General features: G+C 31.3%; 71 protein-coding genes, 3 tRNA genes, 2 rRNA genes and 2 other annotated features. Of the genes, 6 read left to right on the top strand and 70 right to left on the bottom strand.

All coding sequences use genetic code 11. From position 1 onward, the window contains the following. Positions 1-230: 230 nt before the first annotated feature. The 50 genes from rpmJ to J2Z53_RS07515 form a co-directional block, all read right to left on the bottom strand. Positions 231-344: a 50S ribosomal protein L36 gene (gene rpmJ / locus J2Z53_RS07760; protein WP_003373491.1), complete on the bottom strand. Its 114-nt coding sequence runs from the start codon at positions 342-344 to the stop codon at positions 231-233. Between the two features lie 39 nt (positions 345-383). Next, entirely contained in the window at positions 384-602 is a 219-nt protein-coding gene (gene infA, locus J2Z53_RS07755; protein ID WP_209797062.1) for a translation initiation factor IF-1, read from the bottom strand. Between the two features lie 7 nt (positions 603-609). Then, positions 610-891 (bottom strand): KOW domain-containing RNA-binding protein, encoded by a 282-nt coding sequence (locus tag J2Z53_RS07750; protein ID WP_209796896.1) that lies wholly within the window; start codon positions 889-891, stop codon positions 610-612. 78 nt (positions 892-969) lie between these two features. Beyond that, positions 970-1719 (bottom strand): type I methionyl aminopeptidase, encoded by a 750-nt coding sequence (gene map / locus J2Z53_RS07745; protein ID WP_209796894.1) that lies wholly within the window; start codon positions 1717-1719, stop codon positions 970-972. Beyond that, positions 1719-2369, bottom strand: a complete 651-nt coding sequence (locus tag J2Z53_RS07740) for an adenylate kinase (protein WP_209796892.1) — start codon at positions 2367-2369, stop codon at positions 1719-1721. The genes map and J2Z53_RS07740 overlap by 1 nt, the downstream gene beginning before the upstream one ends. 24 nt (positions 2370-2393) lie before the next feature. After that, positions 2394-3671: a preprotein translocase subunit SecY gene (gene secY, locus J2Z53_RS07735; RefSeq protein ID WP_209796890.1), complete on the bottom strand. Its 1278-nt coding sequence runs from the start codon at positions 3669-3671 to the stop codon at positions 2394-2396. 2 nt (positions 3672-3673) lie between these two features. Then, on the bottom strand, positions 3674-4114 hold the full coding sequence (gene rplO / locus J2Z53_RS07730) for a 50S ribosomal protein L15 (RefSeq protein WP_209796888.1): 441 nt from the start codon (positions 4112-4114) through the stop codon (positions 3674-3676). Positions 4115-4136: 22 nt separating this feature from the next. Continuing rightward, entirely contained in the window at positions 4137-4316 is a 180-nt protein-coding gene (rpmD, locus tag J2Z53_RS07725; RefSeq protein WP_209796887.1) for a 50S ribosomal protein L30, read from the bottom strand. Between the two features lie 13 nt (positions 4317-4329). Continuing rightward, positions 4330-4827 carry a 30S ribosomal protein S5 gene (gene rpsE, locus J2Z53_RS07720; RefSeq protein WP_209796885.1) on the bottom strand — a complete coding sequence of 166 codons (498 nt, stop codon included), beginning with the start codon at positions 4825-4827 and terminating at the stop codon, positions 4330-4332. A 19-nt stretch (positions 4828-4846) separates the two neighbouring features. Further along, positions 4847-5206: a 50S ribosomal protein L18 gene (gene rplR, locus J2Z53_RS07715; protein ID WP_209796883.1), complete on the bottom strand. Its 360-nt coding sequence runs from the start codon at positions 5204-5206 to the stop codon at positions 4847-4849. Between the two features lie 23 nt (positions 5207-5229). Next, the gene (gene rplF / locus J2Z53_RS07710; protein ID WP_209796882.1) at positions 5230-5769 is read right to left on the bottom strand and encodes a 50S ribosomal protein L6; all 540 of its coding nucleotides are present in this window, start codon (positions 5767-5769) and stop codon (positions 5230-5232) included. Between the two features lie 64 nt (positions 5770-5833). Then, complete coding sequence (gene rpsH, locus J2Z53_RS07705) at positions 5834-6232, bottom strand: 30S ribosomal protein S8 (protein ID WP_209796880.1); 399 nt, start codon at positions 6230-6232, stop codon at positions 5834-5836. A 32-nt stretch (positions 6233-6264) separates the two neighbouring features. Next, positions 6265-6450 carry a type Z 30S ribosomal protein S14 gene (locus J2Z53_RS07700; protein WP_209796879.1) on the bottom strand — a complete coding sequence of 62 codons (186 nt, stop codon included), beginning with the start codon at positions 6448-6450 and terminating at the stop codon, positions 6265-6267. A 15-nt stretch (positions 6451-6465) separates the two neighbouring features. After that, positions 6466-7005 (bottom strand): 50S ribosomal protein L5, encoded by a 540-nt coding sequence (rplE, locus tag J2Z53_RS07695; protein WP_209796877.1) that lies wholly within the window; start codon positions 7003-7005, stop codon positions 6466-6468. Positions 7006-7027: 22 nt separating this feature from the next. Further along, entirely contained in the window at positions 7028-7342 is a 315-nt protein-coding gene (gene rplX / locus J2Z53_RS07690; RefSeq protein WP_209796876.1) for a 50S ribosomal protein L24, read from the bottom strand. A 16-nt stretch (positions 7343-7358) separates the two neighbouring features. Next, the gene (gene rplN, locus J2Z53_RS07685; protein WP_204596712.1) at positions 7359-7727 is read right to left on the bottom strand and encodes a 50S ribosomal protein L14; all 369 of its coding nucleotides are present in this window, start codon (positions 7725-7727) and stop codon (positions 7359-7361) included. Between the two features lie 32 nt (positions 7728-7759). Further along, positions 7760-8014, bottom strand: a complete 255-nt coding sequence (rpsQ, locus tag J2Z53_RS07680) for a 30S ribosomal protein S17 (protein WP_209796874.1) — start codon at positions 8012-8014, stop codon at positions 7760-7762. 22 nt (positions 8015-8036) lie between these two features. Next, on the bottom strand, positions 8037-8249 hold the full coding sequence (rpmC, locus tag J2Z53_RS07675; protein ID WP_209796871.1) for a 50S ribosomal protein L29: 213 nt from the start codon (positions 8247-8249) through the stop codon (positions 8037-8039). Continuing rightward, a complete protein-coding gene (rplP, locus tag J2Z53_RS07670) occupies positions 8249-8683 on the bottom strand; it encodes a 50S ribosomal protein L16 (RefSeq protein ID WP_209796869.1) in 435 nt (144 codons plus the stop codon). Before rplP ends, rpmC begins: the two co-directional genes overlap by 1 nt. A gap of 23 nt (positions 8684-8706) precedes the next feature. Beyond that, positions 8707-9372 carry a 30S ribosomal protein S3 gene (rpsC, locus tag J2Z53_RS07665; protein ID WP_209796867.1) on the bottom strand — a complete coding sequence of 222 codons (666 nt, stop codon included), beginning with the start codon at positions 9370-9372 and terminating at the stop codon, positions 8707-8709. A 19-nt stretch (positions 9373-9391) separates the two neighbouring features. Further along, complete coding sequence (gene rplV / locus J2Z53_RS07660; protein ID WP_209796866.1) at positions 9392-9724, bottom strand: 50S ribosomal protein L22; 333 nt, start codon at positions 9722-9724, stop codon at positions 9392-9394. A gap of 27 nt (positions 9725-9751) precedes the next feature. Beyond that, complete coding sequence (rpsS, locus tag J2Z53_RS07655) at positions 9752-10027, bottom strand: 30S ribosomal protein S19 (protein ID WP_209796864.1); 276 nt, start codon at positions 10025-10027, stop codon at positions 9752-9754. A 62-nt stretch (positions 10028-10089) separates the two neighbouring features. Next, a complete protein-coding gene (gene rplB, locus J2Z53_RS07650; RefSeq protein WP_209796862.1) occupies positions 10090-10923 on the bottom strand; it encodes a 50S ribosomal protein L2 in 834 nt (277 codons plus the stop codon). A 64-nt stretch (positions 10924-10987) separates the two neighbouring features. Further along, positions 10988-11281: a 50S ribosomal protein L23 gene (gene rplW, locus J2Z53_RS07645; RefSeq protein WP_209796861.1), complete on the bottom strand. Its 294-nt coding sequence runs from the start codon at positions 11279-11281 to the stop codon at positions 10988-10990. Then, positions 11281-11901, bottom strand: a complete 621-nt coding sequence (gene rplD / locus J2Z53_RS07640) for a 50S ribosomal protein L4 (RefSeq protein WP_209796859.1) — start codon at positions 11899-11901, stop codon at positions 11281-11283. The genes rplW and rplD overlap by 1 nt, the downstream gene beginning before the upstream one ends. Before the next feature lie 25 nt (positions 11902-11926). Continuing rightward, positions 11927-12556 (bottom strand): 50S ribosomal protein L3, encoded by a 630-nt coding sequence (gene rplC / locus J2Z53_RS07635; protein WP_209796858.1) that lies wholly within the window; start codon positions 12554-12556, stop codon positions 11927-11929. A gap of 77 nt (positions 12557-12633) precedes the next feature. Further along, the gene (gene rpsJ / locus J2Z53_RS07630; protein ID WP_021876938.1) at positions 12634-12942 is read right to left on the bottom strand and encodes a 30S ribosomal protein S10; all 309 of its coding nucleotides are present in this window, start codon (positions 12940-12942) and stop codon (positions 12634-12636) included. A gap of 443 nt (positions 12943-13385) precedes the next feature. Next, positions 13386-14579: an elongation factor Tu gene (tuf, locus tag J2Z53_RS07625; RefSeq protein ID WP_209796846.1), complete on the bottom strand. Its 1194-nt coding sequence runs from the start codon at positions 14577-14579 to the stop codon at positions 13386-13388. A gap of 193 nt (positions 14580-14772) precedes the next feature. After that, positions 14773-16845: an elongation factor G gene (gene fusA, locus J2Z53_RS07620; protein ID WP_209796857.1), complete on the bottom strand. Its 2073-nt coding sequence runs from the start codon at positions 16843-16845 to the stop codon at positions 14773-14775. Positions 16846-16919: 74 nt separating this feature from the next. After that, positions 16920-17390 carry a 30S ribosomal protein S7 gene (rpsG, locus tag J2Z53_RS07615; RefSeq protein ID WP_209796856.1) on the bottom strand — a complete coding sequence of 157 codons (471 nt, stop codon included), beginning with the start codon at positions 17388-17390 and terminating at the stop codon, positions 16920-16922. Between the two features lie 147 nt (positions 17391-17537). Next, entirely contained in the window at positions 17538-17912 is a 375-nt protein-coding gene (gene rpsL / locus J2Z53_RS07610; RefSeq protein ID WP_209796855.1) for a 30S ribosomal protein S12, read from the bottom strand. Positions 17913-18121: 209 nt separating this feature from the next. Further along, a complete protein-coding gene (rpoC, locus tag J2Z53_RS07605; protein ID WP_209796854.1) occupies positions 18122-21658 on the bottom strand; it encodes a DNA-directed RNA polymerase subunit beta' in 3537 nt (1178 codons plus the stop codon). Positions 21659-21678: 20 nt separating this feature from the next. Then, the gene (rpoB, locus tag J2Z53_RS07600) at positions 21679-25389 is read right to left on the bottom strand and encodes a DNA-directed RNA polymerase subunit beta (protein WP_209796853.1); all 3711 of its coding nucleotides are present in this window, start codon (positions 25387-25389) and stop codon (positions 21679-21681) included. Positions 25390-25755: 366 nt separating this feature from the next. Further along, positions 25756-26118, bottom strand: coding sequence for a 50S ribosomal protein L7/L12 (gene rplL / locus J2Z53_RS07595; protein ID WP_209796852.1), 363 nt, complete (start codon positions 26116-26118; stop codon positions 25756-25758). A 60-nt stretch (positions 26119-26178) separates the two neighbouring features. Further along, positions 26179-26682: a 50S ribosomal protein L10 gene (gene rplJ / locus J2Z53_RS07590; RefSeq protein WP_209796851.1), complete on the bottom strand. Its 504-nt coding sequence runs from the start codon at positions 26680-26682 to the stop codon at positions 26179-26181. Positions 26683-26714: 32 nt separating this feature from the next. Next, positions 26715-26848 (bottom strand) — a sequence feature (ribosomal protein L10 leader region). 43 nt (positions 26849-26891) lie between these two features. Then, a complete protein-coding gene (gene rplA / locus J2Z53_RS07585; RefSeq protein ID WP_209796850.1) occupies positions 26892-27581 on the bottom strand; it encodes a 50S ribosomal protein L1 in 690 nt (229 codons plus the stop codon). A gap of 54 nt (positions 27582-27635) precedes the next feature. Further along, complete coding sequence (rplK, locus tag J2Z53_RS07580) at positions 27636-28061, bottom strand: 50S ribosomal protein L11 (protein WP_209796849.1); 426 nt, start codon at positions 28059-28061, stop codon at positions 27636-27638. An 86-nt stretch (positions 28062-28147) separates the two neighbouring features. Beyond that, positions 28148-28669 (bottom strand): transcription termination/antitermination protein NusG, encoded by a 522-nt coding sequence (nusG, locus tag J2Z53_RS07575; RefSeq protein WP_209796848.1) that lies wholly within the window; start codon positions 28667-28669, stop codon positions 28148-28150. Positions 28670-28700: 31 nt separating this feature from the next. Then, positions 28701-28928 carry a preprotein translocase subunit SecE gene (gene secE / locus J2Z53_RS07570; RefSeq protein ID WP_209796847.1) on the bottom strand — a complete coding sequence of 76 codons (228 nt, stop codon included), beginning with the start codon at positions 28926-28928 and terminating at the stop codon, positions 28701-28703. 51 nt (positions 28929-28979) lie between these two features. Continuing rightward, positions 28980-29129 (bottom strand): 50S ribosomal protein L33, encoded by a 150-nt coding sequence (gene rpmG / locus J2Z53_RS07565; protein ID WP_027099171.1) that lies wholly within the window; start codon positions 29127-29129, stop codon positions 28980-28982. A 188-nt stretch (positions 29130-29317) separates the two neighbouring features. Then, positions 29318-30511 (bottom strand): elongation factor Tu, encoded by a 1194-nt coding sequence (tuf, locus tag J2Z53_RS07560; RefSeq protein ID WP_209796846.1) that lies wholly within the window; start codon positions 30509-30511, stop codon positions 29318-29320. A gap of 62 nt (positions 30512-30573) precedes the next feature. Next, a tRNA-Thr gene (locus tag J2Z53_RS07555) sits at positions 30574-30649 on the bottom strand. Positions 30650-30726: 77 nt separating this feature from the next. After that, positions 30727-31347 carry an RNA polymerase sporulation sigma factor SigH gene (gene sigH, locus J2Z53_RS07550; protein WP_209796845.1) on the bottom strand — a complete coding sequence of 207 codons (621 nt, stop codon included), beginning with the start codon at positions 31345-31347 and terminating at the stop codon, positions 30727-30729. A 90-nt stretch (positions 31348-31437) separates the two neighbouring features. Continuing rightward, positions 31438-31950, bottom strand: a complete 513-nt coding sequence (locus J2Z53_RS07545; RefSeq protein WP_209796844.1) for an NYN domain-containing protein — start codon at positions 31948-31950, stop codon at positions 31438-31440. 15 nt (positions 31951-31965) lie between these two features. Then, positions 31966-32889, bottom strand: coding sequence for a 23S rRNA (guanosine(2251)-2'-O)-methyltransferase RlmB (gene rlmB, locus J2Z53_RS07540; RefSeq protein WP_209796843.1), 924 nt, complete (start codon positions 32887-32889; stop codon positions 31966-31968). A gap of 30 nt (positions 32890-32919) precedes the next feature. Next, complete coding sequence (locus tag J2Z53_RS07535; protein WP_209796842.1) at positions 32920-33336, bottom strand: Mini-ribonuclease 3; 417 nt, start codon at positions 33334-33336, stop codon at positions 32920-32922. Between the two features lie 51 nt (positions 33337-33387). Continuing rightward, entirely contained in the window at positions 33388-34797 is a 1410-nt protein-coding gene (cysS, locus tag J2Z53_RS07530) for a cysteine--tRNA ligase (RefSeq protein ID WP_209796841.1), read from the bottom strand. A 15-nt stretch (positions 34798-34812) separates the two neighbouring features. Continuing rightward, positions 34813-36528 carry a proline--tRNA ligase gene (locus tag J2Z53_RS07525; RefSeq protein ID WP_209796840.1) on the bottom strand — a complete coding sequence of 572 codons (1716 nt, stop codon included), beginning with the start codon at positions 36526-36528 and terminating at the stop codon, positions 34813-34815. A gap of 56 nt (positions 36529-36584) precedes the next feature. Next, positions 36585-36767 (bottom strand) — a binding site (T-box leader). A gap of 64 nt (positions 36768-36831) precedes the next feature. Then, positions 36832-37506: a 2-C-methyl-D-erythritol 4-phosphate cytidylyltransferase gene (gene ispD, locus J2Z53_RS07520; RefSeq protein ID WP_209796839.1), complete on the bottom strand. Its 675-nt coding sequence runs from the start codon at positions 37504-37506 to the stop codon at positions 36832-36834. Positions 37507-37520: 14 nt separating this feature from the next. After that, positions 37521-38639, bottom strand: coding sequence for a PIN/TRAM domain-containing protein (locus tag J2Z53_RS07515; protein WP_209796838.1), 1119 nt, complete (start codon positions 38637-38639; stop codon positions 37521-37523). 309 nt (positions 38640-38948) lie between these two features. Between J2Z53_RS07515 and J2Z53_RS07510 the strand changes: the two genes are divergently transcribed. Continuing rightward, positions 38949-39347 carry a nucleoside triphosphate pyrophosphohydrolase family protein gene (locus J2Z53_RS07510; RefSeq protein ID WP_209796837.1) on the top strand — a complete coding sequence of 133 codons (399 nt, stop codon included), beginning with the start codon at positions 38949-38951 and terminating at the stop codon, positions 39345-39347. A 57-nt stretch (positions 39348-39404) separates the two neighbouring features. On the opposite strand, the gene disA is transcribed toward J2Z53_RS07510, so the two are convergent. The 4 genes from disA to J2Z53_RS07490 form a co-directional block, all read right to left on the bottom strand. Continuing rightward, a complete protein-coding gene (disA, locus tag J2Z53_RS07505; RefSeq protein ID WP_209796836.1) occupies positions 39405-40469 on the bottom strand; it encodes a DNA integrity scanning diadenylate cyclase DisA in 1065 nt (354 codons plus the stop codon). Between the two features lie 16 nt (positions 40470-40485). After that, on the bottom strand, positions 40486-41853 hold the full coding sequence (gene radA / locus J2Z53_RS07500; protein WP_209796835.1) for a DNA repair protein RadA: 1368 nt from the start codon (positions 41851-41853) through the stop codon (positions 40486-40488). Between the two features lie 189 nt (positions 41854-42042). Beyond that, entirely contained in the window at positions 42043-42771 is a 729-nt protein-coding gene (nagB, locus tag J2Z53_RS07495; RefSeq protein ID WP_209796834.1) for a glucosamine-6-phosphate deaminase, read from the bottom strand. Continuing rightward, positions 42768-43490, bottom strand: a complete 723-nt coding sequence (locus J2Z53_RS07490; RefSeq protein ID WP_209796833.1) for a GntR family transcriptional regulator — start codon at positions 43488-43490, stop codon at positions 42768-42770. The genes nagB and J2Z53_RS07490 overlap by 4 nt, the downstream gene beginning before the upstream one ends. 138 nt (positions 43491-43628) lie before the next feature. Here J2Z53_RS07490 and J2Z53_RS07485 point away from each other — a divergent pair, with 138 nt between their 5' ends. Together J2Z53_RS07485 and J2Z53_RS07480 are read left to right on the top strand one after the other, a co-directional pair. Next, the gene (locus J2Z53_RS07485) at positions 43629-43796 is read left to right on the top strand and encodes a hypothetical protein (protein ID WP_209796832.1); all 168 of its coding nucleotides are present in this window, start codon (positions 43629-43631) and stop codon (positions 43794-43796) included. A 137-nt stretch (positions 43797-43933) separates the two neighbouring features. Beyond that, a complete protein-coding gene (locus J2Z53_RS07480) occupies positions 43934-44164 on the top strand; it encodes a glutaredoxin family protein (protein ID WP_209796831.1) in 231 nt (76 codons plus the stop codon). Positions 44165-44215: 51 nt separating this feature from the next. Here J2Z53_RS07480 and J2Z53_RS07475 read toward each other — a convergent pair whose 3' ends face one another. The 4 genes from J2Z53_RS07475 to J2Z53_RS07460 form a co-directional block, all read right to left on the bottom strand. Beyond that, a complete protein-coding gene (locus J2Z53_RS07475; RefSeq protein ID WP_209796830.1) occupies positions 44216-44440 on the bottom strand; it encodes a glutaredoxin family protein in 225 nt (74 codons plus the stop codon). Positions 44441-44453: 13 nt separating this feature from the next. After that, a complete protein-coding gene (gene trxB / locus J2Z53_RS07470; RefSeq protein ID WP_209796829.1) occupies positions 44454-45389 on the bottom strand; it encodes a thioredoxin-disulfide reductase in 936 nt (311 codons plus the stop codon). A 150-nt stretch (positions 45390-45539) separates the two neighbouring features. After that, a complete protein-coding gene (locus tag J2Z53_RS07465) occupies positions 45540-47975 on the bottom strand; it encodes an ATP-dependent Clp protease ATP-binding subunit (RefSeq protein ID WP_209796828.1) in 2436 nt (811 codons plus the stop codon). A 155-nt stretch (positions 47976-48130) separates the two neighbouring features. Beyond that, a complete protein-coding gene (locus J2Z53_RS07460; RefSeq protein WP_209796827.1) occupies positions 48131-48586 on the bottom strand; it encodes a CtsR family transcriptional regulator in 456 nt (151 codons plus the stop codon). 144 nt (positions 48587-48730) lie between these two features. Between J2Z53_RS07460 and J2Z53_RS07455 the strand changes: the two genes are divergently transcribed. Next, complete coding sequence (locus tag J2Z53_RS07455; protein WP_209796826.1) at positions 48731-49381, top strand: MBL fold metallo-hydrolase; 651 nt, start codon at positions 48731-48733, stop codon at positions 49379-49381. A gap of 36 nt (positions 49382-49417) precedes the next feature. On the opposite strand, the gene J2Z53_RS07450 is transcribed toward J2Z53_RS07455, so the two are convergent. The 8 genes from J2Z53_RS07450 to J2Z53_RS07415 all read right to left on the bottom strand — a co-directional run bounded on the left by J2Z53_RS07450 (position 49418) and on the right by J2Z53_RS07415 (position 53671). Next, positions 49418-49588: a DUF362 domain-containing protein gene (locus J2Z53_RS07450; RefSeq protein ID WP_209796825.1), complete on the bottom strand. Its 171-nt coding sequence runs from the start codon at positions 49586-49588 to the stop codon at positions 49418-49420. A gap of 99 nt (positions 49589-49687) precedes the next feature. Beyond that, positions 49688-49891 carry a heavy-metal-associated domain-containing protein gene (locus J2Z53_RS07445; protein ID WP_209796824.1) on the bottom strand — a complete coding sequence of 68 codons (204 nt, stop codon included), beginning with the start codon at positions 49889-49891 and terminating at the stop codon, positions 49688-49690. An 11-nt stretch (positions 49892-49902) separates the two neighbouring features. Beyond that, complete coding sequence (locus J2Z53_RS07440) at positions 49903-50808, bottom strand: PSP1 domain-containing protein (RefSeq protein ID WP_209796823.1); 906 nt, start codon at positions 50806-50808, stop codon at positions 49903-49905. A 4-nt stretch (positions 50809-50812) separates the two neighbouring features. Next, positions 50813-51742, bottom strand: coding sequence for a DNA polymerase III subunit delta' (locus J2Z53_RS07435; protein WP_209796822.1), 930 nt, complete (start codon positions 51740-51742; stop codon positions 50813-50815). A gap of 18 nt (positions 51743-51760) precedes the next feature. Then, complete coding sequence (locus J2Z53_RS07430) at positions 51761-52090, bottom strand: cyclic-di-AMP receptor (RefSeq protein ID WP_209796821.1); 330 nt, start codon at positions 52088-52090, stop codon at positions 51761-51763. A 71-nt stretch (positions 52091-52161) separates the two neighbouring features. Continuing rightward, positions 52162-52803, bottom strand: a complete 642-nt coding sequence (gene tmk, locus J2Z53_RS07425; protein ID WP_209796820.1) for a dTMP kinase — start codon at positions 52801-52803, stop codon at positions 52162-52164. A gap of 18 nt (positions 52804-52821) precedes the next feature. After that, positions 52822-53010, bottom strand: coding sequence for a sigma factor G inhibitor Gin (locus J2Z53_RS07420; protein ID WP_209796819.1), 189 nt, complete (start codon positions 53008-53010; stop codon positions 52822-52824). 127 nt (positions 53011-53137) lie between these two features. Continuing rightward, entirely contained in the window at positions 53138-53671 is a 534-nt protein-coding gene (locus tag J2Z53_RS07415; protein WP_209796818.1) for a hypothetical protein, read from the bottom strand. Positions 53672-53952: 281 nt separating this feature from the next. Here J2Z53_RS07415 and J2Z53_RS07410 point away from each other — a divergent pair, with 281 nt between their 5' ends. Next, the gene (locus J2Z53_RS07410; RefSeq protein ID WP_209796817.1) at positions 53953-54897 is read left to right on the top strand and encodes a magnesium transporter CorA family protein; all 945 of its coding nucleotides are present in this window, start codon (positions 53953-53955) and stop codon (positions 54895-54897) included. A 77-nt stretch (positions 54898-54974) separates the two neighbouring features. Further along, complete coding sequence (locus tag J2Z53_RS07405; RefSeq protein ID WP_209796816.1) at positions 54975-55886, top strand: S66 peptidase family protein; 912 nt, start codon at positions 54975-54977, stop codon at positions 55884-55886. Between the two features lie 153 nt (positions 55887-56039). On the opposite strand, the gene J2Z53_RS07400 is transcribed toward J2Z53_RS07405, so the two are convergent. The 4 genes from J2Z53_RS07400 to J2Z53_RS07385 all read right to left on the bottom strand — a co-directional run. Further along, positions 56040-56114 (bottom strand) — tRNA-Cys (locus tag J2Z53_RS07400). A gap of 5 nt (positions 56115-56119) precedes the next feature. After that, positions 56120-56195, bottom strand: a tRNA-Phe gene (locus tag J2Z53_RS07395). A gap of 6 nt (positions 56196-56201) precedes the next feature. Next, a 5S ribosomal RNA gene (gene rrf / locus J2Z53_RS07390) occupies positions 56202-56318 on the bottom strand. A gap of 76 nt (positions 56319-56394) precedes the next feature. After that, positions 56395-56539 (bottom strand): 23S ribosomal RNA (locus J2Z53_RS07385); the annotation flags it as partial.

Below are 56539 nucleotides of genomic sequence, written 5' to 3'. Positions count from 1 at the left end.
TTACACCTCCTGGTAATTGAAATGCCTAAAAGTTTATTATTTTTGAATATCAAAAATATAATATATATATAATAAAATTTTAGGTTAATAGAGAATTTGTTCTCTATTATCAGCCGCTCCTAAAATCTAATTATTTAATTAAATGCCTATATAATGATATGTGACTTTGACAAAAAAGTCAATAAATTTTAAATACCTAATTTGTATTTTTTGTCTAATATTTATTTATATTAGCCTTGTTTTTGCTTGTGCTTTGGATTTTCACAGATTACCATTACTCTTCCTTTTCTTTTAATTACTTTGCACTTTTCGCAAATAGGCTTAACTGATGGTCTTACTTTCATCGCTAACCCTCCTTGTAATATTTGATAGATTTTTCTATCTTATTTTGCTCTCCAAGTAATTCTACCCTTTGTTAAGTCATATGGAGAAAGTTCCACTGTAACTTTATCTCCAGGTAAAATTCTTATGAAGTTCATTCTTAATTTTCCTGATATATGTGCTAGAATTACGTGCCCACTTTCAAGTTCAACTTGGAAGTTAGCGTTTGGTAAGGATTCTAAAACGACTCCTTGCATTTCTATAACATCATCTTTTGACATAAGGTAATCAACCCTCCTTAACAATGCCTCTTAATTTTAAAAATCTCTTAATTTTTAAGTCAGTATCTTTTCTCTCACTGATTATGGCTGATCTTATTTCTTCATCTATATTTTCTAAGAAATCTAAATGCTTAACCTTCTTTTTCTTAGGTTTATTGATCCTTTTAGTATCACCATTTGCAAGCAATACATATTGATCATCAAATACATTTATTACTACATATAAATGATCTTTATCTCTACCAGCTAGAGAAAGTACCACTTTCCCAATCAAGTCATTGTTTTGCAAATTTTTCACCTCGATGATTACCTTAGTAATAAATAAGCATGTAATAATACTTTGCAAATTTATAACTAAGCAACACTTTTATTTAACTAGTGTTAGTATTTCGGGACCATCTGGTAAAATTGCAACTGTATTTTCGTAATGTGCTGATAGGCTTCCATCACTTGTTACAACCGTCCAATTATCTTTTAAAGTTCTTACTCTAAAGGATCCTTCATTAACCATTGGCTCTATAGCTAAAGCCATGCCCTTTGTAAGCATTGGACCTTTACCTGGTCTTCCGAAGTTTGGTACTTCAGGATCTTCATGTAGATCTCTGCCTATCCCGTGTCCTACAAAAGTCTTAACAATTGAAAATCCATTTGCTTCAACATATTTTTGTATGGCATGTGATATATCTGTTAATCTATTACCAATTTGAGCGAATTTAATTCCCTCAAAGAAACAATCTCTTGTTACTTGTATAAGTCTTTCTGCATTTTCAGAAACTTTACCTACTGGAAAAGTTCTAGCCGCATCTCCATGGAAACCATCTACGAAAGCTCCACAGTCTATACTAACTATGTCTCCTTCTTTTAATATATAGTCTCCTGGTATACCATGAACTACTTGGTTGTTTACAGAAATACATAATGTTTTAGGAAATCCATACAACCCTTTAAAGGATGGTTTAGCTCCCTTACCAATTATGAACTCTTCTGCTATTCTGTCCAATTCCCCAGTGCTTATACCTGGCTTAATCTTATTTTCTAATAGTAGTAATGTTTCTCCTACTATTTTTCCTGCTTTTCTCATTGCAGCAAGTGCTAAATCGTCTTTTGTAAAAATCATTATTTAGCGCTTCCTAAAATTTCACAAATACTTTCAAATACTTCATTGATTGCTTTAGTTCCGTCAACTGTTGAAAGTAAATTTTTATCTCTATAAAAATCAATTAGTGGTTGTGTTTGTTTTTCATATACATCAAGTCTTTCCTTTACAGTTTCTTCTGTATCGTCTTTTCTTTGTATTAAATCACTTCCACAAAGATCACATTTTCCTTCAACCGCTGGTGGGTTAAATTTAACATGATAACTTGCTCCACATGATGGACAAACTCTTCTTCCAGTCATTCTTTCAAGTATAAACTCATTTTGAACTTCTATACATAATGCTGTATCTAAGCTTTCGTTTCTACTATCTAAAAATTCTTGTAGTGCTTCAGCTTGAGCAACTGTTCTTGGAAATCCATCAAGTAAATATCCATTTTTACAATCTTCTTCTTGAAGTCTATCATTAACCATGTTTATAGTAACTGTATCAGGTACTAACTGTCCGTTATCCATGTACTTCTTTGCCTCTATTCCTAATGGAGTATTTCCAGAAATGTTCTTTCTAAAAATATCTCCTGTTGAAATATGAGGTATTGAATATCTATTACTAATTGATTTTGCCTGTGTTCCTTTTCCTGCTCCAGGAGGACCTAATAAAATAATCTTCACGGGCATCATCTCCATTATTTAATCTTATTTAAGAAATCCTTTATAGTGTCTCATTATCATTTGTGATTCTAGCTTTCTTGTGAAATCTAGAGCAACACTAACTATAATAAGAAGTGCTGTTCCCCCAAATTGTATTCCTTTGAATGAAGTATAGTTATCTATGATTATTGGTGTAACAGCTAATAATGCTGCAAATATTCCTCCAATGAAAGATATTCTATTAAGAATACTTTCGAAATATGCTGTTGTAGGCTCACCTGGTCTTATACCTGGAATAAATCCAGCAGATTTATTTAAGTTTTCTGACATTTCATCAGGCTTAAATGTAACCTGTGTATAGAACCAATTAAAGAATATAGTTAATAGTGAGTATACTACTGGATACATCCAAGTCTTACTATTAAATACACTCGTTGGGCTACTTGTAACCCATTTTGCCCATTCATGTTGTGGAAAGAATCCAGCAATTGTTGGTAAAAATTGCATTACTGACATAGAGAATATAATCGCTATAACAGCAGATCCAACTATACTTAAAGGAATGTGAGTTGATTCACCCTTCATCATCTTATTACCAACTGCTTTTCCTGCATATTGAACAGGAATTCTTCTTTCTGCAAGTGAAAAATATACTACTCCAGCAAGTGCTGCTATAGCAAATACTAAGAATAGTGCTATTTCAACAACACTAATTTCTCCTGAGTTTTCTAATATCAACATAGACTTAACTGTGATTGGCAACCTTGAAACTATATTTACAAAGATTAGAATTGATACACCATTTCCAAATCCTTTAACAGTAATCTGATCTCCTAACCACATACAGAAGGTTGATCCAACAACTAAGGCTAGTATGACTACTATCATTTGTACAGTTTTCATACCTATTGTTGCTCCCATTTGAGAAATTGTAGCATACATTCCAAATGCAAGAATTACAGATATAACAATTGATACATACCTAGTGGCATTTTGTATCTTTTTTCTACCTTCTTCGCCTTCTTTTTGAAGTTGTTCTAATGAAGGTATTGCTATAGTTAATAACTGCATTATAATTGATGCATTAATGTATGGCATTACACCAAGAGCAAAAATACTAAATCTACTAAAGGCTCCTCCTGATATTAAATCATAGAAACCCATTAAGTTCCCTGATTGAGTCATTCCCTTTAAATAGTCAGCGCTAATCCCAGGAACAGGAATATGACTTCCCATCCTAAAGATTGCCACTAAAAATATTGTCCAGTAAAATTTCTTTCTCAGTTCAGGTACCTTCCAGGCATTACGTAGGGTTGATAGCATTCTTATTTCACCTCAACTTTTCCTCCAGCTGCTTCGATTTTTTCGATAGCAGATTTTGAGAACTTGCATCCTTTAACAGTTAAGTTCTTTTCTAAGTTTCCGTTTCCAAGAATCTTAACTCCATCCATTACTTTAGAAATAACTCTTCTTTCTAATAATACTTCTGGAGTAACTTCTGTTCCATTTTCAAAAATATTTAATCTATCTACATTTATGCTAACGATCTTTTTAGCGAAGATGTTATTAAATCCTCTCTTAGGAAGTCTTCTATATAATGGCATTTGACCCCCTTCGAATCCTGGTCTAACTCCACCGCCTGATCTAGCGTTTTGTCCTTTTTCACCTTTACCAGCGTTTCTTCCTAAACCTGAACCAGTTCCTCTTCCAACTCTCTTAGGAGCCTTTCTGCTTCCAGCTGCTGGCTTTAATTCATGAAGTTTCATAACTCAGTACACCTCCTCTTTTTTATACTTCTTCTACTTTTAACATGTAGCTTATCTTATTAATCATACCGTTTATTTGAGGAGTTCCCTCATGCTCTACTGTTTTACCTATTTTTTTAAGTCCAAGGGCATTTGCTGTAGCGATATGGTCTTTCTTTCTACCGATTAAGCTCTTTACTAATGTAATTCTTAACTTAGCCATGCAATTTCCCCTCCTAACCTAATATTTCCTCAACAGATTTTCCTCTTAATTTAGCTATTTCTTCAGCTGTTCTTAAGTTTGCTAATCCATTGATTGTTGCTTTAACCATATTATTAGGATTGTTTGAACCTAATGATTTAGCTCTAACATCCTTAATTCCTGCTAATTCTAATACAATTCTAGCTGGACCTCCAGCAATAACTCCTGTACCTTCTTTAGCTGGCATTATAAGAACATCTCCTGTTCCAAATTTACCGTGTATTTCATGAGGAATAGTAGTTTCAACCATTGAAACTTTTACTAGATTTTTCTTAGCATCTTCTATTCCCTTTTTGATTGCTTCTGGTATTTCGATAGATTTTCCCATTCCAACTCCAACGTGTCCGTTCTCGTCTCCAACAACAACTAGCGCTGCGAATCTGAAGTTTCTACCACCTTTAACAACCTTAGTAACTCTGTTTATGTTAACAACCTTTTCCTTAAGGTCTAGTGTACTAGGATCGATTCTCATTTATTTCCCTCCTCGTTTCTTAGAATTTTAAGCCTGCTTCTCTAGCACCTTCAGCTAATGATTTAACTCTTCCGTGGTATACGAATCCACCTCTATCGAAAACAACTTCTGTTATTCCTTTATCAGCGGCTTTCTTAGCAACTAATTCGCCTACTACTTTAGCGCCTTCTTTGTTTCCACCTTTAGCTTCGAATTCTTTATCTAAGCTTGAAGCAGCAACTAATGTTACAGCGTTTATATCATCAATTATTTGTGCATATATATTCTTTTCACTTCTGTATACTGAAAGTCTTGGTCTTTCAGGAGTACCGAAAACTTTCTTACGCACTCTTAGGTGACGTCTCTTTCTGCTAGCTTTTCTGTCTGCTTTCTTGAACATATAAAGCTCACTCCTTTCTTTTATTACTTACCAGTCTTACCTTCTTTACGTCTGATCACTTCATCTTCATATCTTATACCTTTACCCTTATATGGTTCTGGTTTTCTCCATGATCTGATCTTAGCAGCTGCTTCTCCAACTTTTTGCTTGTTGATTCCTTTAACAACTACCTTTGTAGCTTCAGGTGTTTCAAATTCAACACCTTCCATTGCTTCTATTTCAACTGGATGTGAATATCCAAGGTTCATTACAAGTTTATTTCCTTGCTTTTGAGCTCTATAACCAACACCGTTTAGGATTAGAGTCTTTTGGAATCCTTTTTCAACTCCTTCAACCATGTTGTTTATAAGTGCTCTTGTTAATCCATGAAGAGCTCTATGCTCTTTATTATCACTAGGTCTAGTTACAACTATTTCGTTGTTTTCAACTGCGATGTTAATGTCTTTGTGCATAGCTTCTACTAGCTCACCCTTAGGTCCTTTTACAGTAACAACGTTATCTGGTGTTACTGTAACAGTTACGCCAGCAGGTATAGCTATTGGTAATCTACCTACTCTTGACATAATTGCACCTCCTGTATTTCTTTAAAATGCATATATTTAACTTATTGCTTAATTTATTTAAATACTACCAAACGTAGCAAAGAACTTCTCCACCTACGCCATTCTTTCTAGCTTCTCTATCTACCATTATTCCTTTTGAAGTTGAAATAACAGCGATTCCTAAACCATTAAGAACCTTTGGAGTTTCATCCTTTTTGCAATATACTCTTAATCCTGGTTTTGATATTCTCTTTAATCCAGTTATTACTCTTTCATTGTTAGCTCCATATTTAAGAGTTATTCTTAACATTGGAACTACTCCATCATTGTATTCATCAATTTCTTTGATGTATCCTTCTTGTAATAATATATTTGAAACGGCCTTCTTTACGGTTGAAGAAGGTACCTCTACTACTTCATGTTTAACAGCATTTGCGTTTCTTATACGAGTTAGCAAATCTGCTATAGGATCTGTCATAACCATTTAATGTGCCTCCTTTCACTATATCTTCAGTATTACCAACTTGCTTTTTTGCAACCAGGGATTTGGCCTTTATATGCAAGTTCTCTGAAACAGATACGGCATATACCGAATTTCTTTAATACAGAATGTGGTCTTCCACATATTCTACATCTAGTATAAGCTCTTGTCTTGTATTTAGGAGCTTTACTCCACTTTTCTATTATCGCTTTACGTGCCATAGATACCCCTCCTTATTATTGAGCAAATGGCATTCCAAGGAATCTTAATAATTCTCTTGCTTCTTCGTCAGTATTTGCAGTTGTAACGAAGATTATATCCATTCCTCTTACTTTGTCGATCTTATCGTACTCTATTTCTGGGAATATTAATTGTTCTTTAATTCCTAATGAGTAATTTCCTCTACCATCAAATGATTTTGCTGAAATTCCTCTGAAATCTCTAACTCTTGGTAAAGCAATTGACATTAACTTATCAGCAAATTCATACATATTTGCTTTTCTTAATGTAACTTTACATCCTAATGCCATGTTTTCTCTAATCTTGAAGTTAGCAACTGATTTTTTAGCTCTTGTTAATATTGGCTTTTGACCTGATATTAATGTTAAATCACTAACAGCTGATTCTAAAACTTTTTGGTTATCTTTAGCTTCACCAACACCCATGTTGATTACTATCTTTTCAAGTCTTGGAACTTGCATTATATTTTTATATCCGAACTTTTCCATCATAGCCGGAATTATTTCTTTTTCATACTTTTCTTGAAGTCTTGTCATATTGTTAACCTCCTTTCACTTTCTAGAATGTTTCTCCGCACTTCTTGCATACTCTAACCTTAGCACCATCTTCTAATATTCTGTTGCTAATTCTAGTAGCTTTTTTGCACTTTGTACAATATAACATTACCTTTGAGCTGTTTATTGCAGCTTCTTTTTCAATTATAGCACTTTCAGCTTGAGTTCTACTTGCCTTTTGGTGCTTCTTTACTATATTAACTCCTTGAACTAGTACTTTACCAGTTTTTGGGTATACTTTTAAAACTTCACCTGTTTTGCCTTTATCTTTTCCTGATATAACTACAACTGTGTCGTTCTTTCTTACATGTATTTTCAAGTCAGCCACCTCCTTATTATAGAACTTCTGGTGCTAATGATAATATTTTATTAAATTCTTTATCTCTTAGCTCCCTAGCAACAGGTCCAAAGATACGTGTTCCTCTTGGTTGCTTATCATCTTTTATTATAACAGCAGCATTTTCATCAAATCTTACATATGAACCGTCTGCTCTTCTTATTCCTTTTACTGATCTAACAATAACCGCTTTAACAACGTCACCTTTTTTAACAACTCCGCCTGGTGTTGCACTTTTAACGCTGGCAACTATTATATCTCCAATGTTACCGTACTTTCTCTTAGATCCGCCTAACACTCTGATGCACATTATCTCTTTTGCTCCTGAGTTGTCAGCAACTTTTAATCTAGTTTGTTGTTGTATCATTAGATTACCCTCCTTTCAGTCTTTAAGCCATATTATTTAGCTTTTTCAACTATTTCAACAAGTCTCCATCTCTTATCTTTTGATAAAGGTCTTGTTTCCATTATTAATACTCTATCATTAACTTTTGCTTCATTATTTTCATCATGAGCTTTGAACTTAGTAGTTCTGTTAACAGTTTTTCCGTATAGTGGATGTCTTACTTTAGTTTCAATAGCAACTACGATAGTTTTATCCATTTTATCAGAAACAACTCTACCGATTTTCTTTTTTCTTAGTCCTCTTTCCATTAAGGCTTACCTCCTTCCAGATTTACTGTTCAACAACCCTTAACTCTTCTTGTCTTAAGATGGTTTTTATTTGGGCTATAGATTTCTTTACTTCTCTTATTCTCATAGGATTTTCTAATTGTCCTGTAGCTAATTGGAATCTTAAGTTGAATAATTCAGCCTTAAGTTCTCCTAATTTATTTTTTAAATCTTGAGGATTACTTGCTCTTAATTCTTTTAATTCTCTAGCCTTCATTATTCTTCACCACCCATTTCCTCAAAATCTCTTCTTGTAACGAACTTAGTTCTTACAGGAAGCTTGTGTGATGCAAGTCTCATAGCTTCTCTTGCAACTTCTTCATTAACTCCAGATAATTCAAATAATACTCTACCTGGTTTAACTACTGCTACCCAGTATTCTACTGCTCCTTTACCTTTACCCATTCTAGTTTCAGCAGGTGTTGCAGTAACTGGCTTATCTGGGAAAATCTTTATCCAAAGTTTTCCTCCTCTTTTTATATATCTATTTATAGCAATTCTGGCAGCTTCTATTTGGTTACTTGTGATCCATGCACAAGTAGTAGCTTGAATACCGAAATCTCCATAAGCAAGGAAATTTCCTCTTGTTGCTTTACCTTTCATTCTACCACGTTGTACCTTACGATGCTTTACTCTTTTAGGCATTAACATGATTTATTCCTCCTTTCTTACTCTTATGCGTTAGCTTCTTCCTTTTCAACTTTCTTAGTTGGAAGAACTTCTCCATTATAAACCCAAACTTTAACTCCGATTTTTCCGTAAGTTGTATCTGCTTCTGCAAATCCATAGTCTATATCTGCTCTTAAAGTTTGTAGTGGAATTGTACCTTCATGATATTGCTCAGTTCTAGCTATTTCAGCTCCACCAAGTCTTCCTGAACAAGCAGTCTTAACTCCCTTAACTCCTTGCTTCATTCCTCTTTGAATAACTTGCTTCATAGCTCTTCTGAATGAAATTCTCTTTTCTAGTTGTGCTGCAATGTTTTCAGCCATTAATTGAGCATCTGCTTCAACATTTTTAACTTCAACTATATTTATTAAAATATTTTTTCCTGGTACGAAACTTGTTAATTTCTTCTTTAAAGTTTCTATACCTGCACCGCCTTTTCCGATTACAACACCTGGTTTAGCAGTATATATATTTAACTTAACTCTCTTAGCAGCTCTTTCAATTTCAATCTTTGAAATTCCAGCTGAAAAAAGATCTTTTTTTACAAATTCTCTAATCTTGTTATCTTCTATTAGATTGTCAGCAAAATCTTTCTTATTTGCATACCATTTTGCATCCCATCCTTTGATAACACCTACTCTAAGTCCGTGAGGATGTACTTTTTGACCCACTTCGATTTCCCTCCTTCTTCTATCTTTCTTTAACAACTAGTGTTATGTTACTTGTTCTCTTGTTTATTCTAAATGCTTTACCATGATCCATTGGTCTAAATCTCTTTAGTATAGGACCTTGACCTACATATGCTTCTGCTACAAATAATCTATCAGCATCTAATCCATGATTATTTTCAGCATTTGCAACAGCTGATTTTAACACCTTGTTGATTGCCACTGCAGCTTCTCTTGGAGTGTATTGTAAAATAGCACTTGCTTCTTTTACGTCTTTTCCTCTTATTAAATCAAGAACAGCTCCTACCTTTATTGGAGACATTCTTACATATTTAGCTATAGCTCTAGCTTCCATTTATGATCCTCCTTTCCAGGCTCTCTACTACTTTCTTTTTGATGATTTATCATCATGTCCTCTGTATGTTCTAGTTAGTGAAAACTCACCTAGTTTGTGTCCTACCATATCCTCTGAAATATAAACTGGGATATGCTTTCTTCCATCATGAACAGCTATTGTGTGTCCTATCATTTGAGGAAAAATTGTTGAACTTCTTGACCAAGTCTTAACAACTTTGTGCTCACCATTAGCATTCATTTCTTCTATTTTCTTTAAAAGTCCAGCATGGACGAAAGGTCCTTTTTTGATTGATCTACTCACTATATTTGCCTCCCTTCATTTCTTAGGCTTTAGCCTTGAAGAGAATTAATATTCTCTTCAAACTACTTCTTATTTCTACCCTTGATAATTAGTTTATCTGAGTATTTCTTATTCTTTCTAGTCTTGTATCCAAGAGCTGGTTTACCCCATGGAGTCATTGGACTTGGTCTACCTACTGGAGACTTACCTTCTCCACCACCGTGAGGGTGATCATTAGGGTTCATTACAGAACCTCTAACTGTAGGTCTAATTCCCATGTGTCTCTTTCTTCCAGCTTTACCTAGTTTAACAATTTCATTAGTTGAATTTGATACAGTACCAACTGTAGCTCTACATTCTATTCTAACGTATCTCATTTCTCCTGAAGGTAGTCTTAATGTAGCATACTTACCTTCTTTAGCCATTAATTGTGCTGATCCACCAGCAGCTCTTACTAATTGAGCTCCTTTTCCAACTTGTAACTCTATATTGTGTACAAATGTACCAACTGGCATGTTTAATAATGGTAATGTATTACCTGGTTTTATATCAGCATCTGGTCCTGATACAATTTTATCACCAACTTTTAATCCTGCTGGAGCAATTATGTATCTCTTCTCTCCATCTGCGTATACAACTAATGCAATATATGCTGATCTATTTGGATCGTATTCTATTGTAGCAACTTTTGCTTCAATACCATCCTTATTTCTCTTGAAATCAATTATTCTGTACTTTCTCTTAGCACCACCACCATGGTGTCTTACAGTTATTTTACCTTGTGCATTTCTACCACCAGTTTTCTTTAAAGAAACTAATAATGACTTTTCTGGAGCATCTGTAGTTATTTCTTCAAATGTTGGCATAGTCATATTTCTTCTTGATGGTGTCATAGGTCTAAATTTTTTAACTGCCATTTAATTTCCCTCCTTCTTTCAGCTTATCTGGTGCATAAGCACCAATAAATCACCTTATTGACGTCTATTGCATTCCTTCAAAGAACTCAATAGTGCTACCTTCAGCTAATGTAACGATAGCTTTCTTGTAGTCAGATCTCTTTCCTACATGTACGCCCATTCTCTTAGTTTTTCCCATAGTTCTGCTAGTTGTTACATTTTCAACTTTAACATTGAAAACTTCTTCAACAGCTCTCTTTATTTGAGATTTATTAGCACTAATGTGAACTATGAAAGTGTACTTATTTTCTGCCATTGCTGCCATACTCTTTTCAGTGATAACAGGCTTTCTTATGATATCATGGCTTGTTAAATTCATTATGCGTACACCTCCTCAATCTTTGATACAGCATCTTTAGTCATAACTACTTTTTCAAACTTAAGTAAATCATAAACGTTGATGTTGTTTGCAGGGATAACTGCTACTCCTTCAATGTTTCTAGCTGACTTATAAACAACTTCATTTGATTCAGCTGTTATTATTAAAGTCTTCTTTGCTTCCATTGCTTTTAGCATGTTAACTACATTTTTAGTCTTAATTGAATCGAATGCTAAATCTTCAACAACAACCATTTGTCCGTCTTGAACTTTAGTTGATAAAGCTGATCTCATAGCAACTCTCTTCATACTCTTTGGTATAGCCATTCTATAGTCTCTTGGCTTTGGTGCGAATACAATACCACCTTTGATCCATTGTGGAGCTCTGATTGAACCTTGTCTTGCTCTACCAGTTCCTTTTTGTCTCCAAGGCTTGATTCCGCCTCCTCTAACTTCAGCTCTTGTTTTAGCTGATTGAGTTCCTTGTCTCTTGTTTGCTAATAATGCAACAACAACTTGGTGCATAGCATTTTCATTTATTTCAACTGCGAATATATTTTCGTTTAATTGGAAATCTCCAACTTGTTTACCTTCTTTATTAAATAATCCTACTGTAGGCATCCTGCTTCCTCCTTTCCTTAAGAAATTAAGCCTTTACTGTATTTCTTATTACTACTTTGCTCTTATTTGGACCTGGTATTCCACCCTTAATTAATATTAGGTTCTTATCAGCTATTACTTTAACTACTTCTAAGTTTAATACTGTAGTGTTAACAGCTCCCATATGTCCTGGCATCTTCTTGTTTTTGAATGTTCTTGATGGGTCTGAAGCAGCTCCCATTGAACCTGGTGCTCTCTTGAATTTTGAACCGTGAGTCATTGGTCCTCTTTGTTGGTTCCATCTCTTAATAACACCTTGGAATCCCTTACCTTTAGAAACTCCTGATACATCTACTTTATCTCCTACTGCAAATATGTCAGCCTTTATTTCTTGACCTACTTCATATGCACTAGTATCTTCTAATCTGAATTCTTTAAGAGTTCTTCTTAATGAAACTCCTGCTTTTGCGAAGTGTCCCTTTGCTGGCTTATTAAGTAACTTTTCTCTTACTTCTCCAAAGCCAACTTGTATTGCATCATAACCGTCTTTTTCAACAGTTTTCTTTTGAGTTACAACACATGGACCTGCTTCTACAACTGTTACTGGAATTACCTTTCCATTTTCATCAAAAATTTGAGTCATTCCTATTTTCTTACCAATTATAGCTTTTTTCATGTATTTACACCTCCCAAACTTATCAGCGGATTGCTAAGCAATCTTAATAGTTCAATGTCTTTATTATAATTTTGCTATTATAGCTTTATTTCGATATCTACTCCTGCTGGTAGATTTAATCTCATTAATGCATCAACAGTTTTTGGTGATGGATTAACGATATCTATAAGTCTCTTGTGAGTTCTTATTTCGAATTGTTCTCTAGAGTCCTTATATTTGTGAACTGCTCTTAATATAGTAACAACATCTTTTTCAGTAGGTAGTGGTACTGGACCTGCAACCTTAGCTCCTGTTGACTTTGCAGTTTCAACAATTTTTTCTGCTGATTGATCTAATATAGTGTGATCAAAAGCTTTTAATCTGATTCTTATTTTTTGTTTTGACATCTTGGTTTCCCTCCTTTTCATGTACGCTTTACTTCTAACGCACAACAGCGGTTCTTCTATAAACTGTTCCTGGTGTTTCATAACTTTTAGAAAAACTTATAGAATCCCTGTCGTCGGATTCTAGATCCTGACATACTCATCAAGAATTACCCGGAAGTCCGGCAACCTCTTGATTCATCGCCGCATGCTATACAACTTCTATATTATACTATGATTTTTTTTCTTTTTCAAGTAAATTTTATATATAATTAAACAATTATTTTTTTAATTTTTTTCGTTAGAATTAATTCGCTTTTTTTATTTTAATAGTAAATTAATTAAATATCAAGTATTTTTTTAAAGTAATTTCCTTAATATTATTGTAAACTTTTTCTATTGCTATAAACAAAAAGTAGTAAAGGACGTCTCCCTTACTACTTTAATTAATTTATATAAAATTATTACTATTCAACTATCTTAGTAACAACTCCTGAACCTACTGTTCTTCCACCTTCTCTGATTGCGAATCTTAATCCTTCATCCATTGCTACTGGTGTGATTAATTCAACGTTCATGTCGATGTGGTCTCCTGGCATTACCATTTCCATTCCATCTGGTAATTTTATTGATCCTGTTACGTCAGTTGTTCTGAAGTAGAATTGTGGTCTGTATCCATCAAAGAATGGAGTATGTCTTCCACCTTCTTCTTTTTTAAGTACGTATACTTGACCTACGAACTTCTTGTGTGGTGTTACTGTTCCAGGTTTTGCCAATACTTGACCTCTTTCAATTTCTGTTCTTTGAATTCCTCTTAATAATGCTCCTATGTTATCTCCTGCTTGCGCTTCGTCTAATAACTTTCTGAACATTTCTATTCCTGTTACAACTGTTTTCTTTGTTTCGTCTTTGATTCCTACTATTTCTACTTCGTCTCCGATGTGTAGTACTCCTCTTTCAACTCTTCCTGTTGCAACTGTTCCTCTACCAGTGATTGTGAATACATCTTCGATTGGCATTAAGAATGGCTTATCTGTTGCTCTTTCTGGTGTTGGAATGTAGCTATCTACTGCATCCATTAATTCCATTATGCATTTTGTTGCTTCTTCATCTGTTGGGTTTTCTAATGCTTTTAATGCTGATCCTGTTATTACTGGAATATCATCTCCTGGGAAGTTGTATTCGCTTAATAACTCTCTTACTTCCATTTCTACTAATTCAAGTAATTCTTCATCATCAACCATATCTGCTTTATTTAAGAATACTACGATATAGTCAACTCCAACTCTTGATGCTAGTAGAATATGTTCTCTTGTTTGTGGCATTGGACCATCTGCTGCTGATACAACTAAGATTGCTCCATCCATTTGTGCTGCTCCTGTGATCATGTTCTTTACGTAGTCAGCATGTCCTGGGCAGTCTACGTGAGCATAGTGTCTATTATCTGTTTCATACTCAACGTGTGCTGTGTTGATTGTGATTCCTCTTTCTTTTTCTTCTGGTGCCTTATCAATTTCGTCATACTTGAATGATTCAGCGAATCCCTTGTTTGCTAATACTGTTGTAATAGCTGCTGTTAATGTTGTCTTACCATGGTCTACGTGACCTATTGTTCCAATGTTAACGTGTGGTTTACTTCTTTCGAATTTTGCTTTTGACATTGTTTTATTCCTCCTTCATTACAATGACATTTTGTCATTATTATACCGATATATATCTATCTAAAACTTGGTATGAAATATTTTAAACAATATAATATTTAAAATATTTTCAATCTATTTAATTGAGAGAAGAACTACAATTAATAAATATATCAATTGTAACTCTCTCTAATTTACTATTTTAATTAAGAAACTATTTAGCTTTCTTACCAGCTATTTCTTCTTGAATGCTCTTTGGTACTTCTTCATAATGGTCAAATGACATTACATAAGTTCCTCTACCTTGTGTTCTTGATCTTAATGTAGTTGCATATCCGAACATTTCTGATAGTGGTACAAATGCTCTAATAACTTGACGACCATTTCTTTGTTCCATACCTTCAATTCTACCTCTTCTTGAGTTAATATCACCCATTACATCTCCCATGTACTCTTCTGGTACAACTACTTCTACCTTCATTGAAGGTTCAAGTAATGTAGGATCTGCTTTCTTCATAGCGTTCTTAAATGCCATTGATCCAGCAATCTTGAATGCCATTTCTGATGAATCGACATCATGGTATGAACCATCGAAACATTTTACTTTAAAGTTTATAGTTGGGAATCCAGCAATAACACCGCTTTCAGCAGCTTCTTGGATACCTGCATCTACAGCTGGAACATATTCTCTTGGAATAGCTCCTCCAACTATAGCATTTTCGAATTCATATTCTCCATCTGTTGGCATCATTTCTATCCAACAATGTCCGTATTGTCCTCTACCACCTGATTGTCTTACAAACTTACCTTCAGCTTTAACAGCTTTCTTGATAGTTTCTTTGTAAGCAACTTGTGGAGCTCCTACGTTACATTCAACTTTGAATTCTCTTTGTAATCTATCAACAATGATATCTAAGTGTAATTCACCCATACCAGCGATAATTGTTTGACCTGTTTCTTGGTTAGTCCAAGTCTTGAAAGTTGGATCTTCTTCTGCTAACTTAGCTAAAGCTATACCCATCTTTTCTTGACCTGCCTTAGTCTTTGGCTCTATAGCGATTGAAATAACTGGTTCTGGGAATTCCATACTTTCAAGTATAATTGGATGTGCTTCATCACATAAAGTATCTCCAGTTGTTGTATTCTTTAATCCAACTATAGCACCTAAATCACCAGCTCTTAATTCACTGATTTCTTGTCTTGAATTAGCATGCATCTTAACTAATCTTCCGATTCTTTCTTTCTTACCCTTAGTAGAGTTAAGAACATAAGTACCACTTTCCATTATTCCTGAGTAAACTCTTGTAAATGCAAGTCTTCCTACGAATGGATCAGTAGCTATTTTAAATGCTAATGCTGACATTGGAGCATCATCACTTGCTTCTCTTTCTAATACTACTTCTGGATCATCTACATCTACACCTTTAACTGGTGGGATATCTATTGGTGATGGTAAGTAATCAACAACTAAGTCGATCATTTCTTGAACACCTTTATTTTTGTATGATGAACCACAAATTACAGGAACTATTTCATTATTAATAGTAGCTTTTCTTAAAGCTGCCTTTAATTCTTCTTTAGTTAACTCTTCACCATCTAGGTATTTCATCATTAACTCTTCATCAGTTTCTGCTATTGCTTCAATCATAAGGTTTCTGTATTCTTCTGCCTTATCTTTTAATTCAGCTGGGATTTCCCCTCTTTCTATGTCTTTTCCTAAGTCGTCTTTATGAATAAGAGCTACATTTTCCATAAGGTCTATCATACCTACGAAATTTTCTTCTGCTCCTATTGGTATTTGGATAGCTACAGCATTAGCTTTTAATCTATCTCTAACTGAATTAATACAAGCATAGAAGTCTGCTCCAGTAGCATCCATCTTATTTACATAGATTGCTCTTGGTACTCCATAATTATCTGCTTGTGTCCAAACAGTTTCAGTTTGTGGTTCAACACCACTCTTAGCATCTAATACAGTGATAGCACTATCTAGACATCTTAATGATCTTTCAACCTCAACAGTGAAATCTACGTGTCCAGGAGTATCAATTATATTAATTGCATATCCCTTCCACTTACAGAATGTAGCAGCAGAAGTGATAGTTATACCTCTTTCTTGCTCTTGCGCCATCCAGTCCATTTGTGAAGCACCATCATGTGTTTCTCCGATTTTATGTGTTCTACCAGTGTAGAATAAAATACGCTCAGTAGTTGTTGTTTTACCAGCATCTATATGAGCCATTATTCCTATATTACGAAATTTTTCTAAAGGAAATTCTCTTGACACAATAATTCCTCCTCTCAATGAGTAATTTTAAATTCAACAAGACTGTTTTGGCTGAAGCCAAAACAGTCTTGAAATTAGTATCTGTAGTGAGCGAATGCTTTGTTTGCTTCAGCCATTTTATGAGTGTCTTCTCTCTTCTTAACAGCTGCACCTGTGTTATTAGCAGCGTCTAATAATTCACTTGCTAATCTCTCACACATTAACTTTTCTCCTCTTTTTCTAGCAGCAGCTAGTATCCATCTGATACCTAAAGTCTGTCTTCTTTCTGCTCTAACTTCTATTGGAACTTGATAAGTAGCTCCACCTATTCTTCTTGCCTTAACTTCTAGTAATGGCATTACGTTATTCATAGCTTCTTCAAAAACTTCTAAAGCATCTTTACCAGTTTTCTCTGCCATAGTTTCAAACGCTTGGTAGCATATTTTTTGTGCTACTCCTTTTTTACCGTCAAGCATGATTCCGTTTATTAACTTAGTAACAACCTTTGAGTTGTATACTGGATCCGCTAAAACGTCTCTTTTTGCTATATGTCCTTTTCTTGGCACTTTTCTTCCCTCCTTAACAATTTAAATTTAAGTTCATCGGTACTCGACATTTATATGTCGCAAAGTGCTTTTCTCATCATCTATATAAACTTAATTCATAAATCTACGTAAATTTTGAAGATAAGCACTAAATTAATTTAAGAAATCCTACTTCTTAGGTCTCTTAGCACCGTACTTTGATCTTCCTTGCATTCTGTTAGCTACACCAGCACAGTCAAGTGCTCCTCTTACGATATGGTATCTAACCCCAGGAAGGTCTTTTACTCTTCCACCTCTTATAAGAACAACACTGTGCTCTTGTAAGTTGTGTCCTACACCACCAATGTATGCAGTAACTTCATATCCGTTTGTAAGTCTTACTCTGGCAACCTTTCTTAGGGCTGAGTTAGGCTTTTTAGGAGTTGATGTTTTAACAACTGTACATACTCCTCTTTTTTGTGGACAGTTTTTTAGTGCTGGAGCTGTTGATTGGTTCACAGCAACTTTTCTTCCTTTTCTAACTAATTGGCTTATAGTTGGCATTCTTTCACCTCCTGAATTTTATTTATCTATATAAAAATTTATTAGATAAAACGAATTTATCTTGACTACATTTTATATTAAAACCTCATGAGACAAAGTAAAACTTTGTCTCCATGAAGTAATGTAGACAATTATTTTGTTGTATTTTGTATTAAACACACAACACGTATTTTATCATTTCATAATACACATGTCAATAAAATTAATTTTTATTCAGCATTTCCTATTATATTATCTTCAATTTTATTATCTTCAATATCTAGTCTTGCTGATCTGTATTTCATCATTCCAGTTCCAGCTGGTATTAATTTACCTATTATAACATTTTCTTTTAATCCTACTAATGGATCAACTTTTCCTTTAATTGCTGCTTCTGTAAGAACTCTTGTAGTTTCTTGGAATGATGCTGCTGATAAGAAACTATCAGTAGCAAGAGCTGCTTTAGTAATACCAAGTAATACTTGATCTCCTTTAGCTTCTTCACCACCAAATTCTCTTACTCTATCATTTTCACTATTAAAGTCAAACATATCTATTGTAGTACCTGGTAAAAGATTTGTATCACCTGATTCAGTAACTTTTACTTTTCTAGTCATTTGCTTAATAACTACTTCTAAGTGCTTATCATTGATATCAACACCTTGTAGTCTATAAACTTTTTGAACTTCTGATAAAAGATATCTTCTAGCTCCATCAACACCTTTAATGGCCATTATATCATGAGGATTTACTGAACCTTCTGTAATCTCATCTCCAGCTTCAATGTAATCATCATTTGAAACTTTAACTCTTGATCCAAATGGAATATCATAACTTATTTCTTCTCCATCTGCTCCCATTACATGAACAATTCTCTTCTTCTTAGTTTCTTCTACTCTTACAGTACCATCTATTTCACTTACAATTGCAAGTCCCTTTGGTTTTCTAGCTTCAAATAATTCTTCAACTCTAGGAAGACCTTGAGTTATATCCCCTGCTGATGCAACACCACCAGTATGGAATGTTCTCATTGTAAGCTGAGTACCAGGCTCTCCAATTGATTGTGCAGCTATTATACCAACAGCTTCACCAATATTAATCTTTTGAGCTGTTGCCATGTTCATACCATAACATTTAGCACAAACACCAATCTTACATCCACATGTGAAGGCTGATCTAATCTTAACTTTCTTAACTCCAGCATCGCTAATCTTTTCAGCTAATTCTCCATCCATATATTCGTTCTTTGAAACTAATATTTCACCTGTTTCAGGATGAAGAACATCTTCTGCTGCATATCTTCCAGTTAATCTTTCTTTTAATTCTTCAATTATTTCGCTACCTTCTCTTATTTCACTAACAACTATACCTTCATCAGTTCCACAATCTTCTTCTCTAACAATAACATCTTGTGATACATCAACAAGTCTTCTTGTTAAGTATCCTGAGTCAGCTGTCTTAAGAGCTGTATCAGCATTACCTTTTCTAGCTCCGTGAGTTGAAATAAAGTACTCTAACACATCAAGACCTTCTCTAAATGATGCTCTAATTGGTAACTCAAGGATTTTACCTGATGGACTAGCCATAAGTCCTCTCATACCAGCTAATTGCTTAATTTGTGACTTAGAACCTCTGGCTCCAGAGTCAGCCATCATGAATATTGGATTCCATTTATCCAAGCTATCCATTAGTGCATTAGCAACATCTTCTGTTGTCTTAGTCCATTTTTCTATAACTCTTTCATATCTTTCATCTTCTGATATGAAACCTCTTTTGTACATTTTCTCTATCTTTTCTACTGTTTCATCAGCATCTTTTAATAGATCATATTTAGCATCAGGTACTATCATATCTGAAGCTGAAACTGTAACAGCTCCAATTGAAGAGTAATGATATCCTGTAGCTTTAATTTTGTCTAGCATTATAGAAGTTTGTGTTGGTCCATGTTTCATGTAACACTTATCTATTATCTTTCCTAATGATTTTTTAGTTATTAAAAAGTCTACTTCTAATTTAAATAAATCATCTGGATTGCTTCTATCAACAAATCCTAAATCTTGAGGAATTGATTCATTGAATATTATTTTACCTACAGTAGTTTTTATTATTCCTGATTTAACTTCTCCGTCAATTTCCTTAAACATTCTTACAAAAATATCTGCATGAATTTCTAGTTCTTTAACTTGATAAGCCATTATCGCTTCATCTTTTGATGAGAAATACTTTCCGCTTCCTTTAGCTCCTTCTCTTTCCATAGTAATATAGTAAGAACCAAGAACCATATCTTGTGTAGGTACACAAACTGGCTTACCATCTGATGGTTTCATTATGTTTCCTGCTGCAAGCATTAAGAATCTAGCCTCTGCTTGAGCTTCAACTGATAATGGTACGTGAACAGCCATTTGGTCTCCATCAAAGTCTGCATTATAAGCTGTACATACTAATGGATGTAGTTTAATAGCTCTACCTTCAACTAATACAGGTTGGAAAGCTTGAATTCCAAGTCTGTGTAGTGTAGGGGCACGGTTAAGTAATACTGGATGGTCTGTAATTACTTGTTCTAATACATCCCATACTTGTGGCATTACTCTTTCTACCATTCTCTTTGCACTTTTTATATTATGTGCAACTCCATCTTGAACTAATTTCTTCATTACAAATGGCTTGAATAATTCAAGAGCCATTTCTTTTGGAAGACCACATTGGTACATTTGTAATTCTGGCCCAACAACGATAACTGATCTACCAGAATAGTCAACTCTCTTACCAAGTAAGTTTTGTCTAAATCTTCCTTGCTTACCTTTAAGCATATCTGAAAGAGATTTTAATGGTCTGTTTCCAGGACCAGTAACAGCTCTTCCTCTTCTACCATTATCTATAAGAGCATCTACTGCTTCTTGAAGCATTCTCTTTTCGTTTCTAACTATAATGTCAGGTGCTCCTAAATCTAATAGTTTCTTTAATCTGTTATTTCTATTTATAACTCTTCTGTAAAGGTCATTTAAGTCTGATGTTGCAAATCTTCCACCATCTAATTGAACCATAGGTCTTAAATCTGGTGGTATTACAGGTATAACATCTATAATCATCCATTTTGGATCATTTCCTGATGATCTAAATGATTCAACAACTTCTAATCTTCTAATTATTCTCACTTTCTTTTGACCTGTACTTTGTTTTAATTCTTCTTTTAATTCTCTTGAACTAGCTTCTAAGTCAATTTCACCTAAAAGTTCTTGAACAGCTTCAGCTCCCATTCCTGCAACGAAACTTTCTTCACCATATTTATCTACTGCTTCTCTATATTCTTTCTCATTAAGAAGTTGTTTCTTTAATAATGGTGTTTCTTTTGGATCAATTACAACATATGAAGCAAAATATAAAATTTTCTCTAATGATCTTGGTGACATGTCAAGTATCAATCCCATTCTTGATGGAATTCCTTTAAAGTACCAAATGTGAGAAACTGGGGCAGCAAGTTCAATATGCCCCATTCTTTCTCTTCTTACTTTAGCTTTAGTAACTTCAACTCCACATCTATCACAAACTATACCTTTATATCTAACTCTCTTGTACTTACCACAGTGACATTCCCAATCTTTCATTGGTCCAAATATTCTTTCACAGAATAAACCGTCTCTCTCTGGCTTTAAAGTTCTGTAATTTATTGTTTCTGGTTTTTTAACTTCTCCCCTTGACCATTCTCTGATTTGTTCAGGGGATGCTAAGCCTATTTGTATGGCATCAAAATTATTTAATTCAAACAAGGGTAATCCTCCCTTCAAAATTAGTGTTCATCATTAAAATCATCAAGCTCTAAGTTATCTTGAAACTCTTCTAACTGAAACCCTTCATACTCTTCTTCAACTTCATCTTCACTATCTATTTCTGAAGTATAACTATCTTCAGAATCTTTAGCAGGTTGTTGAATAAATTCTTCTGTTCCTTCAATATTTACTTCTAAATCAGCTGAATCATCATCTTCAGCTAATTCTTTAAGTCTTACTTCTTCATTATCATCATTAAGAACTTTAACATCTAAGCAAAGTGCTTGTAATTCCTTTATAAGAACCTTAAATGATTCTGGAACTCCTGGTTCTGGAATATTTTCTCCCTTAACTATTGCTTCATAAGTTTTAACTCTACCAACAACATCATCTGATTTAACAGTTAAGATTTCTTGTAATGTATGTGCTGCACCATATGCTTCTAGTGCCCAAACTTCCATTTCTCCAAATCTTTGACCACCAAATTGAGCTTTACCTCCAAGTGGTTGTTGAGTAACTAATGAATAAGGACCAGTTGATCTAGCATGAATCTTGTCATCAACTAAGTGAGCAAGTTTTAGGATATACATTATTCCAACTGTAACTTCGTTATCAAATGCTTCTCCTGTTCTACCATCATATAAAACAGTCTTACCATTTGCATTATATCCAGCATCTACTAAGCATTGTTCTATATCTGATTCTGTTGCACCATCGAATACTGGAGTAGCAATGTGCCATCCTAATGCACTAGCTGCCCAACCTAAGTGTACTTCTAGTACCTGACCAATATTCATACGTGATGGAACCCCTAGTGGGTTTAAGCATATTTGAAGTGGTCTACCATCTGGTAGGAAAGGCATATCTTCTTCTGGAAGTACTCTTGAGATAACCCCCTTGTTACCATGACGTCCGGCCATTTTATCTCCAACTGATATTTTTCTTTTTTGAGCTATATAACATCTTACAAGCTCATTAACTCCAGGATTTAATTCATCCCCATTTTCTCTAGTGAATACTTTTATATCTACTATGATACCAGCTTCCCCATGAGGAACTCTTAATGAAGTATCTCTAACTTCTCTAGCCTTCTCACCGAAAATAGCTCTTAATAATCTTTCTTCTGCTGTTAATTCAGTTTCTCCCTTTGGAGTTACTTTTCCAACAAGGATATCTCCTGATCTTACTTCAGCTCCAATTCTTATTATTCCTCTTTCATCAATATCCTTTAATGCATCTTCACTTACATTAGGAATATCTCTAGTTATTTCTTCTGGTCCAAGCTTTGTATCTCTAGCTTCACATTCATATTCTTCTATATGAATTGATGTAAATACATCTTCTCTTACTAACTCTTCTGAAATAAGCATAGCATCCTCATAGTTATAACCTTCCCAAGTTATGAATCCCATTCTGATGTTCTTTCCTAATGCTATTTCTCCTAAATCTGTTGAAGGTCCATCTGCAAGAACTTGGTTCTTAAATACCATTTCCCCTGTACTTACTAATGGTCTTTGATTTATACAAGTACCTTGGTTACTTCTCTTAAACTTTAATAACTTGTAAGAATCTATTCCTCCATCAATATCTCTCTTAACTTTAATCTCACTAGCACTTACATAAGTTACTACCCCAGCATTTTTAGCTTTAGGTAGAACCCCTGAATCTGCTGCTGCTCTAAATTCTATTCCTGTACCAACTATTGGAGCTTGTGGCTTTAATAGTGGAACTGCTTGACGTTGCATGTTTGATCCCATAAGAGCTCTTGATGCGTCATCATTTTCAAGGAAAGGAATCATAGCTGTAGCTACAGATACTATTTGTCTTGGTGAAACGTCCATTAAATCAACTTCATTTGCTGGAATTACTATAACTTCTTCCATGTATCTAACAGTTACCTTATCATGTACAAAGTGTCCTGTCTCATCTAATGGCTCATTAGCTTGAGCTACTAGATATTGGTCTTCCTCATCAGCAGTGAAGTATCTTATTTCATCAGTAGCTCTTTTGTTTTCTTTATCAACAATTCTGTAAGGAGTTTCTATAAATCCATATTCATTAACTTTAGCATATGTAGCTAATGAGTTAATTAATCCTATGTTAGGTCCTTCAGGAGTTTCTATAGGACACATTCTTCCATAGTGTGAATGGTGAACGTCTCTAACTTCGAATCCAGCTCTTTCTCTTGAAAGTCCTCCTGGTCCTAATGCAGATAATCTTCTCTTATGAGTTAATTCTGATAATGGATTTGTTTGATCCATGAATTGTGATAATTGTGAACTACCAAAGAATTCCTTAATAGCAGCTGCAACTGGTCTTATGTTAATTAACATTTGTGGAGTAATTGCTTCTTGGTCTTGAATAGTCATTCTTTCCTTAACTACTCTTTCCATTCTTGATAAACCAATTCTAAATTGATTTTGTAGTAATTCTCCAACTGATCTTAATCTTCTATTTCCTAAATGGTCTATGTCATCCACATAACCAATACCATAAGCTAATCCTAATTCATAACTTATTGTTGCAAATATATCATCCTTAATAATATGTTTTGGAATTAATCTTGTAATGTTCTTTTTGATTTCTTCTTTAATACTTTGTTCATCACTAAAATTATCAAGAATTTCCTTTAATGTTGGATAGTGAACTAATTCTTTAATATGAAGATCACTTATATCAAATGAAATATGTTTCTTAATATCAACAAAGTGATTACCAATTACTCTTATAACTTTGTCTTCTATTAATACATCGACTGAATTAATCCCAACATTTTGAATTTCTTCTGCCATTTCTCTTGATATTTTTTGTCCTTGCTCAACCATTATTTCTCCTGTTTCAGGATTTACTACATCAACAGCAGCAACTTGGTTTGCTAGTCTTAAGTTTATAGCTAACTTCTTATTAAACTTATATCTACCAACTCTTGATAAATCATATCTTTTAGCATCAAAGAATAATGAATCTATTAAAGATACAGCACTATCAACTGTAGGTGGTTCACCTGGTCTTAATCTCTTATAGATTTCAAGTAAAGCTTCTTCCTTAGTCTTAGTGTTATCTTTTTCTATTGTCGCTTTTAATCTTTCTTCTTCGCCAAAATAGTCTAATAACTCTTGGTCACTTCCAAATCCCATAGCTCTCGCTAGTATAGTTATTGGAAGTTTTCTTGTTTTATCTATTCTAACTGATATTATATCGTTAGAATCTGTTTCATACTCAAGCCATGCACCTCTATTTGGTATAACAGTTGATGAGAATAGCTTTTTACCACTCTTATCTCTATTTAGGCTATAGTATACCCCTGGAGATCTTACTAATTGGCTAACAATAACTCTTTCAGCACCATTAATAATAAAAGTACCTTGTTCAGTCATTAATGGGAAGTCTCCCATAAATACCTCTTGTTCTTTGATTTCTCCAGTTTCATTATTTGTAAGTCGTACTGAGACTTTTAGTGGTGCAGCATAAGTTGAATCTCTCTCCTTACATTCCTCCACCGTGTACTTAATATTATCCATATCAAGTTTGTAATCAATAAATTCAAGTACTAAATTTCCAGTAAAGTTTCCAATAGGATTTATATCGTCAAATACCTCATGTAAACCTTCTTTAAGAAACCAGTCATAAGAATCTAATTGTACTTCAATAAGATTTGGCATTTCTGTTACATCTTTAACTTTACCAAAACTCATTCTTGTTCTTTTTCCAGATTGGACAGGATGTACCATGAATTTTCACCCCTTGTATAAACTAAAATAACCAAAAGCATAACTTCCCTAAGGACTTTAGCTTTCGGACAGCGTCATCTTTTAGTATAACCAAACAAAACATAGTTATACTTTTTTTCCCAATTTAATATACTTATCCATAATGAATAGTACATTAAATGATAGTATCACAACATATTACCAATGTCAACATTTTTCCGAAGCAATTCTATCTATTTTTATAATTTTATTATAAATAAAACTATATAAAATATCCTTATATAGAATTGGATAGTTTATATAGTTTCAAAACATTATCCTTAGAAAATAAAAAGGTGCTAAATCTAGCACCTTTTATATACATTTCAAAATTTAATTAAAGTAAAATTACTTTAATTCTACTTCAGCTCCAACTTCAGCTAATTTAGCTTTCATTTCTTCAGCTTCTTCTTTAGCTACAGCTTCTTTAAGTGTCTTAGGAGCTCCGTCAACTATTTCCTTAGCATCCTTTAATCCTAATCCAGTTATTTCTCTTACTACTTTGATAACCTTAATCTTGTTAGCTCCAGCGCTAGCTAAAACTACGTCGAATTCAGTCTTTTCTTCAGCAGCTCCACCAGCTACTGCTCCTGCTACTGCTACTGGTGCAGCAGCGCTTACTCCAAATTCTTCTTCGCAAGCAGTTACTAATTCATTTAATTCTAAAACGCTCATTTCTTTTATAGCTTGAATGATATCTTCTCTTGTCATTTTAATTGCACCTCCAAATTTTTTAAAAAACAATGTTTAACTTCTTAATTAAGTTAATTATTACTCAGCTGATTCAGCTTCCTTCTTTTCTTTTATTGCATTTAATAAGTATGCAAGGTTTGATAATGGAGCCTTGATACTTCCAAGAAGTTTTGCAATAAGAACTTCTTTTGATGGTATTGATGCGATCTTTGTGATCATTGCTTGATCATAAACTTCTCCATCAACTACACCTGCTTTTAATTCTAACTTCTTGTGGTCCTTAGCGAAATCATTTAAGATTCTTGCTGGAGCTGTAGCATCTTCATATCCAAATGCCATTGAAACTGGTCCTTCTAAGTATTGAACAATACCTTCTAAACCTAATTCCTTAGCTGCTAAAGTAACTAAAGTATTTTTGTATACTCTGTACTCTATTCCTGCTTCTCTTAAGTTCTTTCTTAATTGAGTGTCTTCTTCAACAGTTAGACCTTGATAGCTAGCTAAAACAACGCTTTGTGATTTTTCTAACTTTTCTTTAATTTCAGCAACTTTTGCTTCCTTTAATTGTCTGTTCTTGTTCACTGTGTGTCCACCTCCTCACAGTATTAACTGCTTAATGTATTAAAAAGGTCTTCCCGTAGACAGAGGAAGACCTTAAATAAACTATATGTTTATAAAGAACCCTCGGTAGGTAGTTATACGTTATGCAATATGCACCTACTGTCTACGGAACATTATTTCATTTTTTCAACGAAATTTATTATATCACTTAATTTTTATTAAGTCAATAATTATTCTGTAACTTTTGCTGGATTAATTTTTGCTCCAGGTCCCATTGTGCTAGTTACTGTAACTGACTTCATATATTGTCCCTTAGCAGCAGCTGGTTTAGCCTTAACTAAAGCTTCCATTAAAGTCTTAAAGTTTTCATGTAACTTTTCAGCACCAAAAGATTTCTTTCCGATTGGACAGTGTACTATAGCAGTTTTATCTAATCTGTATTCTACTTTACCAGCTTTGATTTCTGCTATTGCTTTTGCAACATCAAATGTTACAGTTCCTGATTTAGGGTTTGGCATTAATCCTTTAGGTCCTAAAACTCTACCTATTCTACCAACTACACCCATCATATCTGGAGTTGCTACAACTACATCGTAGTCGAACCAGTTTTCTGATTGGATCTTTTGAACTAATTCTTCAGCTCCAACGAAATCTGCTCCCGCTTCTTGAGCTTCTTTAGCTTTATCTCCTTTTGCGAAAACTAAAACTCTTACGTTTTTACCAGTTCCGTTTGGTAACACTACTGCACCTCTTACTTGTTGGTCAGCATGTCTTGGATCTACACCAAGTCTAACGTGTACTTCGATTGTTTCATCGAAATTAGCTTTTGCAGTTTTAACAGCAAGCTCTAAAGCCTCTGCTGGATTATATAAAGCACTTTTATCTATTAACTTTGCACTTTCAACATATTTCTTTCCCATTAATAAGCCTCCTTTGTGGTATTAGCGGTTCTTACCTCCCACTATTTTTGTGAATTACTCTTCAATAGTTACACCCATACTCTTAGCTGTTCCTTCGATCATTCTCATTGCACTCTCGATATTTGCAGCATTTAAGTCAGGCATTTTTGTTTCTGCGATTTTCTTTAATTGATCTTTAGTTAATTTTCCAACCTTTGTTCTGTTTGGAACTCCTGATCCGCTTTCAAGTCCTAATTCTTTCTTTATTAGAACTGCAGCTGGAGGAGTCTTTAATATAAAACTAAATGATCTGTCTTGGTAAACTGTGATTACTACTGGTATTATTAATCCAGCTTGATTAGCAGTTTTTGCATTAAACTCCTTACAGAATCCCATTATGTTTACACCGTGTTGTCCTAAAGCTGGACCAACTGGTGGAGCAGGAGTTGCCTTTCCTGCAGCAAGTTGAAGTTTAATCATTCCAGTTACTTTCTTAGCCATTTTGTTATTCCTCCTATACTGTGGTGTATACGGACAATAATTTTTTGTCCTCCCACTTAATTAAAAGATTAGTTATAATTTATTAATTAAACTAATTTTTCTACTTGATTAAAGTCTAGTTCAGCTAATGTTTCTCTTCCAAACATATCAACTGAAGCTTTAATTTTTTGCTTTTCAAGATTTATTTCTTGAATTGTTGCCACGAATTCTCTAAGTGGTCCTGATATAACTTTTACGCTCTCACCTACTTCAAGATCAATTTCTTTAGGTAGTTCTATTACTCCCATTGATTCAATCTCATCTTCAGTAAGAGGAACTGGTTTAGATCCAGGTCCCACAAAGCCAGTTACGCCTCTTGTGTTTCTAACAACATACCAAGATTCGTCTGTCATTAGCATTTTTACTATTACGTATCCAGGAAATTTCTTTTTAAGAGAAACTTTTTGCTTTCCATCTTTCTCTTCAATTACTTCTTCCATTGGTATTTGGATGTCGTGAATTAATGATTCAAGATGTCTATTTTCAACAACTTTCTCAATATTAACTTTGACTTTGTTTTCATATCCAGAATACGTATGTACTACGTACCATCTTGCTCTTTCACTCATATTAATCGGTGATTAACACCCAAACCTCCTTTTACCTAAGTTTCAAAACTACTTCAAAGAGGTTTTGAAAAATATAATCTAGACCCCCCACTAATACTATGTATATAGTAGTGAATCCAAGAACTGCAATCAATGCTTTTTTTGTTTCCTCTTTGGATGGCCACATTATTCTTTTGAACTCTGCTTTCACATCCTTAAAGAATTTAAACATGCCACCTTTAGAAGTAGCACTATTTTGGTTTTTATTATTACCAGTCATAATTTCACATCCTTATATCAAAGTAAGTCTGTGTCTTTACTTAATCGCTAACTATTTTGTTTCTCTATGAAGAGTGTGCTTTTTACAGAATTTGCAATACTTTTGCATTTCCATTCTATCTGGGTTATTCTTCTTGTTCTTCATTGAGTTATAGTTTCTTTGTTTACACTCTGTGCATGCTAAAGTTATCTTTACTCTCACGGTCTGCACCTCCAGTTTTAAATATATATTTTAAGAGGCATACCTCTTACTGTATCTATTTCGTGACTTTATGAGTTACTTTCTCACATTATCACAATTTATTTAAACTGTCAATAATATGTCCTTTGGAAAGGACTAGGTATCTTACCCAGTCCTTATTAAAATATATTTGACAATCTTAATCAATATTATTCAACTATCTTAGTAACAACTCCTGAACCTACTGTTCTTCCACCTTCTCTGATTGCGAATCTTAATCCTTCATCCATTGCTACTGGTGTGATTAATTCAACGTTCATGTCGATGTGGTCTCCTGGCATTACCATTTCCATTCCATCTGGTAATTTTATTGATCCTGTTACGTCAGTTGTTCTGAAGTAGAATTGTGGTCTGTATCCATCAAAGAATGGAGTATGTCTTCCACCTTCTTCTTTTTTAAGTACGTATACTTGACCTACGAACTTCTTGTGTGGTGTTACTGTTCCAGGTTTTGCTAATACTTGACCTCTTTCAATTTCTGTTCTTTGAATTCCTCTTAATAATGCTCCTATGTTATCTCCTGCTTGCGCTTCATCTAATAACTTTCTGAACATTTCTATTCCTGTTACAACTGTTTTCTTTGTTTCGTCTTTGATTCCTACTATTTCTACTTCGTCTCCGATGTGTAGTACTCCTCTTTCAACTCTTCCTGTTGCAACTGTTCCTCTACCAGTGATTGTGAATACATCTTCGATTGGCATTAAGAATGGCTTATCTGTTGCTCTTTCTGGTGTTGGAATGTAGCTATCTACTGCATCCATTAATTCCATGATGCATTTTGTTGCTTCTTCATCTGTTGGGTTTTCTAATGCTTTTAATGCTGATCCTGTTATTACTGGAATATCATCTCCTGGGAAGTTGTATTCGCTTAATAACTCTCTTACTTCCATTTCTACTAATTCAAGTAATTCTTCATCATCAACCATATCTGCTTTATTTAAGAATACTACGATATAGTCAACTCCAACTCTTGATGCTAGTAGGATATGTTCTCTTGTTTGTGGCATTGGACCATCTGCTGCTGATACAACTAAGATTGCTCCATCCATTTGTGCTGCTCCTGTGATCATGTTCTTTACGTAGTCAGCATGTCCTGGGCAGTCTACGTGAGCATAGTGTCTATTATCTGTTTCATACTCAACGTGTGCTGTGTTGATTGTGATTCCTCTTTCTTTTTCTTCTGGTGCCTTATCAATTTCGTCATACTTGAATGATTCAGCGAATCCCTTGTTTGCTAATACTGTTGTAATAGCTGCTGTTAATGTTGTCTTACCGTGGTCTACGTGACCTATTGTTCCAATGTTAACGTGTGGTTTACTTCTTTCGAATTTTGCTTTTGACATTATAAATTCCTCCTTATCACTCTAATAAACCTTGCCTAGTGTTTTGTACATTTTTATATATTTGGAGCTCACGATCGGGATTGAACCGACGACCTCCGCCTTACCAAGGCGACACTCTTCCAACTGAGCTACGTGAGCACTCAATTTATGAGTTTTCTTTAATATACCAATTATAAAGTTTACTATCATTCTTTTTGTTTGTCAATAAAAATTCACTACTTTATATCAAGGCATTTTTCAAGTTTTCTTTTTACCCTTTGCAATGCATTATCTATTGATTTTGCATGCCTATCTAAATCACATGCTATCTCTTGATATGATTTACCATCAAGATAAGAATTTAGTACCTCTAATTCTAATCTTGATAAAACTTTTTCTATTTCTTCTTCAATTCTTACTTTTTCTTCTTGACTTATAACAAGTTCTTCAGGATCTGTTATTTTAAATCCTGAAAGAACATCCAATAAGGTTCTTTCAGACTCTTCTTCATAAATAGGTTTATTTAATGATACATAAGTATTTAATGGAATATGTTTTTGTCTTGTTGCTGTTTTTATTGCTGTTATTATCTGTCTTGTTACACAAAGTTCTGCAAACGCTTTAAATGTTGATAGTTTATCTGGATTAAAGTCTCTAATTGCTTTATAAAGACCTATCATGCCTTCTTGATAAATATCCTCCTTATCTGCACCAATTAAAAAATATGATTTTGCCTTAGTTTTTATAAAACTATCATATTTATTTATTAAATATTCTTGTGCTTTTACATTTCCTTTTTTAGCTTCTACTGCGATTTCTTCATCACTTTTTTCTTTAAAACATAAACTTTTAGTCATAGAATACCCACCATTTCAACATTTTACCATAAAATAAAACCCTTTATATAACTGCTATTATACATAGCACTGAAAGCTAAGTCAACAACATCAATGACTTCTACGTAGTTTCTCAAGTTTATTTAAAACATCATCATCAACATTATCTCCTAAATTGTTTTTTTGAGAAAGCATATTGCTTTCTGTCTTTATTCTTATTTTCTTTTCCAAACCAACAATCTCATTATAAAATTCTAATGAAGACATTCTTACAGCTCCCCGTTGAAATATAGTTTGCTGTTCTAACCAATCTGATGTAACTACATAAACTTCATATCTTCTACCAATAGCATGAACTGTTTTTTCTATATATCCGTCAGCAGTTTCACCATCTTTAGTAAAAACTATAGATAAATTTTTATTAACTTCTTCTTTACTTTCTATATTGCCTGCAACTTTATGTCCATCAAATACTAAAATCACTTTACAACCATTATAACTTCCATAGTTATGCAATATATCTACTAATTTATTTCTAGCTCCATCAAAACTAATATTCTTTAAATCCTTTAAATTGGGCCAACTATTTAATACATTATATCCATCTATAAATATAATTTTCAAAATTCATCCCTCTTTTTATTTTAATCTACCCTTTAATACTTCATACATCATTATACCACCAGCCACTGATGCATTTAAAGAATTTATTTTTCCAATCATAGGTATTTTAACTAATTTATCGCATTTCTTAAGAGTTAATTTTGATATTCCTCTACCCTCACTACCTATTATCAATGCACAAGGCCCACTAAAGTCCACTTCGTAACTATACTCTTGTCCTTCTATATCTGCTCCATAAATCCAAACTCCTTCAGATTTTAAATCATCTATAGTGTTGTTTATGTTAGTAACTTTTGCTATTTTTACATGTTCTACTGCTCCAACTGATGATTTATATACAGTAGGGGTTACACCAACATTTCTCCTTTTTGGAATTATAATACCATGTACTCCACAAGTTTCCGCAGTTCTGATTATTGAACCTAAATTGTGAGGATCTTCTAATTCATCTAATATTATTATGAATGGATCTTCACCTTTTTTCTTTGCTTCCTCTAATATATCCTTTACTTCAAAATATTTATATGGTGTTATTCTTGCTATTACACCTTGATGTACTGCTCCATCTGACATTGAATCTAGTTTCTTTTTATCTACTTCTTTAAGCACAATTCTATTTTCTTTTGCAAGATTTATTATTGCATTTATTGAACCTTCTCTAGGTCCATTTGTTATATATAGCGCTTCTATTGTTTTTTTGCTTTTTAATGCTTCCATAACAGCATTTCTACCTATTATTAAATCTTCTCTTACTTGCTCTATTTGTTTATTACTTAAAACTTTTTCTTCTCTTTGCTTAAATTGTTTTTCTTCTCTAAATTTTTTACTATCTTTGTTTCTAGGTGAAAAATCACCTTCTACTTCTCTATTTTCTCTAAATTTATTATTTTTTCTATCATCTCTTCTTCTATTTTGATTACTCTTTTTTATTCTTGTCATTTTACATAACTCCTTATTTAGGTTATATTTTTATTTTTTACATATTTCTATACTTTTATTAAATACAAACTCTAGTCTTTCTATATCATTTATTAAGTACAAGTATCCAACTAGAGCTTCAAAGCCTGTCGCCATTCTATAATCTCTAACATCTGCGTTTTTAGGAACAGTTGCCGACTTAGCATTTCTTCCTCTTTTATAAATATAGCTTTCCTCTTCTGTTAATAAATCTTCTATTCCATGCATTATATCTGATTGACTTTTTGCTTTAACATAGTTTATAGCTTCTCTATGAATTTTATGGGCTGAAAGTTCTGTATTATTTGAAATAATATAGTCTCTTATAAATAATTCATAAGCTCCATCTCCTATTAATGCTAATTGAAGTGGATTTAGTCTTCTAGCTTCATCTTTTGTAAATTCCCTATTTCTAAAATTCTCTAACATATTATTACTCCTTTAAATAAGGGCTGCGCTTAATTGCACAGCCCTTTTTAATTAGTTAACCTTTTTCCATCTTACTCCTTGTGGAGTATCTTCAAGCATTATTCCTCTTGCCTTTAAGTCATCTCTTATTTTATCTGCAAGGGCAAAATCTTTATTCTTTCTTGCTTGTTGTCTTTGTTCTATTAGTCCTTCTATTTCAGAAGCTTCATCTGCTAAATCGCCTTTAGTTGATTTTTGTAACATTCCAAGAGGTGCTCCAAGTTCTCTTATTAGATCTAAAGCGCCTTTTGCTAATTCTTTTGATGAATTTACACTTATATTAGTGTTAACATCTTTAACTAAATCAAATATTGCAGTTATAGCATCTGCTGTATTGAAATCATCATCCATTTTTTCAATATATTTTTCTTTATATTTATTTAAGCTTTCTAGGTACTTCTTTTCTTCTTCATTCATTTCAACTCTTGAAACTTCATCCATAAGATTTTCAAGATTTCCTATTGCATTATATAATCTTTCAACTGATGACTTAGCTGATTCTAATAAATCAGAACTATAGTTTAATTGAATTCTATAATGACATGAAAGCATTAAAAATCTAATTACATCTGCATCATATTCTTTTAATACATCTCTTGCTGTAAAGAAATTATTTAATGACTTAGACATTTTTTGATTATTTACATTTACATAAGCTGAATGTAACCAATAATGTGCAAATGGTTTTCCTGTTAAGGCTTCACTTTGAGCTATTTCATTTTCATGATGTGGAAATGCTAAATCCATTCCACCTGCATGTATATCAATTGTATCTCCTAGAATGTTCTTTGCCATACATGAACATTCTATATGCCATCCTGGTCTTCCTTCTCCCCAAGGGCACTTCCATGCTGGTTCTCCTTCTTTCTTTGCCTTCCATATAGCAAAGTCCATAGGGTCCTTCTTTCTTTCGTCTACATTAATTCTAGCACCAGCTTGTAAGTCATCTAAATTTTGTTTTGATAGCTTTCCATAACCTTGGAACTTCTTAGTACTAAAGTAAACATCACCATCTACTTCATAAGCATAGCCTTTTTCAATTAGTTCCTGTACAAACTTAATTATTTCACTTATATATTGAGTAGCCCTAGGATTAACAGTTGCTCTTTCTATATTAAGAGCATCTGCATCTGTATAATATTCTCCTATATACTTATCTCCAACTTCTTTTACTGAAGTTCCTTCTTCATTTGCTCTCTTTATCATCTTGTCATCTATATCTGTAAAGTTTTGAACAAATTTAACATTATATCCTCTATATTCAAAATATCTTCTTATTGTGTCAAAAACTATAAATGTTCTACCATTTCCTATATGAAAGAAGTTATATACTGTAGGTCCACAAACATACATTTTAACTTCTCCTGGAGTTATTGGTATGAATTCTTCTTTTTTTCTTGTTAGCGTGTTATAAAGCTTCATTCTAATTCCTCCTAATTATCTTATTTTTAGGTTATGCTTTTCGAATTCTGCTCTGACTCTTTCCTTTGCATCTTCTATCTTTATAGTTTCATTTTCGCCGCCATCTCTTAGTTTAAATTCGACTTCTCCGTCTCCTATTTTCTTACCTACTGTAATTCTCATAGGAATTCCCATAAGTTCTGAATCTTTAAACTTAACTCCAGCTCTTTCTTTTCTATCGTCTAAAAGAGCTTCTACTCCCATTTTGTTTAATTCATTATAGATTTCTGTAGCTATTCTCATTTGCTCCTCATCCTTTGAATTAACAGCAATTACTGAAACATGATATGGTGCAACTGATAAAGGCCAGATTATTCCATCATCATCATGATGTTGTTCAATTATTGATGCAAGTGTTCTTGTAACACCTATTCCATAACAACCCATTATAAATGGTTTTTCCTTACCATCAACATCTATAAATTTAGCATTCATAGCTTCTGAATATTTAGTTCCTAGCTTGAAAATGTGTCCAACTTCTGTTCCTCTTGCTATAGTAACTTTTCCACCACATTTTGGACAAGTTTCTCCTTCTTCTATATTTCTGAAATCTCCAACTACACCTTCAAATTCTCTTCCATAATTAACACCAGTTAGATGATATCCTGTTTCGTTAGCTCCTACAATCATATTATACATTTTACTAACTTCTTCATCTACTAGTAATAAATCTACTTTTAAGCCAACTGGACCTGCAAAACCTGTTTCTGCATTAGTTGCTTTTAAAACTTCTTCATGTGAAGCTAATTCTATATCCCCTGATGCATTAGAAGCATTTGCAACTTTAACTTCATTAACTTCTCTATCTCCTCTAACTAAAACTCCAACTAATTTTCCATCTACATTATAAATTAAAGTTTTAACTGTTTTCTTTGGAGATACATTGAAAAATTCTGAAACTTCTTCTATAGTTCTACTATTTGGAGTTTCTACCTTTTCCATTCTAACTAATTCTTCTGCTTCTGCAACTTCAGCTACTGTTTCTGCTTTTTCTATATTAGCTGCGTAATTACATGATGTACAAAATACTACATCATCTTCTCCAACTTCTGATTTAACCATAAATTCTGCTGAATTTGATCCTCCGATAGCTCCTGAATCTGCTTCAACACATTTTGCATCTAATCCACATCTATTGAATATATTTATGTAAGCATCATGCATTTTATTATAAGCTAAATCTAATCCTTCTTGGTCCTTATCAAAACTATAAGCATCTTTCATTATAAATTCTCTAGATCTCATAACTCCAAATCTTGGTCTAGTTTCATCTCTATACTTAGTTTGAATTTGATATAAATTTATTGGTAATTGCTTATATGATTTTATCTCATTCTTTGCAATTTCTGTAAATACTTCTTCATGAGTTGGTCCTAAACAAAAATCTCTATTATTTCTATCTTGGAATCTAAATAATTCTGGACCATAAGCTCCCCATCTTCCTGACTCTTCCCATAACTCTGCTGGAACTACAGCTGAACATAAAAGTTCTTGTGCTCCTGTATTATCCATTTCTTCTCTTACTATATTTTCAACATTTCTAAGAGCTTTAACTCCTAATGGTAAGTAATTATAAACTCCTGATGCCATTTTTCTTATTAATCCTGCTCTAACCATTAATTGATGACTTGCAATTTCAGCTTCTGCTGGAACTTCTCTAAGTGTAGCCATAAACATGTTTGACATTTTCATGATTATTTTCCTCCTGATTTTATTATTTTTAAATATAAAAAAGCCACCCTATTTACCAATAGGGCGACTACTAATCGCGGTACCACCTAATTTTTTTCTTTAACAATGATAACGGTATTAAACCGATAGTTTTTTCCTATTACTCCAAAGCTGGTTCAAAATCTATTTGAGAATCTTTCAGCCGATGAATTCTCTCTCTGAAAAGGGCGATTTCTACTATTCTTCTTCATAGTTTTTAGCCAATATTCATTATATCTATTAATTATAGTCTTGGAAAAATTTCTTGTCAATATATTTGTTTTATTAATCACAAGCTAAATATTTAGCTAAAATTAAATCCTCTGGAGTAGTTATTTTTATATTTGTATAAGATCCTTCATATAAGAAAACTTTATTTCCAAAAGTTTCAACAACCATAGTATCGTCTGTTACTTTTATATTATTTTCTTTTATTTTTTTATGACATTCTAATATAAGATTATAATCAAATACCTGTGGCGTTTGAACTGCAACAAGTTTTTCTCTATTAAGAGTTTCTTTTGATAAATTATCTTTATTCTTTATCTTTATAGTATCCTTAGGCATTACCCCCGGAGCTGCTGCCTTAAACTTTTTAGCACCTTTTATTCCATCTTCTATAATTTTATCAGTAACAAAAGGTCTAGCTCCATCGTGAATTAAAACAATATCTCCATTATCAATAGCATTTAATCCATTAAAAACTGAATCTTGTCTTTCTCCTCCGCCTTCAACTATTTTATCTACAAAAATATTATATTTTTCTAATACTTCTTTTTTACAATATTCAATCTCATCTTTTGGAAGAACTAATATTATTTCATCAATTAGTTTATTTTCCCTAAATTTCTTAATTGTATAATATAACATAGGCTTTTCGTTTATTAATATAAATTGCTTACTTAAACTTGAGCCCATTCTCTTACCTCTTCCACCAGACAAAATGACTGCACTATTCATAAAACGTTCCCCTTCTAAGCTTCCTTAGGTTTAGCAAATATCATTCTACCTGCAGCAGTTTGTAATACAGATGTTACTATAACATCTATTGTTTTTGAAATATATTTCTTTCCACCTTCAACTACAATCATAGTACCATCATCTAAGTATGCTACTCCTTGACTTGCTTCTTTTCCATCTTTTACAACTTCTACTGTCATTTCTTCTCCAGGAATAACAACTGGTTTAATTGCATTAGAAAGTTCATTAATATTTAAAACAGGTACTCCCTGAACTTCTGCTACTTTATTTAAATTATAATCATTTGTTATAACTTTTCCATCTAATGTTTGAGATAATTTTAAAAGTTTAGCATCTACTTCTGCTATTTTAGGGAAATCACCTTCCCAAATTTGAGTTTCAATGTCTAATTCCTTTTGAATTTTATTTAATATGTCAAGGCCTCTTCTTCCTCTTGTTCTCTTTAGTGAATCTGATGAGTCTGATATATGTCTTAGTTCATCTAATACAAAATTAGGTATAACTAAAGGTCCTTCAATAAAACCAGTTTTACAAATGTCAAAAATTCTTCCATCAATTATAACTGATGTATCTAATACTTTAGGTATTGCTTTACCTAATTTATTTGAAGCTTTATTTTTCTTTTCCTTTTGTGTTTTATCTTTTTGAGCACTTGTTTTTTTCATGGCTAATAAAATATTGTCTATATCGTCCTTTTTTTCAACCATTATCTTCATACCTATTATTGCACTTAATAAATTTACTAAAGCATATATTATTGGACCTAACCAACCTCCAATATCATTTAACGGTCTAGCTAAGAAAAACATAATTATTAGAGCAATTACAGCTCCTGCGGCTCCATATATTATCTCTACTACAGTAAACTTTCTCATATTCTTTTCAATGTATTCAATAAGTTCTGAAATTGATCTGTATATTACCGGAGATACTATATATAAAATAATACCAACTAATAATGAAATAAAAATAAGGAATAATACCGGAGCAACTGTACCTGACAAATAACTAATTTGTTTTACAGCATTAATTTTTAAAATCGACTCTCCAATTACATAACCAATTAACAGCCCCATTAATGTAAAAATACCTCTAATTAATTTTTTAAACATTTTTTCACCTCCTTAATAGAATTGTTGCCAATTTTATCATATAAAATTCTTATAAGACTACTATTTTATTAAAATAGTATAATCTTTTTCTTAATTATACCATATTTAAAACGTTAACTTATATGAAAATTTTCTTAATTTAGATTATCTGTATTTAAAGATTAATTTTATACCCCCTATATTTTAAAATAAAAATATTATATTATTGTCTTAAATAATACTTATTCATTGAATCTTAATTGACAAATATTACCTAATAAATTTATAATTAATTTAAATATATTAAATACTAGCAAGGAGTTGAGACAAATGAAAGATATTATTTTTGACGATTTTCAAAATTCTGTGAATGATTCTTTACTTAGACATAAAAGTATACTTGATACATTAAGTAAATATACTGAATCAAATGCTAGAGTTAACAGGGCTATTATAAAAGCTGTTACTAATTGCGGTTGTATAAAAATAGATGCGTGTAAGCAATGCTTACCAAATGATAACGATTCTATAGATGATCTTACAGGTTGTTTTAAAACTCATATAAAAGGAAATTTATGTGATAATTGCCGTGAAGTTATTGAAAGTGAAATGGGAAATAACATTTTCTATCTTACATCTCTTTGCAATACATTAGGCATAAATCTTTATGATATTTTACTTAAAGAAAATGATAAAATTACAACACTTGGTAAGTTTAATTTTAGATAATAAACTTAAATAAAAAGCGAATTCTAATATTAATTAACAGAATTCGCTTTTATCATTTTATAATTCAGCCTTTAAAGAAATTTGATCATTTATTCTTCTTAATCCATTTTTTATTGCTTTTGCTCTAGCTTCTCCTATACCTTCTACCTTATCTAAATCATCTATATCAGCATCAATTATTCCATTGAAATTTTCAAAGTGATTTATTAAATTATCTCTAACTGTTGATGGTATCCTAGGAATTTTACTAAGCATTCTATATCCCTTAGGTGATATTAATGTATCTGCTAAAGGTGCATATCCATATCCTAATACCCTAGCTATAGCTTCCAAATCTATAAGTTCCTTTGAAGTTAAATTTTGAATATCTTCATATATTTCTTCATAATCTTTTTCTGGATTAATATAATCTCTTATTAAATAGATTCCATCTCTTTCTATATGTCTTATAAGTTCATTTAATTGCATGGAAATAAGTCTTCCCTCATTTCCAAGTTCCAAAATATATATTCTTATTTCTTCTACAATCCTCATAACCATTTCAGTTCTTTGAACTGCAGTTACTACATCAAAAAGCGTTGTTAAATCTTGAAACTCTAATAAATTTAAATTATTTATTACTCTCTCAAGAACTGACACATATTTTTCTAATGTTTGAACTGCCTGATTTGCCCTTGCAAGAATTACACTACTTTCCCTTAATACATATTTTAATTCACCTTTATAAACTGTAATTATATTTCTTCTTTGAGATATAGCAACAACTATATTTCCAGTTTCTCTTGCTACTCTTTGAGCTGTTCTATGTCTTGTTCCTGTTTCAAATGTAGGTATTGATGCACTTGGTACTAATTGAGCATTTGCACGAACTATTTTCTTTAAGTCTTCACTTATTACAATTGCCCCATCCATTTTTGCAAGTTCATACACATATGCTGGTGAATACTCTGCATTAATAGTAAATCCTCCATCTACTATATTCATAACCTCATCGCTATCACCTAAAACTATTAAGCCTCCTGTTTTAGCCCTAAGAATATTTTCAAGTCCTTCCCTTAGTTGAGTTCCTGGGCACATTATTTTTAATATATTTTTTATTTCAATATCTCTTTCTAATCTCATTCACTCACCTATTCTCCTAGAATATCTTATTTATTGCTTCTCTTATATTGCTAACACCTATAATTTTAATTGTTTTATTTGATACTTTTTCTCTATTTCTATTTGGAATTATTGTATATTCAAATCCCATTTTTTCAGCCTCATTTACAAGTCTATCTACAGATGATATTGGTCTTATCTCTCCAGTTAATCCAACCTCTCCAGTTACAAGTACCTTAGGAAGCTTAATTCCTTTACCTTTTATACTCGAAATTAAAGCTATTGCAAGACCTAAATCAGCTGTTGTACCATCTAAGTTTAACCCTCCTACTACATTCACATATACATCATGATTGTAAAATGGAATCCTTAGTTTCTTTTCAAGTACAGCAAGTATTAAACTTAACCTTTGGTTATCAATACCAACTGCAGTTCTTCTTGGCATTACAGCCTTTGTTTCTGTAACTAATGCCTGAATTTCTACAAGTATGGGCCTTGTTCCTTCCATAAGTCCAATTACAACAGATCCCTCTTGATTAAAAGTTGTATCTTCAAGAAAAATACTTGATGGATCATATATCTCCACTAAACCTTCTTGTCTCATTTCAAAAACACCAATTTCACTTGTTGTTCCGAATCTATTTTTCATAGTTCTTAAAATTCTAAATTCTTCAGTTCTTTCTCCTTCAAAATAAAGAACTGTATCTACCATATGTTCTAATACTCTTGGACCTGCAAGTTCCCCTTGTTTTGTTACATGCGCAACTATAAATAAAGGAATGTTTCTTTTTTTCCCAATTCTCATTATTTGATTAGAACATTCCTTTACCTGCGATACACTTCCAGGTGCTGATGTTACGCCTTCTTTGTATATTGTTTGAATTGAATCTATTATTACAAACTTTGGTTCTAATTCATCTATATAAACTTCTATGGTGTCTAGATTAGTTTCTGAAACAATATATAAATCATTTGATGTTACTCCTAATCTATCTCCTCTTATTTTTATTTGTTCTTCAGATTCTTCACCTGAAACATATAATACTTTTCCATACTTTTTTGCAATATTATTTGCAGTTTGAAGTAAAAGAGTCGATTTTCCTATGCCAGGATCTCCTGAAATTAAAGTTAAAGAACCTTTAACTAACCCTCCACCTAAAACTCTGTTTAATTCATCTATTCCAGTATTATATCTTTCTTTTTCTCCAGATTTAATATTACTGATGCTTTTAGGCATATTTTCAGGATTTAATTTTTTTGCTATATCGTTTTTTACTTGAACTTTATTATCTCTTATTTCTTCAACAAATGTATTCCATTTATTACAAGATGGACATTTCCCAAGCCATTTTGCAGATTCATAACCACATTGTTGGCAAATAAATATTGATTTTACCTTAGCCATAAAAACACCCTCGATCTTTTTTTTAATTAGCCTAAGCTTATATTCTATCTATATTATAATACCATACAATCATATTAATATAACATCATTAACTTATTTTTTATAATCTTTACTAATCAAAAAAGGAACTATCAAATTAATGATAATTCCTTTTCTGGGTTAAACTTTATTTTAATTAATTTATTTAACTTATTTTATTAGTTTTGCAGCTGCTTCATCAACTACTACTGTAACATCTCTATGCATATTAAGCATTGTTACAGGACAGTTAGTTGTTATTTTTCCACTAAATAATTCCTTAATTGCCTCTGCTTTACTATCTCCACTAGCCACTAGCAATATCTTTTTTGATTTCATTATTTGTCCAAGTCCCATTGTTATTGCTGTCTTTGGAACTTCATCCATTGAATCAAAAAATCTTGAATTTGCTTCAATTGTGCTCTTAGTTAAACCTGTAAGATGAGTTCCTGCAATTAAACATGAATCTGGTTCATTAAAAGCTATATGTCCATTGTTACCAACACCTAATAATTGAATATCTGTTCCACCTAAAGCATCTATTTTTTCATCATAAGCCTTTCCTTCAGCTTCAATATCTTCTGCTAATCCATTTGGAACATAAGTATTTTCTTTATTTATATTTATATGATCAAAAAGATTATTATTCATAAAAAATCTATAGCTTTGCTCATGAGTTCCTGGAAGTCCTATATATTCATCAAGGTTTACTGTTGTTACCTTGCTAAAATCAACTTTTCCTTCTTCGTTCATCTTAATTAAATTTTTATACATCCCTATTGGTGTTCCACCTGTTGCAAGTCCTAAAACAGCATTTGGTTTTTTATTAATAACTTCTACCATTAGGTCTGCTGAAACCTTACTCATCTCATCATAATTTTTAACTAATACTAGCTTCACTTCAATTTCCCCTCTCGCCTTGATATATTTACTTGTAAAATATATTTATCTGATCTATAAATAGACTCTTCTACAAAAAGTACATTATTATTTTCATCTAAAGTATTTCCAAATGTTCTAATTAAAGGAAGTACCCTATTTACCCTAAACAAATTCTTATAAAAATCGTCCATAACAATTGCACTTATTGATGACTCTGAATGATTAATAAAATGTCCATTCTTCTCTATGATTTTAAACAATGACCCTTTTAATGATTCTTCTGTTATATTTCCACATATTTTAGGTGATATATGAACAATTTCATTTGCTATACATTCTCCATCAACTTTTCTCATTCTATTTATTCTATATACTTTTTTATCTTTTAATATGTCTAATAACTCACATGGAGTATCAATAATTTTAAATTCTAAAATTTCTGTTTCAAGTTTTCCTCCTGAGCTTTCAATCATATCAGTAAAACTCATTACATCCTGTTGTTTTACTTTAGGTTCACAGACAAATGTCCCTTTTCCCTTTTCTCTTACTAAAACTCCATCTTGAACTAATTCTCCCAAAGCTTGTCTGATTGTCATTCTACTAACTCCATATTGGTCTGAAAGTTCTCTTTCACTATTTATACAATCTCCTACTTTCCAATAACCTTGAGAAATTTTTTCTAAGATATCCTCCTTTAATTGAAAATAAACTGGAATTGGACTGTTTTTATCTATCATATCTGTTCCTCCTTAATTAATTATATACCGATAACATATAGTTGTCTAGACCACTATACAATTTAAATTTATTTTTAGCATAATAATTTTCTCTTATACAAATAATAATTATACAATTTAAAAGGAGATGATGGTACTATGATTGATAAAACAAAACTTATTAATACTATTATAACCCCTAAAAATACTATTAAAGATACTGCTCAAATCAATGTAAGTGAGACATTTTCAAATTCTACTTTAGATGGAGATGTAAGTAATTTTATTTTAAATTCAAATTTAGACAACAAAGATATAATAAAATAATATAATATATTATTTTATTATGATTTAAATGTTACACATTATACACACTAACATCCTTGAAATTAATATCTATTTAAGGTAAAATTGAAAAAAGATATTTAATAATAATCATTATTATTATTTGGGAGGTAAAAATTATGATAAAAGTATATACAACTAATTCATGTCCTTGGTGTGTAAAAGCAAAGGATTATTTAACAAAAAAAGGCGTAGAGTTTACTGCTTTAAATGTACAAGAAGATATGAACGCTAGAGAAGAAATGGTTAATAAATCAAAACAAATGGGTGTTCCTGTTCTTGATATAAACGGAACAATAATAGTAGGTTTTGATAAACCTGCAATTGACAAAGCATTAGCTAATGCTTAATTAAAATAAAAAGTCCTATTACAAATTTGTAATAGGACTTTTTATTTTAATTTATTTTAAAGCTTCATCTATAGCTTTTTTATCAAATCCAACAATAATCTTACCATCAATATCTAATACGGGAACTGTTCTTTGTCCTGATACTTTTTGAACTTCATTTCTATCTTCATGTTTATCAGCAACATTTATTTCTTCAAATTCAATTCCTTTCATGTTTAAATATTTTTTAGCTTTAATACATGAAGGGCACCATGATGTTGAATATATTTTTATCATAAATTATCACACCTTATCTATTAATTTTCTTTACATACTTTTCTGCTTCTAATGCCGCTATTGTTCCATCAGCAACTGCTGTTGTAATTTGTCTATATTCCTTTTCTCTTACATCACCAACAGCATAAACTCCTGGTACATTTGTTTGCATATGGTCATCTGTGATTATATATCCACCTTTATTTACTTCTATATATTCTTTAAATAAGTTTACCATTGGAGTATTACCTATTGAACCAAAAACAGCATCTAATTTTAATTCTTTTTCTTCACCTGTTAATGTATTCTTTATTATTCCTTTTTCTACAAAGTCTCCGCCATCAACTTCTATTAAGTCCTCATTATAAAGAATTTCTATCTTATCATTCTTTTCAACTTCCTCTAATACACTTTGCTCTCCTCTAAAATAATCATATCTTCTAATTAAATAAACTTTCTTTGCAAAATTTGTTAAAAAGATTGATTCCTCTAAAGCTGTGTTTCCTCCACCAACTATACCAATAACCTTATCTTGATACATTGCACCATCACACACTGCACAATAGTGAACTCCCTTTCCAGAGAATTTCTCTTCATTTTTTATTGGTAACTTCTTTGGTGATGCCCCTGTTGCAATTATTACTGCCTTTGGCTTATATATAAACTCTTCAGTTTCTACTATTTTTTCTTCTGCATTAAATTTAACTTTTTCTATAACATCAAATTCTTCAATTGTAGCTCCTAAATCTTCAGCTTGTTTTTGCATAAGATCTGCAAGTTCTGCACCAGCTATTTCTCTAAAGCCTGGGTAATTCTCTACTAAATAACTATTTCTAACTTGACCACCCATAATTTTATCTTCTAATAATAACATATCAAGTCTTGCTCTTGATGCATATATAGCTGCAGTTAAACCTGCTGGTCCTCCACCAATTATAATTAAATCAATTTCTTTTACTTCTTTTGACATTGCTTTCGCCTCCTTACCCCCACGGGGTATATCTTTATATTTGTTTTTATTATATCACTATATAAATTCATTTCAACAATATATTTTATGTAATAATTATTTTTGAAAAATATTTAAAGGGAGTATAAAACTAATACTCCCTTATATAACTTAACTTATATTCTTAAATTTTATACATTCCTCTTTTATAAAAACTTCTAAATATTTATCTTTTACTATATTACCTTTTAATATTTCTTCACTTAACTTATCTTCAATTTCTTTTGTAATTATTCTTCTAAAAGGTCTAGCTCCATAATCATCTATTTTGCATTTATCTAATAAATACTCTTTTATCTCTTCATCAAAACTTATATCAATATTGCTATTTCTTAATCTAAGTTTCATTTCTTTAAGCATAATATCTAATATGTCCTTCATACTATCTCTATTTAATTTATGAAATACAATAGTATCATCTACCCTATTTAAAAATTCTGGCTTAAAACTTTTTCTTAATTCTTCTAACATATTTTCTTTCATAAAATTATATCCAAAATCTTTATCATTATTAGCTAAAAATCCTACGCTTTTTTGTTTGTAAATTTTTTCTGCACCTATATTAGATGTCATTATTATTATAGTATTTTTAAAGTTAACAACCTTTCCCTTCCCGTCTGTTAATCTTCCATCTTCTAATATTTGAAGTAATATATTAAATATATCAGGATGAGCCTTTTCAATTTCATCTAATAAAATAACCGAATAAGGATTTCTTCTTATTGCCTCTGTTAATTGTCCTCCTTCATCATATCCAACATATCCAGGAGGTGCACCTATTAATTTAGAAACAGCATGTTTTTCCATATATTCTGACATATCAACTCTAATCATATTATCTTCATCACCAAAAATAGATTCTGCCAAAGCCTTACATAATTCTGTTTTTCCAACTCCTGTTGGTCCTAAAAATATAAAACTTCCAATTGGTCTATTAGGATCTTGAAGACCTACTCTAGCTCTTCTTATTGCTCTTGCAATTGATGATACAGCTTCACTTTGTCCAACTACTCTTTCATGAAGTCTCTCTTCTAGCTTAAGTAGTTTTTCACTTTCCTTTTCAGTAAGTTTTTCAACAGGTATATTAGTCCAGTTAGAAATAACTTTAGCTATATCCTCAGGACCAACTATCAAAGTATTTTCAGAATTATTATCAAAATTATTTACTTTATTATTTAATTCTTTTTGTAAAATTACTTCCTCATCTCTAAATGTTGCTGCCTTCTCAAATTCTTGAGCTTTTATAGCTTCTTCCTTTTCTATTATTGCTAATTTTATTTTTTTCTCTAATTCTTTTACATCTGGAGGATTTATAACAGCTTCTATTCTAATTTTAGCTGAAGCTTCATCTATTAAATCAATTGCCTTATCAGGCATAAATCTATTTACTATATATCTTTCACCCATATATACTGCAGCTTTAAGAGCTTCATCTGATATTTTTATTTTATGATGTGCTTCATATTTATTCCTTAATCCAGTTAATATTTTTAACGTTTCTTCTTTGTTAGGCTCTCTAACATTTATTGGCTGAAATCTTCTCTCTAATGCTAGATCTTTTTCTATATGTTTTCTATATTCATCTATTGTTGTAGCCCCTATACACTGAATATCTCCCCTTGCAAGGGATGGCTTCAATATATTAGAAGCATCAATTGCACCTTCTGCTCCACCTGCTCCAATTATCATATGAATTTCATCTATAAATAAAATTATATCCTTATTCTCTTTTATTTCTTCAACTATTTTTTTTAATCTATCTTCAAATTCTCCTCTATATTTTGCTCCAGCAATAATATTTGTAAGATCTAAAGAAAAAATTTGCTTATTTTTAAGTGTTTCTGGTATATTACCCTCTACTATCCTTTGAGCTAATCCTTCAATAACAGCTGTTTTTCCAACACCAGGTTCTCCAATTAAACAAGGATTATTTTTAACTCTTCTACAAAGTATTTCTAAAACTCTTTGTGTTTCCTTCTCTCTACCTATAACAGGATCAAACTTACCTTCCTTTGCAAGTTTTGTCATATTAACGCTATATTTATTTAGTACTGACATTTTTTCATAAACTTTTTCATCTTCTTCATATTTAGAAAAAGTTTCATCTTCTTTACTTTGTAAAAATATATTTATATCATTTAATATTTCCTGTATATTTACTTCTGTTTGTAATAATATTGTATATGCAACACCATCAGCTTCTTTAAGAAGTGCTAAAAGTATATGTTCTGGAATTATATATTTATGATTATAATTTTTTGCTTCTTTAAAGCTCCTATCTAAAAGACTTTTTGTTCTAGGAGTTAATAATAAATCTAATAATGATATATCTACATCACCATAACCTAAATAACTCTCTATCTTTTTTCTTATATTATTGTCATTTATGTTATATTTATTTAAAACCTGTGCAGCATATCCTCCTTCTTTTAATATCCCAAGAAGTATATGTTCTGTACCAATATATCCATGTTTAAAATTGCATGACTCTTTCTTACTCTCTAATATTACAGTTTGAACCCTTTCTGTGAATCTCCCATTACCCATCCTTAATCCTCCTTACCCTTTTATACCATACATAATTATGAAAACTTTACCCTTATCCTTTTCACAATTATAGTTTTAATTCATTTCTTCTATATTATTACCACATACTGTAATATTTAATCTTAAATATTATTATAAAAAGTATCTATACATGATTATTCAATTATTACCATCATCATGCCTTTTAATAAATCTGCCCTTAATTTATTTTTATCTTCAACAGATTTTAGTGTTTTATCATTTACTGATATTTTTATGAGTTCATACTCCTTTTTATTAATCAAATTAGTTTCTAATATATTATCTAAGAAAGCAATTGCATTATGATATGTTATACTATCCCCTATAGATTCATACAATAGTTTTTTCCTTCCAATAGGAGATTTATGCTCAACTTTCTTAATTGAAATGTATCCTCCACCACCTCTTCTACTCTCAATTACATATCCTTTAGCATAAGTAAAACGAGTACTTAATACATAATTTATTTGAGATGGTGCACATCTAAATTGATCTGCTAATTCATTTCTTTGAATTGAAATTTTTTTATCATCTTCTTCATTTATCATATCTTTTATAAATTTTTCTATTACATCAGTTAGTCTTGCCATATATACACCTTCTTAGTTTTATTGTTCTTTACTTACCTTGACCTTGTAACAACATATTAATACTTTTTTTATATTTCTTCAAGATAATAGGTTTAAATTCCTAACACATAGTGAATAATAAATTTATATACAGGAGGATTATTTATGAATATTACATGGATTAAAAATTCTACTTTTCTTATAAAAAATTCAATTGGAAAAAGACTTTTAATTGACCCCTTTAATAAATTTAATAATTTAAATATATCAACATTAAATGCTAATGTTATAACATTAAGTAGTCCACTAAATAATTTATCATTAAAAAAAATAATTGACCCTAATATTAAAATAATAAACTCACATGGAAGCTTTAATACTGAAATTGGATTAATAGAAGGATATACCACATTTTGTGATAACTTTAAAGGAGCTAAAAGAGGAGAAAATTATATATATACCTATGATATAGATAACTTAAAATTATGTCATTTAGGGTATCTTGGAGAAAATTTATCCGATGATCTCATAAATAAAATAGGTGAGATAGACATTTTATTTCTTCCTGTAGGTGGAAATATAACTTTATCTGGAAAGGAAGCTTATTTACTTTCAAAAAAAATAAGCCCAAAGATTATAATACCTATGAACTATAGAGTTAATAATTCTTCTTTTTTATTTCATGGACTAAAAGATTTTTCTTTACTACTAAAAAATATAAAAAAGATTCATAGTAAAACTTTTAGTATATCTAAAGAAACACTGCAATCTAATGGATGTGCAATAATACTTAATGAAAATTATAATAAAATTTAAAGGACCGCTAAAAAAAGCGATCCTCCTGCTATATGATTATTCTTGAACTGGTGCTCCAACTGGACAAACATTAGCACAGTTTCCGCAATCTATGCAAGTATCTGCATCTATTACGAATTGAGTATCTCCTTGACTTATAGCATTAACTGGACATTCTGCTGCACATGCTCCACAGCTTATGCATGAATCGTTTATTACAAATGCCATTAAAAACACCTCCTAAAATTTGTGGTAATTACACCAAAATAATTTTAACACGTTTCTATTATTTTTAAAAGTATTTTGTGAAAATTTAGCAGCTATTATTTATATGACAGTATACCCAGCTTCTTCAATTTTATCTATAATATTCTCTAAATTTATATAAAAATCATTATATATTACTATAATTTCTTTTTTAGCTAAAACTACTTCACTTGCAATAACACCTTCACTCATGGAAATTGCACTTTGTACCTTTTTAACATCTTTAGAATTATTCATTCCAGCAATTTTTAACACTGCCTTCATATGAAATCCTCCTATTTTTCTTTTATAAGTTGCTTTATAAGTCTTTTGTCCTCTTCAGTTTCTACCTCAAGTTTTATATCAGAATCATCTATTGTGTCTTCATAGCTTCCATTGATAAGTTCTATCTCTTCAATATTAAACATCTCTAATATTTCTTCATCTTTTTTCTTAAGTTTAACTTTTACACTTTCCTTAACTATATTGTTTTGAACTACCTCGCCTGTTCCTTCTGATGTTTTAACTATTGATCCAACCTTAGGTAGTCTCTTTCTGATATCCTCATATGTACTTTGTTCATAATTTAAACAACACATTAATCTTCCACAAATTCCTGAAATTTTTGTTGGATTTAAAGATAAATTTTGCTCTTTAGCCATCTTTATTGAAACTGAAGCAAAATCTCCTAAAAACGATGAACAACACATAGGTCTACCACATGGTCCAAGACCACCAAGCATTTTAGCCTCATCTCTAACACCAATTTGTCTAAGTTCTATTCTTGTCTTAAATATTGTAGCTAGGTCTTTAACTAATTCTCTAAAATCAACTCTTCCATCAGCTGTAAAATAGAATATAACTTTATTATTATCAAAAGTATATTCAACATCAATTAACTTCATATCAAGCCCATGTTCTAAAATTTTATCTGTACATATATTTAAAGCATCTTTTTCTTTTGCCTTATTATTTTGATGTCTTTTTATATCTTCATTATCAGCAACTCTTAAAACACTTTTTAGAGGTGCTATTATATCATTTTCACTTACTTCCTTAACACCAATAACGCATTGACCAAATTCAATTCCTCTTGCTGTTTCTACTATTACATAGTCTTCTTTATTTATATTTAATTCATTTGGATCGAAATAATATATCTTTCCAGCCTTTTTAAACCTTACGCCAATTACTTTTATCATGTAATTATACCTCCAAAAAACCCATAATCATAATACTAATAGTTATTGAAAAATTAGTGTTATGATTTAAGTTATCTCTAGCTTCTTCTATATATTTTAGCATTCCATTTAATTTTTTATAAGACATCATTTCCATTAGCTCTTCTATTTCTTTATTTTTATCAGAATTTATTATAAGCTTCTTATTATTAAGTTCCTTATATAAAATTATGTCCCTTATAAAAGTTGAAATAATATTTAATAGTTCTTCCTTTTCATCCTTATAATTTTCGAATGCCTTTTCATATTTTATGGCTACATCTATTTCATTTTTATTTATATCTCTTAGCATATTTATTATAAGATTTCTAAGATTTTGAAGTTCAGTATCTTTTAAAAACCTCTCTGCCCTTCCTGGTATCCCTTCTGAATAAGCAAGTACTGATAATAGCTCTTCTTCATCTATCTCATGTTTAGATTTAATAAAACTAATCATCTCATCATTAGTGAGAGGGGTAAGTTTATATATTTGACATCTAGATTTTATTGTATCTAATATAAATTCTAAATTAGTTGTAAGTAAGAAAATATAAACTCCATTTGGAGGTTCCTCTATTGTTTTTAAAAGAGCATTTTGAGCTTGAATAGTTAGTTTTTCTGCATCATATATAATAACTACTTTCTTATCTCCTTCATATGGCCTTTTATTAACTTCCTCTATTATATCTCTAACTTCTGAAACACCTATTGAAGCTTTATTATTTCTATAATTAATCGCATCAATATGTTCCTTAGAAACTTCCTTATTTAATATTTTTGATACAAATATATCTGCCAATATACTCTTACCAATTCCATCTCTTCCTGAAATTAAGTGAGCATGAGACAGTGTATTGCTTTCTACTCGTTTCATAAAGCCTTCAACAATCTTGCTATGTCCTATAAATTTATCCAATACACTACCTCCTATATATTATATTTTTACAAACTTATCTACATCTATAACAAAAATAGTTGCTCCACCAACTTGAACTTCAATCGGATACTGCATACACATACCTGCATTTCCAGTAATAGGATCTGATGATGTAACTACTTCATTTCTCTCTTTACAAACATACCTTATTGTATTTATAACATCTTCAACTTTTTCTTCTCCCACACCTATCATTAGAGTTGTATTTCCTGCCTTTAAAAATCCACCTGTAGTTGCAAGCTTAGTAACACCAAAATTCTTTTCAGTTAGAATATCAAGTAGATTATCTGAATCATCATCATGTACTATAGCTATTACTAATTTCATTTAATAACCTCCACTCTTTAATAAAATACCCAATTCTATTTTACCACAAAGTAATATATTCCTATAACCCTTTATTTACCTAAATTACCTATCAAATTTAGGATTATTTTTTTAACATCACAAAAAACTTCATCAATTGATTTTTCTGCATTTATCTTAACAATCCTATCCTTATTTTGGTTATATATTAAAGAATAACCTTCTCTAACTTTATTGTGAAAATCTAATTTTTCTAAGTCTAACCTATTTACTTCTCTATTAGAGTTTTTCTTTATTCTTTCCATACCTATTTCAGGTCTAATATCAAAAAGTATTGATAAATCTGGCATACAATCTTCAATTGCAAATTTATTAATGCTATAAACCTCTTCTATTCCAAGACCTCTTGCATATCCTTGATAAACTAAAGATGAATCAACAAACCTATCACATAGAACTATTTGTCCACTTTTTAAAGCTGGTATTACCTTTTCAACTAAATGTTGTCTCCTTGCTGCTGCATAAAGAAGTGCTTCTGTTCTTCCATCCATATTTATATTTTCTTTATTTAAAATAACTTCTCTTATTTGTTCTGATATATTTATACCACCAGGTTCTCTTGTTTTTATACAATCATACCCTAAATCCTTAAGCCATATATAAGTCTTATATAAAATTGTACTTTTACCTGACCCTTCGCCACCTTCAAATACAATAAATATTCCTTTATTCAATTTTGTATACCTCTTTCTTTATCCAAATATGTTTCTTATGTTATCAACATAATAATCATACTTTTTATTTTCAGGTTTAATATTTATTAAATCCACTTCACAGTTTGGACATATTAATTCACCTTTTACAATTATACCATTGTCACTAACATTTCCACAGATAATACAAGTATTTTCTTTAATATTTTTGTTTATTAATTTTATCATAAATAAAACCCCCTAAATTAAATATATTTAAATTATTTCCTATTACCCGATTTATATACATAAAAAATTTACATAGTTATCCTATAAATTAAATATTAAAATTTAGAATAAAAAAACTCTCAAACATTTACGCTTGAGAGTTTATATTATTTAAACTACTTAATTTATTATCTTTAATTTTAATTATATTTTTTTCAATTCTTTTTATAAATCTTTCACTTGGTTGGAAATAAAACTTATAATATTTTTCTTTAAATTTATAAACACAACAATATTGACCTATTTTTAATTTATCGCAAGTATAATTCCCAATAGATTTAGCATCATATCTTTTATGTTGTCCATTTTTCTTTCCCAAATAAACAATATCAGAAATCTTTATGCTAGCTAAATTTTTTTCTCCATTTGAAAAAATCTTATTTACTATAAGCTTGTTTGCTATTAAACAATACTTATATGAAATTTTGCAACTAATATATTCTCTTATAATTATAATAATTGCTAAAATTGAAACTAGTAATTTACTAACAAATAATATTTTATAATCACTAAAATCTATAAATTTAAGTCCTTCTTGAGCGTATAACATAAATGTTAGTACAAAAAATACTATCGCAATTACAGGTGCTTTTTTTCTACCAACAACCTCTTTGTGCATCATATTTAAATCCCCCATAATATAATGAAATATTTATAAATAACAAATTAGATTATACTCGTAATTCTAATTTTATTCCATACTAATATCAGTTAAATTTTATCATTATTAATCTATTTTTAGCATTATTTTAAGTTTATATTCATATCTCTATTGTTTATTTAGTATTACTCACACATTCTCAATTTTTCATAGTATTACTATATATTATATTCTTAAAGTAATTATTTTATATTTATTAATTTAAGAGTATAATATATATGATTATATATGGAGGTTTAATCATGATCCAAATATTTAAAACAAATAATGATAATAAAACTCTTAAACAACTAGACAATATAGAGCCAGGCTGTTGGATAAATATAGTTGCACCTTCAGACGAAGAACTCATTCTCATTTCAAATAAAACAAATGTATCATTAGATTTACTTAAAGCTTCATTAGATGATGAAGAAACATCACGTATAGATATTGAAGATAATGCTATATCAATAATAGTAGATATACCATTTACTGAAATGGAGGATAATTCACTTACTTACGATACATATCCACTTTCAATAATTCATACTGATACACATCTTATAACAGTTTGCCTTAAAAATAGTAAAGTTTTAACTGACTTTATTAATGGAAGAATTAAATCATTTTTTACATTTAAAAAATCAAGATTTACATTACAAATATTAAATAGAATTTCTACATATTATCTATTATATTTAAGACAAATTGATAAAAAAAGTTTAATGATAGAAAAAAGACTTCATAAGTCAATGAAAAATAGAGAACTTATTCAACTACATTCATTAGAAAAATCACTAGTATACTTTTCTACTTCATTAAAAGCTAATGAAATAACATTAGAAAAAATGTTAAAACTTGATATAATGCAAAGATACGAAGAAGATAAGGATATTTTAGAAAATGTAATTATTGAAAATAAACAAGCAATAGAAATGACAGAAATCTATAGTAATATATTAGCAAGTACAATGGACTTCTTTGCATCAGTAATTTCAAATAATCTTAATATAGTAATGAAGGTTCTTGCATCAGTTACAATACTTATGGCAATACCAACAATAATAGGTGGTATTTTTGGTATGAACGTATGGTTACCATTCTCTGCTGATGATCCTAGTGCATTTTACTTTATAATGTTTATAACTTTCCTAATTTGTGGAATAGTTGCTTGGGTGCTATATAAAAAAGATATGTTTAGATAGCAAATATCAAACTTAAACATACTATATACTAAAACAAAAGAGAGCTAATTAGCTCTCTTTTTTTAGGAGGATTTGTTATGCTTAAAGGAAAACTTTTAAATTATGACTCTAAAATTGCTATTATTGCCCCCGCATCTTGTAGTAAAAAAGAAACTATAGATTTATATATAAAAAAATTTAAGGATTTAGGATTTAATAATGTAGTTCTAGGAAGTCATTTATACAATAAATATGGTTATTTCTCAGGAAATGATTATGATAGAGCTGAGGATTTAAACAATATGTTTAAAGATGACTCAATTGATGGCATTATATGTTTTAGAGGTGGTTTTGGGTCTATTAGAACTCTTCCCTATTTAAATATATCTGATATTAAAAAGCATCCAAAATTCTTTTGTGGTTATAGTGATATAACTATACTTTTAAATTTTTTTGCTAACAAAAATCTTATTACATTCCACGGCCCAATGATTAAATCTAATTTTAATGACATATTTACTTTATCATATCTAAAAAGAATGTTATTAAGTCCTAGTAAAGGACTTATTTATGATCTATCTAATTGTACAAAATATAATAATGATTACTTTAGTGGTAAATTGATGGGAGGAAATCTTTCAATGATATGTTCATCAATAGGAACTCCTTATGAAATAAACTTAGATAAATCTATTTTATTATTAGAAGAAGTAAATGAAAAACCTTATGTAATAGATAGATTATTAACCCAACTTATATTATCATCTAAATTAAACAAATGTAGAGGAATATTAATAGGTCATTTAACTGGTTGTTCTTTGGACGATTACAATGAAAGTTTTACTGTCTTAGAAATAATAAAGAAAAGATTGTTACCTTTAAAAATTCCTATAATATATGGAGTACCTTTTGGACATTCATATCCAAATTTAATTTTCCCTATAGGTTGCAAAGCAAGTTATGATAAGAAAACTAGCGAACTAATATTATGTGAAAATTCATTAGAATAAAATTTAATTCACAGTTTTTAATATATTATCACATAAATTTGTTATTTTAGTGGATAACTTTTATTTAAACCTATTTTTTGTGGATATTTTTCATTATAAACTGTTATAAAAAATAAAAAACCTGTAAACTTAAGTTTACAGGTTTTCCTCTTTTGGAGGCGCCACCCAGATTTGAACTGGGGAATAAAGGTTTTGCAGACCTCTGCCTTACCACTTGGCTATAGCGCCATATGTGGTGGCTCGAGCAGGAATCGAACCAGCGACACGAGGATTTTCAGTCCTCTGCTCTACCGACTGAGCTATCGAGCCACACTTACCTAGCAACGTCCTACTCTCCCACACAGTCACCCATGCAGTACCATCGGCGCTATAGAGCTTAACTTTCCTGTTCGGAATGGGAAGGAGTGTTTCCTCTATGCCATCATCACTAGATATTTGATTATATAAATCATTTCAAAGAATTTGTTCTCTGAAAATTGCATATGAATTTTTGTTGATCGTCTTTTTATTGGTCAAGCCCTCGACCTATTAGTATCAGTCAGCTGAACATGTTACCATGCTTACACCTCTGACCTATCAACCTTGTGTTCTTCAAGGGGTCTTACTAGCTTATGCTATGGGAAATCTCATCTTGAGGTGGGCTTCACGCTTAG

It is taken from the genome of Clostridium moniliforme, assembly GCF_017873235.1.
GTDB lineage: Bacteria > Bacillota > Clostridia > Clostridiales > Clostridiaceae > Clostridium > Clostridium moniliforme.
This window is presented reverse-complemented; position numbering and strand designations above follow the sequence as displayed.

Coding starts and splice junctions, on each gene's coding strand:
- secY (WP_209796890.1), bottom strand. CDS start 3,671: ATGCTATCAACCCTACGTAATGCCTGGAAGGTACCTGAACTGAGAAAG.
- rpmJ (WP_003373491.1), bottom strand. CDS start 344: ATGAAAGTAAGACCATCAGTTAAGCCTATTTGCGAAAAGTGCAAAGTA.
- J2Z53_RS07460 (WP_209796827.1), bottom strand. CDS start 48,586: ATGGCAAGACTAACTGATGTAATAGAAAAATTTATAAAAGATATGATA.
- J2Z53_RS07535 (WP_209796842.1), bottom strand. CDS start 33,336: ATGTTAGAGAATTTTAGAAATAGGGAATTTACAAAAGATGAAGCTAGA.
- J2Z53_RS07475 (WP_209796830.1), bottom strand. CDS start 44,440: ATGATAAAAATATATTCAACATCATGGTGCCCTTCATGTATTAAAGCT.
- cysS (WP_209796841.1), bottom strand. CDS start 34,797: ATGAAGCTTTATAACACGCTAACAAGAAAAAAAGAAGAATTCATACCA.
- J2Z53_RS07450 (WP_209796825.1), bottom strand. CDS start 49,588: ATGGCATTTGTAATAAACGATTCATGCATAAGCTGTGGAGCATGTGCA.
- rplR (WP_209796883.1), bottom strand. CDS start 5,206: ATGTTCAAGAAAGCAGACAGAAAAGCTAGCAGAAAGAGACGTCACCTA.
- rpsQ (WP_209796874.1), bottom strand. CDS start 8,014: ATGGAAAGAGGACTAAGAAAAAAGAAAATCGGTAGAGTTGTTTCTGAT.
- J2Z53_RS07490 (WP_209796833.1), bottom strand. CDS start 43,490: ATGATAGATAAAAACAGTCCAATTCCAGTTTATTTTCAATTAAAGGAG.
- rplL (WP_209796852.1), bottom strand. CDS start 26,118: ATGACAAGAGAAGATATCATTCAAGCTATAAAAGAAATGAGCGTTTTA.
- secE (WP_209796847.1), bottom strand. CDS start 28,928: ATGACTGGTAATAATAAAAACCAAAATAGTGCTACTTCTAAAGGTGGC.
- rplF (WP_209796882.1), bottom strand. CDS start 5,769: ATGTCAAGAGTAGGTAGATTACCAATAGCTATACCTGCTGGCGTAACT.
- rplP (WP_209796869.1), bottom strand. CDS start 8,683: ATGTTAATGCCTAAAAGAGTAAAGCATCGTAAGGTACAACGTGGTAGA.
- rpmC (WP_209796871.1), bottom strand. CDS start 8,249: ATGAAGGCTAGAGAATTAAAAGAATTAAGAGCAAGTAATCCTCAAGAT.
- rpoB (WP_209796853.1), bottom strand. CDS start 25,389: ATGGTACATCCTGTCCAATCTGGAAAAAGAACAAGAATGAGTTTTGGT.
- rpsE (WP_209796885.1), bottom strand. CDS start 4,827: ATGAGAATCGATCCTAGTACACTAGACCTTAAGGAAAAGGTTGTTAAC.
- radA (WP_209796835.1), bottom strand. CDS start 41,853: ATGGCTAAGGTAAAATCAATATTTATTTGCCAACAATGTGGTTATGAA.
- rplK (WP_209796849.1), bottom strand. CDS start 28,061: ATGGCTAAGAAAGTAACTGGAATGATTAAACTTCAACTTGCTGCAGGA.
- J2Z53_RS07485 (WP_209796832.1), top strand. CDS start 43,629: ATGATTGATAAAACAAAACTTATTAATACTATTATAACCCCTAAAAAT.
- J2Z53_RS07700 (WP_209796879.1), bottom strand. CDS start 6,450: ATGGCACGTAAAGCGATAATAGAAAAGTGGAGTAAAGCTCCTAAATAC.
- J2Z53_RS07440 (WP_209796823.1), bottom strand. CDS start 50,808: ATGATAAAAGTAATTGGCGTAAGGTTTAAAAAGGCTGGAAAGATATAT.
- trxB (WP_209796829.1), bottom strand. CDS start 45,389: ATGTCAAAAGAAGTAAAAGAAATTGATTTAATTATAATTGGTGGAGGA.
- rplD (WP_209796859.1), bottom strand. CDS start 11,901: ATGCCTACAGTAGGATTATTTAATAAAGAAGGTAAACAAGTTGGAGAT.
- infA (WP_209797062.1), bottom strand. CDS start 602: ATGTCAAAAGATGATGTTATAGAAATGCAAGGAGTCGTTTTAGAATCC.
- rpsH (WP_209796880.1), bottom strand. CDS start 6,232: ATGGTTATGACAGATCCTATAGCAGATTTGCTAACTCGTATAAGAAAC.
- tuf (WP_209796846.1), bottom strand. CDS start 30,511: ATGTCAAAAGCAAAATTCGAAAGAAGTAAACCACACGTTAACATTGGA.
- J2Z53_RS07510 (WP_209796837.1), top strand. CDS start 38,949: ATGAAAGATATTATTTTTGACGATTTTCAAAATTCTGTGAATGATTCT.
- rplB (WP_209796862.1), bottom strand. CDS start 10,923: ATGGCAGTTAAAAAATTTAGACCTATGACACCATCAAGAAGAAATATG.
- rplC (WP_209796858.1), bottom strand. CDS start 12,556: ATGAAAAAAGCTATAATTGGTAAGAAAATAGGAATGACTCAAATTTTT.
- sigH (WP_209796845.1), bottom strand. CDS start 31,347: ATGACTAAAAGTTTATGTTTTAAAGAAAAAAGTGATGAAGAAATCGCA.
- rplV (WP_209796866.1), bottom strand. CDS start 9,724: ATGGAAGCTAGAGCTATAGCTAAATATGTAAGAATGTCTCCAATAAAG.
- J2Z53_RS07525 (WP_209796840.1), bottom strand. CDS start 36,528: ATGAAAATGTCAAACATGTTTATGGCTACACTTAGAGAAGTTCCAGCA.
- nusG (WP_209796848.1), bottom strand. CDS start 28,669: ATGAGTGAAAGAGCAAGATGGTACGTAGTACATACGTATTCTGGATAT.
- rpsL (WP_209796855.1), bottom strand. CDS start 17,912: ATGCCAACTATAAGCCAATTAGTTAGAAAAGGAAGAAAAGTTGCTGTG.
- ispD (WP_209796839.1), bottom strand. CDS start 37,506: ATGAATAGTGCAGTCATTTTGTCTGGTGGAAGAGGTAAGAGAATGGGC.
- J2Z53_RS07430 (WP_209796821.1), bottom strand. CDS start 52,090: ATGAAATTAGTAATAGCTATAGTACATGATGATGATTCAGATAATCTA.
- rplE (WP_209796877.1), bottom strand. CDS start 7,005: ATGACAAGACTTCAAGAAAAGTATGAAAAAGAAATAATTCCGGCTATG.
- J2Z53_RS07410 (WP_209796817.1), top strand. CDS start 53,953: ATGATCCAAATATTTAAAACAAATAATGATAATAAAACTCTTAAACAA.
- J2Z53_RS07515 (WP_209796838.1), bottom strand. CDS start 38,639: ATGTTTAAAAAATTAATTAGAGGTATTTTTACATTAATGGGGCTGTTA.
- rpsJ (WP_021876938.1), bottom strand. CDS start 12,942: ATGTCAAAACAAAAAATAAGAATCAGATTAAAAGCTTTTGATCACACT.
- J2Z53_RS07420 (WP_209796819.1), bottom strand. CDS start 53,010: ATGATAAAATTAATAAACAAAAATATTAAAGAAAATACTTGTATTATC.
- map (WP_209796894.1), bottom strand. CDS start 1,719: ATGATTTTTACAAAAGACGATTTAGCACTTGCTGCAATGAGAAAAGCA.
- rlmB (WP_209796843.1), bottom strand. CDS start 32,889: ATGACAAGAATAAAAAAGAGTAATCAAAATAGAAGAAGAGATGATAGA.
- J2Z53_RS07480 (WP_209796831.1), top strand. CDS start 43,934: ATGATAAAAGTATATACAACTAATTCATGTCCTTGGTGTGTAAAAGCA.
- disA (WP_209796836.1), bottom strand. CDS start 40,469: ATGAGATTAGAAAGAGATATTGAAATAAAAAATATATTAAAAATAATG.
- J2Z53_RS07415 (WP_209796818.1), bottom strand. CDS start 53,671: ATGATGCACAAAGAGGTTGTTGGTAGAAAAAAAGCACCTGTAATTGCG.
- rplA (WP_209796850.1), bottom strand. CDS start 27,581: ATGGGAAAGAAATATGTTGAAAGTGCAAAGTTAATAGATAAAAGTGCT.
- J2Z53_RS07465 (WP_209796828.1), bottom strand. CDS start 47,975: ATGGGTAATGGGAGATTCACAGAAAGGGTTCAAACTGTAATATTAGAG.
- tuf (WP_209796846.1), bottom strand. CDS start 14,579: ATGTCAAAAGCAAAATTCGAAAGAAGTAAACCACACGTTAACATTGGA.
- rplO (WP_209796888.1), bottom strand. CDS start 4,114: ATGAAACTTCATGAATTAAAGCCAGCAGCTGGAAGCAGAAAGGCTCCT.
- J2Z53_RS07405 (WP_209796816.1), top strand. CDS start 54,975: ATGCTTAAAGGAAAACTTTTAAATTATGACTCTAAAATTGCTATTATT.
- J2Z53_RS07455 (WP_209796826.1), top strand. CDS start 48,731: ATGAATATTACATGGATTAAAAATTCTACTTTTCTTATAAAAAATTCA.
- rplW (WP_209796861.1), bottom strand. CDS start 11,281: ATGAATTTAACAAGCCATGATATCATAAGAAAGCCTGTTATCACTGAA.
- rpmD (WP_209796887.1), bottom strand. CDS start 4,316: ATGGCTAAGTTAAGAATTACATTAGTAAAGAGCTTAATCGGTAGAAAG.
- rplN (WP_204596712.1), bottom strand. CDS start 7,727: ATGATACAACAACAAACTAGATTAAAAGTTGCTGACAACTCAGGAGCA.
- J2Z53_RS07445 (WP_209796824.1), bottom strand. CDS start 49,891: ATGAAGGCAGTGTTAAAAATTGCTGGAATGAATAATTCTAAAGATGTT.